37 protein-coding genes, 2 tRNA genes and 2 riboswitches are annotated in these 40,704 nt (G+C 36.8%); of the genes, 5 read left to right on the top strand and 34 right to left on the bottom strand.

The genetic code is table 11. The features are described from left to right. Nucleotides 1-343: 343 nt before the first annotated feature. The 7 genes from LT143_RS19440 to LT143_RS19470 form a co-directional block, all read right to left on the bottom strand. Complete coding sequence (locus LT143_RS19440; RefSeq protein WP_246946066.1) at nt 344-1,669, bottom strand: NCS2 family permease; 1,326 nt, start codon at nt 1,667-1,669, stop codon at nt 344-346. A gap of 110 nt (nt 1,670-1,779) precedes the next feature. Next, a riboswitch (purine riboswitch) is annotated at nt 1,780-1,881 on the bottom strand. Nucleotides 1,882-1,973: 92 nt separating this feature from the next. After that, complete coding sequence (gene guaA / locus LT143_RS19445; RefSeq protein WP_246946067.1) at nt 1,974-3,512, bottom strand: glutamine-hydrolyzing GMP synthase; 1,539 nt, start codon at nt 3,510-3,512, stop codon at nt 1,974-1,976. Nucleotides 3,513-3,717: 205 nt separating this feature from the next. Further along, nucleotides 3,718-3,819, bottom strand: a riboswitch (purine riboswitch). A gap of 28 nt (nt 3,820-3,847) precedes the next feature. Continuing rightward, nucleotides 3,848-6,010, bottom strand: coding sequence for a transglutaminase-like domain-containing protein (locus tag LT143_RS19450; RefSeq protein WP_246946068.1), 2,163 nt, complete (start codon nt 6,008-6,010; stop codon nt 3,848-3,850). Next, complete coding sequence (locus LT143_RS19455; RefSeq protein WP_246946069.1) at nt 6,007-7,227, bottom strand: DUF58 domain-containing protein; 1,221 nt, start codon at nt 7,225-7,227, stop codon at nt 6,007-6,009. The genes LT143_RS19450 and LT143_RS19455 overlap by 4 nt, the downstream gene beginning before the upstream one ends. A gap of 5 nt (nt 7,228-7,232) precedes the next feature. After that, nucleotides 7,233-8,189: an AAA family ATPase gene (locus LT143_RS19460; RefSeq protein ID WP_246946070.1), complete on the bottom strand. Its 957-nt coding sequence runs from the start codon at nt 8,187-8,189 to the stop codon at nt 7,233-7,235. Nucleotides 8,190-8,700: 511 nt separating this feature from the next. Then, complete coding sequence (locus tag LT143_RS19465; protein ID WP_246946071.1) at nt 8,701-9,543, bottom strand: cupin domain-containing protein; 843 nt, start codon at nt 9,541-9,543, stop codon at nt 8,701-8,703. Between the two features lie 90 nt (nt 9,544-9,633). Further along, nucleotides 9,634-10,584, bottom strand: a complete 951-nt coding sequence (locus LT143_RS19470; RefSeq protein WP_246946072.1) for a glycine-rich domain-containing protein — start codon at nt 10,582-10,584, stop codon at nt 9,634-9,636. A gap of 214 nt (nt 10,585-10,798) precedes the next feature. Here LT143_RS19470 and LT143_RS19475 point away from each other — a divergent pair, with 214 nt between their 5' ends. After that, a complete protein-coding gene (locus tag LT143_RS19475) occupies nt 10,799-11,626 on the top strand; it encodes an alpha/beta fold hydrolase (RefSeq protein WP_246946073.1) in 828 nt (275 codons plus the stop codon). An 86-nt stretch (nt 11,627-11,712) separates the two neighbouring features. Here LT143_RS19475 and LT143_RS19480 read toward each other — a convergent pair whose 3' ends face one another. From LT143_RS19480 to groES, 8 genes are all read right to left on the bottom strand, one after another. Then, entirely contained in the window at nt 11,713-12,027 is a 315-nt protein-coding gene (locus LT143_RS19480) for a DUF5661 family protein (protein ID WP_246946074.1), read from the bottom strand. A gap of 191 nt (nt 12,028-12,218) precedes the next feature. Further along, entirely contained in the window at nt 12,219-13,709 is a 1,491-nt protein-coding gene (locus LT143_RS19485) for a potassium/proton antiporter (RefSeq protein ID WP_246946075.1), read from the bottom strand. Between the two features lie 236 nt (nt 13,710-13,945). Next, complete coding sequence (locus LT143_RS19490; protein WP_246946076.1) at nt 13,946-14,671, bottom strand: ABC transporter ATP-binding protein; 726 nt, start codon at nt 14,669-14,671, stop codon at nt 13,946-13,948. Further along, nucleotides 14,671-16,314: an ABC transporter permease gene (locus tag LT143_RS19495; RefSeq protein ID WP_246946077.1), complete on the bottom strand. Its 1,644-nt coding sequence runs from the start codon at nt 16,312-16,314 to the stop codon at nt 14,671-14,673. Before LT143_RS19495 ends, LT143_RS19490 begins: the two co-directional genes overlap by 1 nt. A gap of 167 nt (nt 16,315-16,481) precedes the next feature. Further along, nucleotides 16,482-17,588 (bottom strand): Fe(3+) ABC transporter substrate-binding protein, encoded by a 1,107-nt coding sequence (locus LT143_RS19500; protein ID WP_418909858.1) that lies wholly within the window; start codon nt 17,586-17,588, stop codon nt 16,482-16,484. Between the two features lie 274 nt (nt 17,589-17,862). Next, on the bottom strand, nt 17,863-19,167 hold the full coding sequence (locus LT143_RS19505) for a hemolysin family protein (protein ID WP_246946079.1): 1,305 nt from the start codon (nt 19,165-19,167) through the stop codon (nt 17,863-17,865). Nucleotides 19,168-19,601: 434 nt separating this feature from the next. After that, nucleotides 19,602-21,227: a chaperonin GroEL gene (gene groL / locus LT143_RS19510; RefSeq protein WP_246946080.1), complete on the bottom strand. Its 1,626-nt coding sequence runs from the start codon at nt 21,225-21,227 to the stop codon at nt 19,602-19,604. Nucleotides 21,228-21,312: 85 nt separating this feature from the next. Further along, nucleotides 21,313-21,597: a co-chaperone GroES gene (groES, locus tag LT143_RS19515; protein ID WP_246946081.1), complete on the bottom strand. Its 285-nt coding sequence runs from the start codon at nt 21,595-21,597 to the stop codon at nt 21,313-21,315. Nucleotides 21,598-21,980: 383 nt separating this feature from the next. On the opposite strand from groES, the gene LT143_RS19520 reads away from it, so the two are divergent. Further along, entirely contained in the window at nt 21,981-22,706 is a 726-nt protein-coding gene (locus LT143_RS19520) for a CPBP family intramembrane glutamic endopeptidase (protein ID WP_246946082.1), read from the top strand. A gap of 18 nt (nt 22,707-22,724) precedes the next feature. Continuing rightward, the gene (locus LT143_RS19525; RefSeq protein ID WP_246946083.1) at nt 22,725-22,922 is read left to right on the top strand and encodes a YdiK family protein; all 198 of its coding nucleotides are present in this window, start codon (nt 22,725-22,727) and stop codon (nt 22,920-22,922) included. 22 nt (nt 22,923-22,944) lie between these two features. On the opposite strand, the gene tatC is transcribed toward LT143_RS19525, so the two are convergent. The 4 genes from tatC to moaC are packed head-to-tail and all read right to left on the bottom strand — an operon-like array spanning nt 22,945 to nt 25,045. Next, nucleotides 22,945-23,691, bottom strand: a complete 747-nt coding sequence (gene tatC / locus LT143_RS19530; RefSeq protein WP_246946084.1) for a twin-arginine translocase subunit TatC — start codon at nt 23,689-23,691, stop codon at nt 22,945-22,947. Nucleotides 23,692-23,708: 17 nt separating this feature from the next. Further along, nucleotides 23,709-23,891 carry a twin-arginine translocase TatA/TatE family subunit gene (locus LT143_RS19535; protein WP_246946085.1) on the bottom strand — a complete coding sequence of 61 codons (183 nt, stop codon included), beginning with the start codon at nt 23,889-23,891 and terminating at the stop codon, nt 23,709-23,711. Between the two features lie 14 nt (nt 23,892-23,905). Further along, the gene (locus LT143_RS19540) at nt 23,906-24,544 is read right to left on the bottom strand and encodes a redox-sensing transcriptional repressor Rex (protein ID WP_246946086.1); all 639 of its coding nucleotides are present in this window, start codon (nt 24,542-24,544) and stop codon (nt 23,906-23,908) included. An 18-nt stretch (nt 24,545-24,562) separates the two neighbouring features. Continuing rightward, nucleotides 24,563-25,045 (bottom strand): cyclic pyranopterin monophosphate synthase MoaC, encoded by a 483-nt coding sequence (gene moaC / locus LT143_RS19545; RefSeq protein WP_246946087.1) that lies wholly within the window; start codon nt 25,043-25,045, stop codon nt 24,563-24,565. A 165-nt stretch (nt 25,046-25,210) separates the two neighbouring features. Here moaC and LT143_RS19550 point away from each other — a divergent pair, with 165 nt between their 5' ends. Together LT143_RS19550 and LT143_RS19555 are read left to right on the top strand one after the other, a co-directional pair. Beyond that, the gene (locus LT143_RS19550) at nt 25,211-27,145 is read left to right on the top strand and encodes an ABC-F family ATP-binding cassette domain-containing protein (protein ID WP_246946088.1); all 1,935 of its coding nucleotides are present in this window, start codon (nt 25,211-25,213) and stop codon (nt 27,143-27,145) included. A 409-nt stretch (nt 27,146-27,554) separates the two neighbouring features. After that, nucleotides 27,555-29,039: an esterase/lipase family protein gene (locus LT143_RS19555; protein ID WP_246946089.1), complete on the top strand. Its 1,485-nt coding sequence runs from the start codon at nt 27,555-27,557 to the stop codon at nt 29,037-29,039. A gap of 160 nt (nt 29,040-29,199) precedes the next feature. Here the strand turns inward: LT143_RS19555 and LT143_RS19560 are convergent, their stop codons facing one another. The 15 genes from LT143_RS19560 to LT143_RS19630 form a co-directional block, all read right to left on the bottom strand. Beyond that, on the bottom strand, nt 29,200-29,649 hold the full coding sequence (locus LT143_RS19560) for a hypothetical protein (protein WP_246946090.1): 450 nt from the start codon (nt 29,647-29,649) through the stop codon (nt 29,200-29,202). Between the two features lie 21 nt (nt 29,650-29,670). Continuing rightward, a complete protein-coding gene (locus LT143_RS19565) occupies nt 29,671-29,967 on the bottom strand; it encodes a zf-HC2 domain-containing protein (RefSeq protein ID WP_246946091.1) in 297 nt (98 codons plus the stop codon). Continuing rightward, nucleotides 29,948-30,490 carry a sigma-70 family RNA polymerase sigma factor gene (locus LT143_RS19570; RefSeq protein WP_246946092.1) on the bottom strand — a complete coding sequence of 181 codons (543 nt, stop codon included), beginning with the start codon at nt 30,488-30,490 and terminating at the stop codon, nt 29,948-29,950. The genes LT143_RS19565 and LT143_RS19570 overlap by 20 nt, the downstream gene beginning before the upstream one ends. After that, complete coding sequence (locus LT143_RS19575) at nt 30,475-30,738, bottom strand: hypothetical protein (RefSeq protein ID WP_246946093.1); 264 nt, start codon at nt 30,736-30,738, stop codon at nt 30,475-30,477. The genes LT143_RS19570 and LT143_RS19575 overlap by 16 nt, the downstream gene beginning before the upstream one ends. Then, the gene (locus LT143_RS19580; protein ID WP_246946094.1) at nt 30,731-32,683 is read right to left on the bottom strand and encodes a cytidylyltransferase family protein; all 1,953 of its coding nucleotides are present in this window, start codon (nt 32,681-32,683) and stop codon (nt 30,731-30,733) included. The genes LT143_RS19575 and LT143_RS19580 overlap by 8 nt, the downstream gene beginning before the upstream one ends. A gap of 156 nt (nt 32,684-32,839) precedes the next feature. Further along, nucleotides 32,840-33,856: a tRNA (adenosine(37)-N6)-threonylcarbamoyltransferase complex transferase subunit TsaD gene (tsaD, locus tag LT143_RS19585; protein WP_246946095.1), complete on the bottom strand. Its 1,017-nt coding sequence runs from the start codon at nt 33,854-33,856 to the stop codon at nt 32,840-32,842. Next, on the bottom strand, nt 33,828-34,304 hold the full coding sequence (gene rimI, locus LT143_RS19590) for a ribosomal protein S18-alanine N-acetyltransferase (RefSeq protein WP_246946096.1): 477 nt from the start codon (nt 34,302-34,304) through the stop codon (nt 33,828-33,830). The genes tsaD and rimI overlap by 29 nt, the downstream gene beginning before the upstream one ends. 212 nt (nt 34,305-34,516) lie before the next feature. After that, entirely contained in the window at nt 34,517-35,206 is a 690-nt protein-coding gene (gene tsaB / locus LT143_RS19595) for a tRNA (adenosine(37)-N6)-threonylcarbamoyltransferase complex dimerization subunit type 1 TsaB (protein WP_246946097.1), read from the bottom strand. Beyond that, on the bottom strand, nt 35,187-35,657 hold the full coding sequence (gene tsaE / locus LT143_RS19600; protein WP_246946098.1) for a tRNA (adenosine(37)-N6)-threonylcarbamoyltransferase complex ATPase subunit type 1 TsaE: 471 nt from the start codon (nt 35,655-35,657) through the stop codon (nt 35,187-35,189). The genes tsaB and tsaE overlap by 20 nt, the downstream gene beginning before the upstream one ends. Continuing rightward, complete coding sequence (thiL, locus tag LT143_RS19605) at nt 35,635-36,636, bottom strand: thiamine-phosphate kinase (RefSeq protein ID WP_246946099.1); 1,002 nt, start codon at nt 36,634-36,636, stop codon at nt 35,635-35,637. Before thiL ends, tsaE begins: the two co-directional genes overlap by 23 nt. A 114-nt stretch (nt 36,637-36,750) precedes the next feature. After that, nucleotides 36,751-36,826: transfer RNA gene (locus tag LT143_RS19610), tRNA-Asp, on the bottom strand. 161 nt (nt 36,827-36,987) lie between these two features. After that, a tRNA-Met gene (locus LT143_RS19615) sits at nt 36,988-37,064 on the bottom strand. 346 nt (nt 37,065-37,410) lie between these two features. Next, nucleotides 37,411-38,316 (bottom strand): DMT family transporter, encoded by a 906-nt coding sequence (locus tag LT143_RS19620; protein WP_246946100.1) that lies wholly within the window; start codon nt 38,314-38,316, stop codon nt 37,411-37,413. Beyond that, a complete protein-coding gene (locus LT143_RS19625) occupies nt 38,316-38,879 on the bottom strand; it encodes a bifunctional transcriptional activator/DNA repair enzyme AdaA (RefSeq protein ID WP_246946101.1) in 564 nt (187 codons plus the stop codon). The genes LT143_RS19620 and LT143_RS19625 overlap by 1 nt, the downstream gene beginning before the upstream one ends. 184 nt (nt 38,880-39,063) lie before the next feature. Beyond that, the gene (locus LT143_RS19630; RefSeq protein WP_336296633.1) at nt 39,064-40,203 is read right to left on the bottom strand and encodes a trans-sulfuration enzyme family protein; all 1,140 of its coding nucleotides are present in this window, start codon (nt 40,201-40,203) and stop codon (nt 39,064-39,066) included. Nucleotides 40,204-40,704 lie beyond the last annotated feature (501 nt).

Raw genomic sequence — 40,704 nt, forward strand, 5'->3', positions numbered from 1 at the left:
CGCGTTAGCGAAAAAAACTTCCTTATTATGCGCTGGCATTAATAAGTTTTTATAAATTGTTGTCGGTTTTATAAACCAACACGCTTGACGTTTTGTTTAGTTTTCAAAGAACTCATCTTTCACTGCGTCGTTCGAAGCAGCTTAATTAATATATCAGATTAACCATTTCACTGTCAACAACTTTTTAAAAATGTTTTTTTGAAATCATTTTGTCGTTGTTGTTTAGCAGCGACTTTTATAATAATACATGGATTGTTTCCGAAAGTCAATGCAATAAAACGTGGTAAAAAACGGAAAAGGACCTAATGTAATATCAGGCCCTCTTCTAGGTCAATCATCTACTCTATTCTACTAAGAACACAAAATACATAATAAAGATTACAAACATACCATACATAATCGGATGAATCTCTTTTGTACGACCTTTCATAATCATTGTAATTGGATAGAAGATAAATCCAACTGCAATACCTGTTGCAATACTATAAGTTAATGGCATTGCTATGATCGTTAGGAAAGCTGGAACTGCAATTTCAAACTTCTTCCACTCAATTTCCCCAAGAGCTCCTACCATCAAGATTCCTACAATAATTAATGCAGGTGCGGTAACAGCAGGTGTAATAACGCCTAACAATGGTGAAAAGAATAATGCTATTAGGAAGAAACCTGCTGTAACTACTGACGCAAACCCTGATCTACCACCTGCAGCTACACCAGCTGATGATTCAATATAAGAAGTAGTAGTAGAAGTTCCTAATGTTGCACCCACAACAGTTGCAGCAGAATCTGCGAATAATGCTTTTCCTGCACGTGGTAATTTATTATTTTTCATTAGACCAGCTTGATTAGCAACAGCTACTAATGTTCCCGCTGTATCAAAGAAATCTACGAATAAGAACGTTAAGATTACTACAAGCATTTGTATTGTGAAGATGTCACCTAAGTGCATAAATGCTGCCCCGAAAGTTGGAGCTAAACTTGGAACACTTCCGACAACAGCAGTTGGAAAACCGATTAATCCGAAGATCATTCCAACAATTGCTGTAATTAACATCCCGATGAAAATTCCACCGTTTACACCTTTAACCATAAGAACTACAGTAATCAGTACTCCAAAAATAGCTAATAATGTAGGCCCATGCGTCAAATCACCTAAGCTTACTAATGTCGCATCGTTGTTAACAATAATTCCTGCGTTTTGAAAACCGATAAAAGCGATGAATAACCCAATCCCTGCTGCTACAGCAAACTTTAATTCAGCAGGTATCGCATTAATAATCTTTTCACGAATCCCTGATAATGTAAGAACGATAAAAAATAGTCCCGAAACTAAAACACCGGATAATGCCGTTTGCCAAGGAATACCCATCCCTAGGACAACTGTATAAGAGAAGAATGCATTTAATCCCATACCAGGCGCTAACGCAATCGGATATCTCGCTATAATACCCATTAGTAATGAACCAAATGCTGCTGCTATTGCAGTCGCAGTAAAGATCGCTTCCTTCGGCATTCTTAAGTCCTCTGGAAGATCTGTGATAACAGCAAGACTTAGCGTGTCCGGATTTACAAATAAAATATAAGCCATTGATAAGAACGTTGTTAAACCTGCGATAAATTCTTTTTTATAGTTTGTGTTTAATTCCTCAAACTGAAAGTATCGTTTCATCTTCTCTACTCCTTTTTTCCTCTAATTTCACAAAAATAAAAAACCCTGATCTTTTTGACCACGAGTTTCAAAGGTAATGTATAGAGAGCAGAAGAGAAACGCCCATCTGCTTACTTTTACAATCACCTCGTAGTCAAGCTGTTTACGGTAGCTTGGTAGAAACTTTCGGGCCATATCCCCAATATTATACGAGTTTCGACAAAATATGATGAATACAATCGTATTGTAACAAGTGTAATCACCTTAGTCAACAAAAAAAGCGAACATTTTAGATGTTAAAATCTAGAATGTTCGCTTTTTACTTTTATTCCCACTCAATTGTTGCTGGTGGCTTACTCGTAATATCGTATACTACTCTGTTTATATGGTTTACTTCATTTACGATCCTAGTAGAAATCTTCTCTAGAACTTCCCAAGGTATTCTAGCCCAGTCGGATGTCATACCGTCTATAGATGTTACGGCGCGGATACCGATTGTGTAATCATATGTTCTTGCATCTCCCATAACACCTACACTTCTGATGTCTGGAAGAACCGTGAAGTATTGCCAAATATCACGATCAAGTCCTGCTAATTTAATTTCTTCTCTTAAGATAGCATCAGATTCACGCACAATCTCCAACTTTTCTTCTGTTACTTCTCCTAATACACGAATACCAAGCCCGGGTCCTGGGAAAGGCTGTCTCCACACTATTTCATCAGGAATCCCTAGTTCTGTACCAAGTGCTCGCACTTCATCCTTAAATAAAGTGTTCAGTGGTTCTATTAACTTAAACTTCATATCTTCTGGTAAGCCACCCACGTTATGATGAGACTTAATCGTTTGGGCAGTTAATGTTCCGCTCTCTATAATATCTGTATAAAGTGTCCCTTGAGCAAGGAAGTCAATTCCTTCTAGCTTTGCAGCTTCATCATCGAACACATAAATAAATTCATTACCAATAATCTTACGCTTTTGTTCCGGATCGCTTACACCTTTTAACTTGGACATAAAGCGTTCCTTCGCATCAATCTTGACGACATTCATATTAAACCCTTCACTGAATGTCTGCATGACACCTTCAGCCTCATCTTTACGAAGCAGTCCGTGATCAACAAACATACATGTTAACTGGTCACCAATTGCCTTGTGAATAAGTACTGCAACAACTGAGGAATCTACCCCACCACTAAGTGCACACAGAACTTTTTTATCACCGACAAGCTGACGAATCTTTTCCAGTTCAATTTCGATGAAGTTTTCCATCGTCCACTTTTCCTTGCATTCACATACTTCAAACACAAAGTTTTTTAATAGGTCATTTCCATACTCAGAGTGTCTAACCTCTGGATGAAACTGCACGCCATAGAATTTCTTTTCTGGATTACTCATTCCTGCAATTGGACATGATGCACTTGTTGCATCAACCTTGAAACCAGCTGGAATTTCTTTCACAAGATCTCCATGGCTCATCCATACAACTTGTTCATTAGGTAGGGATTGGTATAAAGAAGATTCATTCTCAACTTTCAATACTGCTTTTCCGTATTCGCGATGTGTAGCCTTTTCAACGACACCATCGAATAAGTACGTCATTAATTGCATTCCATAACAAATACCTAGTACAGGTACTCCTAAATTAAATATTTCACGATCACAGTGGAAAGCATTTTCACCGTATACACTGTTTGGTCCACCTGAAAGAATAATTCCCTTAGGATTCATTTCTTTTACTTCTTCAGCTGTTAACGTATGTGGATGAAGCTCACTATATACTCCAAACTCTCTAATTCTACGTGTAATAAGTTGATTGTATTGACTTCCAAAGTCTAATACCACTATTTTTTCTTGATTCTTAATCATGCTTTCGCCCTGCCTCTCTTAAAAATCAGATTGTGTAAAACTGGTTGTTGAATTTCGTTTTCAGACTGCTCGCAAATCTAGCATCCGTTTACTTCTGTACAACACTACTAATGCTCGAAAAGAAACCAATAAAAAAACTAGAAATTCCGTCTCTAATAGAATAGAAGACAGAATCCTAGTTTTATACAAATATATCTCAATGTATAGACTTCGGTTCTGTCTTCATAGTCAGGTTTTTTACGGCAACCCGGTAGAGACTCTCGAACCATATTATCGAGGATATATGAAGAACATATATAATATTGAACCTATTCTATCAATGGCATTTCATTCGGTCAAGATGCTACCCTTTTAATTAAATTTTCCCACAATTCTCTGAGCGTGGCTATGTCTTGTTCAGCCAATGCATGACCTTTCCGATATTGCAAACCTTCAAGCTTTAAGGTTAAATACCTCATATCTTTTGAATAAAAGAAGGAGTCTACATAGTCGGCAAATTCACGGAGAGTTTGTGATTCTTTCTTTTTTATTCCAAACCCTTTTAATGCTTTTACTAGAATAAAGTAGGAAGTTTCAAACGATTCGGCATCGTTAAACTTACCGTACCTTCTTAGCACATATAATGGGTACCATTTTCTTCGAGTGAAGAAAAGAAGTCCCGCTACTACTAATAATCCTCCAAATACAAGTACTACATCGGTAAAGGAGATATCAATTGACCAACTTAATGTCGATGAAGAACTTTCTGTAGAACCCGTTTCTTCTAATAGGTCTTCTGGTTGTTGCGGAAGTGGTTCTTGAGTATTATCAGGTACCGTCAGATTTCCATCTTCCTGCGTTTCATTCGATGTAAAACTATATGGATTTGAGAATCCTGATGTTGGTTCAAATGGAACCCAGCCAATACCTTCGAAGTATACTTCAACCCAAGAGTGAGCATCCATATTCTTGACTTCATATATTCGGTTATCATTCTCCAACGTGCTGACATACTCTCCACCTGCATAGCCTTTTACCCATCTTGCCGGGATTCCAACTGAGCGGAGAAGGACAATCATTGAGGTTGAAAAGTTATCACAGTAACCAATCTTCGTATCAAAAAGAAATTGATCCACGTAATCATCATTTCGTCCTGGTATCGCAACATCTGTTGTATCATAAACAAATCCGTTCATTCTAAAATAACTCTCTACTGCTTTTGCCTGATCATAACGATTAGAGTATGGCGCAACAATTTCAGTTGCTAATTCTCTAACTCTGTCTGGTAACTCATCTGGAAGTTGCGTATATTTTTGTAAAATGTCAGGATCATATTCAAGACTCGCTGCCCTTAAATCCTCGTATGCGAATTTTGGATCGTTGTAGGTTAACTCATATTGCTGCAAGGGAAAAGGCTGCCCGTTTCTCTCAGTCGATATTTTCTCGGTATTCGTGTTGAATTGATACAGAATATCTGTTCCAGAATTAACATCTTGAAGCTCAACAGGATAGACTATATGTGGATATTCTAAACTAACAGAAACCACAGCCTGTGAAGGAGTTGTCTCCACACTACTATTTAAAGCTTTTACGATGATTCCTTCATCTTCCTCAAACGGAACTTTGGTATCAGAGGATGATTCCCAACCTTTCCCTGTATACACATCCTTTGTTTCTACCTTCCAATACTCGCGGCTATTGGATTCAACTGTAAAAACAACCGTCTCGTCTCCTATGAAAGGACCACCCAAGCTTGAATCATTTGTACCATAACCAATCTTTTTTACACCTCGTCCCGCTCCATTCCCCTCACCATATCCTTTTAGATAAGGGACAGGATCAGGCCATTGAGGAGCAGCTTTAGGTGCTAGGTAGCCAACTGATGTCGTCAGCAATGTCACAATGACTAAAGGAGTTAGCCATTTCATCCATACTTTATTGGTAACATAAATGGCTTCACGCTCTTTAATTCTTTCTAATTTCAACAACCCAAGGATTAAGAAGCCTAATACCACCATTCTGACAATTGCCCAGTCTGCATTGTACGGGGTAAATGTATCTAACGTGGCAAGATACGTTAATGTCATAATTAGAAACAAGAAGATTTTTTTCAGCTGAACAATCCAATATTCCATTAGATAGGCAAGTAGCCATAATAGGATGAAAAACAACAAACTTCTAAAGGAGTTCGTCATTTCCCACCAACTCGCCGAAATCATGTACGAAAGGTTTACATGCAAGCTAAAAAGAAATTCTTTTATCCAGCTTAGAGCGAAAAATGAGCCTTCAAAATACAAGTTTTGCAACACATACAGGATATAGACAATCTTAACGAAGAACGAAATGAAAAAAGGTACCTTTACAAATGCCAGTAAATAAGCAATTCCAACAAAGTACAAAAATAAAGCGAGATTCCCCGTATCTGTAATTTGATCTAATGGTCGAATCCATTCCCATAATACTAAAAACCCGTATAGGTAAAAGATGACTTTAAGAAACTGTCCTTGAATTGTACTCATCTACTCACCTCATGAAATGCATCGGCATATTGCCCCTCCATAACTGCTTTTATAAAGATATGCTTATGCTTTAATTGTTCAATTTTCTTAATCGTCTCTTTAGAAGGATTTTGCTTTGGAAGAATCACTAATACAACAATGTGATATTGACGATGAGATAAATACTCAATGGTCTTTACAAATGCATCTGTTAACTGACTCGTAACAAAAATCAACGTCATCCCCTGCTGCCATTTGCTTACTTCCGATTCAATAGAAGCAGAAAAAAATGGATTGTCAGGTTGAACTTTTGCTAAGTGATAGAATACCTGTTGTTGATGGGACTCCGAATGATTCACATCTGTCACAAATTGATCTTTTCCTACCGATACAAAACTCATCTGGGCCCCGTGCCTGCTAATCGCCTTCACAATAGAAGCCGTTAGCACCACAACCTGTTCAAATATGACTCGGCTCTGTGAATCACTCCGGTCGATAATGACCGCAACCTGATGACTTTGTTGCTGCTCAAACTCTTTTGTCATAAATGTATTTCTACGGGCACTCGCTTTCCAATCAATCCAGGAAAATCGATCACCTGGCTGATATTCACGAACACCCACTGCTATCGTCGTATCACGAATTAACTTTGTCTTAGAAGAGGTTGAACCTTGATCGTAACGATTCTCAAGCTGACGATACGCAATATCAACATAGGAAGGATATACTAAAACGGTGTTTTTTAGTTCAAATAAGCCTTCCTTCTCCACAAGGCCAAATAAATCTCCCGTTTTAATCCTCACATGTGTAAGCTGATGCTCTCCACGAGGAATGGCATCTAAGACATATTCCAGCTTTATCGTCTTTTTAAACCAAGGGAACATCATCGCCTTTGGTCGTTGCGACTGTGATCCATAACGAAGACCCATTGGTAACTCATCTTCCACGATGACATAAAGAAGTGGAAGAAAAGGTAAGCGCCTCGTGATGGTAATAGTAGCCTTTAAACTCTCACCAGCAGTAAACTGGCTCTGATTCACCTTCCGACTTACAGTAAAAAACTGAACAGGATAAATACTAATGAAAAGTGAATAAAGACCAAACGGCATAAAGCTATAAAATAGAAACCAGCTTGCAAATCCACCTTGAAACATCGCAAACACAAATGTCAAAAAGATTAGGAGAATAACAACAGTGACTTTACCTGCAAATTTTGCGATTAATCGCGTTGTTTTCATAGATATCAGCGCCTTACTAACGGAACCCTAGTCTGTTCAAGAAGCTCCTTCACAATTCTTTCTGAAGTTCTTCCTTCAAATTTAGCTTCCGACTTTAAAATGATACGATGCGCTAATGTGAATGGTGCTAAGTATTTTACATCGTCAGGAACCACATAATCACGGCCATGAATTAAGGCATATGCTTGCGACGCTCTCATTAACGCAATGGCACCACGAGGACTAGCACCTAAATAGATGGATGGGTGGTTTCGAGTTTGTTTAACAATAGACACTATATATTCTCTAACTGATTCATCCACAGATACTTCTTTTGCTTCCTTTTGCAGGTCTATTAATTCTTCTGGTGTAATGACTGGATGTAATTCATGAATGGGTTGACCAGATTCCATTCGGGCTAGCATGTTCATTTCTTCTTCTGCTGTTGGATACCCCATGCGAAGTTTTAAAATGAACCGGTCCAGCTGCGCTTCAGGAAGTGGATAAGTTCCTTCATATTCAATTGGATTTTGTGTAGCCATGACAAAGAAAGGTTTTGATAACGGTCTTGTCACCCCATCAACTGTAACACTTGCTTCTTCCATTCCTTCCAATAGAGCAGCCTGCGTTTTAGGAGAGGTTCTATTAATCTCATCAGCTAGTACAATATTACCCATAATAGGACCTGGGCGGAATTCAAAACGAAGCTCTTTCGGATTGTAAATAGATACACCCGTTACATCAGACGGTAATAAGTCTGGCGTAAATTGAATGCGCTTGAAATCAGCACTAACTGATTTTGCCAATGCCCGCACCATCATGGTCTTTCCAACTCCCGGCACATCTTCTAGTAGTACATGGCCGTCTGCCAATAGGGCAACTAAGCTTAATGTGGCTACCTCACGTTTACCAATCATTACCTTACCGATATTATCTAAAACATTTCCTAAAACTGGATGTAGAGTATCAATTTTTTGTACCATGACTTTCTCCTTTTCTCTCGTTTTAAGTGGATTATTTAGACTGAAACGTTTATTACTTAGAAAGAACGACTCTCTTACTATATAAGAAACGATCTTTACGGATGCTATTACAGAACAGAGTCGAAAGTAGTGCTAATGCACACTTATTATTGGACGAAATAATTCTAGAAAGGTTTCAAATTATACAAACCTACTTATTTCATTATAAATGGTATACTATGGAGTTCCCAGTATTTCACATTAAGAAGATTATTCCACCTTACGAAAAAGCTGATTTCGTATAAGGTGATAAAATGTGTTCTACTTTACCTCTAGAGAGCTGCTCCTGCAACAAAGTAATAGAAATGATTCTATAAATTGACAATTCTTGTAATCTATATTCTTCTTTCCTATCACTATTACCTTCCAATATGTTGAGATTTTTCTATTAAAAAAAGATTGCCTCCTGCTATCATCTATAAATTAAGTCAAATTAAAAAAACTTGACCTCACAGCCAAGTTTTTTATCAACCTATTCGTTTTCTTCTGCAGCAATCGCATCTGCTTTCGTCTTATGAACAGTTCCAAAAGGATGTTCAGGTGGAGCATAAATAGAGTAAAGCTTAAGTGGTTGTTTGCCTGTATTGGTAAGATTATGCCACTTTCCAGCAGGTATTAAGATTGCGTAGTCATCATACACTTTCTTTTCATAATCAAGATTATCTTTACGATCACCCATTTGAACTAGCCCCTGACCTTGTTCAATGCGAATGAACTGATCTAGATTTGGATGAGTCTCTAGCCCAATGTCCTCTCCAACCTTAATACTCATTAACGTTACCTGTAAATGTTCTCCCGTCCATAAGGCTGTACGAAAGTTTCTATTTTTCTTTGTTACCTTTTCGATATCAACAACATATGGTTCACGGCCATAATCTTTGATTGCCCTTGTAGCTTCAGAAGGTAAACCATTTTTAGTAGCTCGTAACAACACCTGTTGTACTTGTGGATGCTGCGTAAGAGTACAGATGTGTTGATATTCTTCTTGACCCTCTACCTCTAGTTCTTGAGCCTTCTCTAAACCTTCTTCGTAACGTTGGAAGCTGACTTGTTCGATTGTATAGGAAGGTTGTGTCCCTGTTACTTGAATATATAGATCAAAAAATTGTCTTAACTGATAGGATTTATATTCTAACAACTTTAGCATATCTTCTCGTTTCTGTTCGTCTGGTGCAATAGTAAGTAAGCGGCTATACAAATCAATGACAGAAGCTTCTCTTTTCATCCCATCTAGGATTCCTTCAACGACCTGTTGGTTTTCTTCAGGCATTACATTTCGGAAATAGTTTTGATGATAATATGGATATTGATACAAACTCTCTCATTCCCCTCATAGGCATTTAACATCATCATATGCCTTTAAATTGGAATGGTACTTTATCCACTCTAAAAACCCATATTTTATTTAGCTACTACAGCCGCCTCCACAACTAGAACAGCTCGAACCTCCCGAATCTCCACCGCCACCTGAATCACTTCCACAAGCAAATCCAGAGCATGTAGTACCTCCACTAGGGGAATTCCCTTTTTGATATTCTTCAGGCACCACTTCACTCATATGGTCACGGAATTGGTCCTCCTCATAGATCGAGTAAGAGACTGCTGCACCTACAGCGTAAGAGTATAAGTGAGAATCAGTAGTCGAGTTATGAGAAGGTAATTTTGTTAATCCTTTATCATGTTGGTCTGCCTCAAGAATCTCCTGTTTCATTTTCTTGATTAAGTACTTTTTCACACCTGACCATTCTTCATTTTCTCTAAAATATTTAGCTAAAAGTTCATTCTCTGACATTCGCTTGAAATCTTCCAGTATTTCACGCTTAATAGGGTTCTGAAAAAACTGTCCCCAAATCATTCTGCTGTTACTTGTCATTTCAAATAAACTAAGATAGACCCAATCAAAAAATGCTCTCTCCCCTGGTATCGGTGTAGAATCCATGGTGGGTGTATGGTGAAGGGTATCATGGTAGAAATCCTTTGAAAACTTCTCATAGTCCCTCGTGAACATTAACATTTCATGCCAAATTTCATCAACATGATGACTAAACATCGGAACTGATTTTAAAAGACTATTCATCACAAAATAACGTTTTAATTCAAACATCGCCCAGTCGAACTCATGATCCTTCCACTTCGGATGGCTCTGTAGGACACGATTTTTAACATTGTCTAAATAAGAATCCGTTAAGGTTTTTTCAAGCTTATTCACAATCGGAAAAGCATCTTTCACCTGAACCCCTAATTGCTCTGGAAGTGGCTGATCCTTAAGAGGCGCCTTCTTTCCAGCACCTATCACTACCATACCGATTAACATAAATGCACCAACAATCCCTGCTCCAATAAAAAAACCAGTCATGTCCTTCCCCCCTACTTGGAAAGTTTTTTCTTATATTAGTTTATACGGCTAGAAGACTCGATAGTTTCACTTCTTTTCCAGAAATTGATAGATGTAAAATTTAATACAAAGGTATTCTTGTCTCTTAAACAAAGTAGAAATGAAATTACTCTTATCTGAATATGCTGTATAAGCATCGATAACGGTCTTGATCATATAAAGGAGGGTATGTACCATGGAATCCCTAAATGGAACATATATAGAAGTGGAACCTGGAATTGAATTATACGTGCAAGATGTTGGAACTGGAGACCCTATTGTCTTCATTCCAGGCTTTACTTTTACAACAGCGGTATTTGCGGAGCAGATTAAGCACTTTTCTAAGACAAACCGTACAATAGTCCTTGATCCTAGAAGTCACGGCAGGTCTACTATGACTGTTCACGGGAATGACTATGTGACACATGGTACAGATTTAAAAAAAGTACTAGATGCATTAAACATCACAGATGTAACTCTTGTTGGCTGGTCATTCGGTTGTTTAACGGCATGGGAATATATTCGTCAATCTGGAACGAGTCAAATCAAATCCCTTGTCTTGATTGATATGCCTCCAAAATCATTATCACTTCAACAAGATCAGGATTGGGTGGAAGGACCTCTAGATGACTTAGCTGTGGCCTATACGAACTACCTGCGCAATCCAAAAGGACAACGGGAATTTATTTCTGCATACGCTACTGGAGTCATGGTTCAACGAGAATTAAAGGAAGAAGAATTGACGTGGCTTGTGGAACAATCACTAAAAACACCGTATTATATTGCAGCCAACTTATTCTCCTCAGGGCTTTTCTCTGATTACCGCGAAGAGGCAACCCGTAGCAGTGAGTCAGTGCCAACTCTATTCATCGTCGCCGAACATTGGTCCCAAACCGCTATTACCTACCTAAGTAAACTGACACCAAACGCGACCGTAGAGGTACTAGGAGGACATCTCATGTTTTGGGAGTATAGTCAAACGTTTAATGAGATGGTAGAGCAATTTTTAGACAAGAATAAATAAAAAAGTGGACGATTCTTAACTAAGATAGCAAGAATCGTCCAGTTTTTACTCATTACATCATGTAATATAGAACCTGTCATCCACAGCTAAAAATTTTTCCAATACGCTGCTGCTTCCTCTTCTAATACTTTTAACCTTTTATAATAATCGGGAAATTCATTAAGATGAGCTAATGCAATTTTACCAGTCGTAATAGGGTCATCCATCGTTACATTTGTTGGATAATACGTCCTGCCATGCTCAAGTTCAGTATTAACTCCCATCCAAAACTCATCTAAATCAAACATAACCTTATTAAAATCAATACCTAAAAGTAAAGCAATGGCTGCTGCTTCTTCTCTAGTAAAACTAGTTTTAACGTTATTTGAAGAAGTTTCTCTATTTAATATGGGTTTAAACATAACTGAATTCTTGTGGGTACCGTTCATTCCATAACTAGAGTAACTCCTATGTGAATTCATGTGATAGGGATTGTAGCTATACAAGATGATCACTCCTATAAAAAGTTAACTCCAGTATATGTTAATCAAATCCTAATGAGTATGTACGATTCCATTGTATTCCGAATCGTCCTTTACTGTATACTCTCTCCTCATTCGCTAGATTGAAGGGGTACTTTGGTACTGTTTAATAAATCTTTTAACTCTCTAATTCTTTGTTTTGAAACGAGGATATATAGAATATCATCTTCCTTTATTTTTGTATCTCCATATGGTGTGATTAAGTCACCCTTACGGATAATAGCGCTAATTAATGAGTCTTTCGGTAACGTAATTTCTTTTAACGGTTGGTTAAGGTATGCAGCTTGTTCTCCAACTACAAACTCAATCATTTCAGCATTTGCTTTCCCGATGGAGACAAGCTCTAACGTATGAGGTGCTTCTACTTTTTTGGGTCCATTCAAACCTAATTTTTCGGCAATAACTGAAATGGTCGACCCTTGGATTAAGGCTGAAGTTAATACGACGAAAAATACAACATTGAAAAATAATTGACTATTTTCAAGTCCCATCGTCATCGGAAACGTAGCAAGAACGATAGGTACAGCTCCCTTTAATCCGGCCCATGAAAGGAAAACTTTTTCCTTTATGTCGAATCCCATCCTAAGTGTAGAAAGGAAAACTGAAACAGGACGTGCGATGAAAATAAGTATAATAGATAATAGTAAACCTTTAAAAATAATATCTACATTTAGGAATTGTGCTGGGAACACGAGCAAACCTAAAATGATGAACATAAGAATTTGCATCATCCAAGCAAACCCCTCATTAAACCTGAAAATCGAATGTCGATAAGTTAAATCCCTGTTACCAATAACAAGCGCCGCGATGTAAACAGCTAACAGACCGCTTGCTCCAAATAAATCAGTTAAGCTATAGGTTAATAACGCGAAGGCAAGAGCAAAGATTGGATAGAGACCACTGGAATCTAAATTAATTTTATTGATTGCAACACTCGCAATACGTCCAAATAAATAACCAAGTACTAATCCCATCCCCATCTGCCAAATAAAGGAGCCTATCAGTAGAAAGTAAGAAGGATTGTCTGCAGTCATCAATTCAATCAGGGACAAAGTTAAGAACATCGCCATTGGATCATTTGTTCCTGACTCTGCTTCAAGAGTAGAACCTAATTTATCTTTTATGTTTTGCCCCTTTAACACTGCAAAAATAGCCGCAGCATCTGTGGAACCAACAATTGCTCCAAATAGGAGACCTTCCAGCCAAGAAACATTAAAAATTAGTTTAGCCGCAACGGCTACGACGATTGTTGTTAGTAAAACACCAATAGTAGCGAGAGATAATGAAGGAGTAAGGACGGGCTTTACTGATGACCACTTTGTTTGTAAACCACCTTCAAAGAGAATCACAATTAACGCAAATAGACCGATTAACTGTGTCAATTTAGCATTTTCAAAGTGTATTAACCCAAGCCCATCGCTCCCCATAATCATACCTACCATTAAGAAAAGGACAAGCGCAGGTACACCTAGCCGTGTGGAAAACTTGGTCGTCAGAACACCAATAATTAAAAGAAGAGCCGTAAGTAAAATAAAATAATCAATATTTATCTGGTCTAACATGTTACCCTCCCCCGTAATTGCTATTTACATAACTATTTTATCTGAATGAAATTTTTAACATCTTTAATAGGTACAAGTACTCTTTATCATACCTCTGTGTTAGTTACTTAATTAAAATAACATATATTATGTAGAATTAAGTCATTTATGCTTATGGACCTAGGAGGCTTTATATACAAAATAAAAAGAGTACGCAGCTATTGCGCACTCTTTAATCTGTCTTACAGTTATTCAATTTAAAAAGTTTTTTTATTTATTTGATTTACCCGGTTGACTTGAGTATAGGGCAACAAATTGTCGGGAGCCCCTTTCCAAATGGTCTTCCCATTTTCTAGATAGATGATCTCATCAGCAAGTACCTTTGCATCTTCTTGATCATGAGTAACAAATATGGAGGTAATCCCTGTTTGTTTTAATATTTCTCTTAGCTCATCTCTAATTCTAATTTGCAGATACGTATCAAGATTACTAAATGGTTCATCAAATACTAATAGAGAAGGAGCTGGAGCTAATGCCCTTGCAAGGGCAACACGTTGTTGCTGGCCTCCACTTAACTCATAAGGATAACGGTCCCTATACTTCGACAGGTTTACTAAAGACAGCATTTCATCTATTCTTTCTTTCTTCTCTTTTTTGCTCATCTTTCGTAAACCATACTTTATATTATTAGCAACTGTCATATGAGGAAATAGCGCATAGTCTTGAAACACCATACCAACTTCTCTTTTTTCAGGTGGGATGAAAGTCACTTCATCAAAAATAGTGCGGTTGTTAATTGATATAGAGCCACTATTGGGTATTTCTAATCCAGTTACTAATCTTAATATGGTACTTTTCCCACTTCCACTTTCACCGAGAATGGAGACAATTTCTCCTTTTTCTATTTGTAAAGAGAAGTCCTTAATAGTTGGTTCGATAGCATTTTTATATTTATATTGTAAGTTCTTTATTTCTACAAACATTAGCTTTGTCCCTCCTTATCGAGCACTTTATGAAAGAAGAAGATACAGATCCCACTTAAGAAGATAATTAACATAGATGCCGATGCTGCTTCACTAATCATTTCATCATTCGCGTATTGGAATGCCTTGGTCGCTAAAGTATGAAAGTTAAAAGGCTGTAATAGCATGGTAAGTGGAAGTTCTTTTAAAATATCAACAAAGACAAGAATAAATCCACCCATAATCGCTCCACGGATCATCGGTATATCTACACGGAAAAAAGTTCTGATAGTTGATGCTCCTAGGATTCTCGATGCTTCGGTAAAACTTGAGCCAACCTTCTCAAAGCCTGCTTCAATTGAGTTATATCCAACCGCAAGAAAACGGATTACGTATGCTGAAATTAACATAATCACACTTGTTCTAAAAACAATGATTGGATTTTCACCAAAAAAAGCAAATATGGAGTAAATCCATTGATCTAATGCTAAGAAAATTGTGATAACACCAATTGCGATGATAGCCCCTGGGACAGAGTATCCTAATACAGTGATTTTCGAGAATACTTTAGGAACCACCCCTTGGTGAATTCGAGTGTAATTTGCAATAATTAGCCCTATTAAAACTACAATTATGGCGGAAATCGACGCAGCAAAAAACGAATTTTTTACAAGCACTATAAATTCAATTGTTAATATTCTTCTATAAGTCATAAAAATCCAATGGATGAGTTGAACCACCGGAATTGCAAAAGCAAAGGTGAAAATTAGTAAGCAGTAAACCGTTAATAGCCACCCCTTAAAACCATCTACCCTCTTAGCTTGAATGGGTCTAACCTTGGTTGTTGTATAACTAAATCTTTTTCTCCCTCTAAGAAACTTTTCTAAGAGAAGTATGGCTATAACTACAACCATAAGTGTTCCAGCTAATTTAAATGCAGAATCAATATCGTCCATCGCAAACCATGTTTGAAAAATAGAAGTAATAAACGTTTGAATTCCATAGTATTTTACGACGCCATAATCATTAATGACCTCTAGCATAACAATCGTGACTCCACCTACAATAGCAGCTCTTGATATCGGTAGAATGACACGGAAAAATATTTCAAACGGTCCTCCACCTAGAAGCCTAGCATTTTCAATAATAGAAGCAGACTGATTTTGAAAAAAGCTCTTTGTTATTACAAATACATAGGGAAATAAAAACATAGTGAAAATAAAAATTGCCCCTGGCATCGTCATAATATTGAAGTAGTCCTGGTTTACGTTTATATTAAATTGATTTCTTAATGTTGATTGAATAACCCCTGTGTAATTCAACATCCCATGATACGTATAGGCACCAATAAAAGGAGGAATTGCTAACGGTAGGATTAGCCCCCATCTAAAAAAATTTCGAAAAGGGAATTGATAAACCGTTACAACCCACGCCAAACTCGTTCCAATAATGGTTGTTAATAAACCGGTAATGGTCATTAACACTAAAGTATTAGAAATAATATCTAATAATAAGTAGTCTTTTATATGTTGCCAGTTCTCATTCGGGGGTGAAAAGAAATGAGTGGCTATTAAAAGATTGGGTAACAAAATAAGCAGAACAAATACAAAACTAAGAATTGCCCATATATTAAGTTGACGTTTCGCTTGATGTACTAGCCTCACTTTTAGCACTTCCTTCACTAGTAAACACTATAAAAATAGTAATCTCGATACCACATCTTAAGTGTAGCAGAAAATCCAATTGCAAGTGAATATCATTTTCAACTTAGCTCCTAAAACATGAAACCGCACCCCAAATATTTAGAGTACGGTTTCATAACTATTATCTATTATTTCCAGCCAACTTCATTAAAGATTTGGATTGCACGAGCGTTGTTTTCACCTAAAATTGTTAGGTTAATATCTTGCTCCTTAAACTCTCCCCAAGATTTTAGTGTTTCAGAAGCTTCTACAGCCTCATTTACAGGATACTCATTATTTCCTTCTGCAAATGCTGCTTGTGCTTCTTCACCTGATAAGAACTCAAGAAACGCAATGGCATTTTCTACATTTTTAGCATGCTTCGTAACAGAAGCCCCACTAATATTAATGTGTGTTCCGGTTGTATCTTGGTTAGGGAAGAAAATTCCAACCTGCTCTCCAATTTTCACTTCTTCTTGGTTCGTTGAATTTAGTAGTCTTCCCACATAATATGTGTTAGAAATGGCAATATCTCCTTCACCAGCAACTACCGCTTTCACCTGGTCTGTATCTCCACCTTGTGGTTCTCTCGCCATGTTTGCTAGTATACCAGCAGCCCATTCTTTTGCTTGTTCTTCACCATTTAATTCTATAAATGAAGCTACTAAAGATTGGTTGTAGATATTTTCTGACGAACGTATTAGAACTTTTCCTTGCCACTTAGCATCTGTTAATGCTTCATACGTTGATAACTCTGAAGGATCTACACGATCTTTTGAATACACAATTACACGAGCACGTTTTGTTAAACCAAACCATTCATTATCAACATCACGTAATTTTTCTGGTATATTTGTTGCTAACACATCACTAGTAACAGATTGTGTTAAGCCTTTTTCCTTTAAACGGGCTAAATTACCAGCATCTGCAGTTAAAAATACATCTGCTTCAGTAGCTTCAGCTTCACGCTCAAGACGTTCCATTAGTTCACTACCATCACCTTGAATAACATTCACTTTAATACCTGTTTGTTCTTCAAACTTTTTATAAAGTTCTGTATCTGTATCATAATGTCTGCTTGTATAAAGGTTTACTACGCCTTTATCCTTTACTTCCTCTTTTGAACTGGACTCAGTTGATTCTTTTTTTACTTCTGCTTTCTCTGGTTCAGATGTTTTTTCATCTGTCTGCGCACAACCTACTGCAAAGATGAGTGTAAGCGACATGACTACAAATAACAAAAATTTAAAAGGCATTTTCATGTTTTTTCCCCCTATGTAAAATAACTTAATAATGATATTCATTATCATTAACTATCTTACCATGAAGTATACTAGTAATGATAATCAATGTCAATTAGATTTGCTAAAATTTTTAACTTACGATGGAAGAACTAATAGGATCGACTCTGATAGTGTTAGTGAGAAGGTACTATTAATTCTTACCATTATTATTTTATTTCACTTGGCTTCCCCAATTAAAGGGCGAATCCTCTATATGAAGATTCGCCCTTTGCCCTACTATTTATTTTTATATTACAGAAACTTTAATTTTTGTTATGCTTTTATGATCCATTTGCTTCACTGCAAAGGTTATATTTTTATATTTCGTTACAGGCCTTTCATTCTCTTTTGGGATATACCCCAGTTGTCCTAGTAAAAAGCCGCTTAATGTAGCATAATGATCAACTGGCAAGTTTACCCTTAGTACTTCGTTTACTTCCATAAGACTTACAGTACCTGCCATAATATAGGTGTTTTCACTCACAACTTTTATTTCATCTTCCATAAAACCTGGTTCATCATGTTCATCAAATATATTTCCAACAATTTCTTCTAAAATATCTTCAATTGTCACAATACCATCAGTTCCACCGTATTCGTCAATAGCAATGGCTAAGTGAGTATTGTTTTTTTGCATTTCCTTAAATAAATCGTCAATCCTTTTCGCTTCTGGGACATATAAAGGTTCTCTAATTAGGTGTTTAAGGTTGAAACTGCCTTCATCTGAGTCCTCAACAAATTGAAGAAGATCCTTTACATGTAATATACCCACTATATGATCTAAACTATCCTTATATACAGGGAACCTTGTGTACTTTTCATCATTTACTAAGTTAAGAGTTTCTTTTAAGGAAAAGTGAAGAGGAATGGAAACAATCTTTGTTCGATGGGTCATGATGTCAGATACACTTTTATCATTAAATTCAAAAATATTATTGATCATAAATTTTTCTGTTTCTTGTATCGTTCCCTTTTCTTTTCCCACATCTACCATCATTCTAATTTCCTCTTCCGTTACATTCTCCTCATCCGCGTTTGGGTCTACTCCAAATAATCTTACGACGAAATTAGTTGAAAGAGTCAATAGCTTTACAAAAGGTGATGATATCTTCAAAAGGATCGTTAATGGTACAACAGCAAAAGTTGAAATGGCTTCTGCTTTTTGTAGTGCTAATCTTTTAGGCACTAACTCACCTAGTACAAGTGTAAAATAAGACAAAACTAATGTAATGAATACAACTGAAATCGCTTCAAGAACATGCTGTGAACCAGGTACACCAAGAGCCACTAACAAATCTGAAAATCTCCCTGCAAAACTCTCCGCAGCAAACGCACTAGCTAAAAATCCAGCTAAGGTGATTCCAATTTGGATAGTAGCTAAAAAGCGACTAGGTTCCGATAAAAGTTGGTGAAGTAATATTGCCTTTTTGTCACCTTTCTCTGCCATCATTTTAACTTTGTTATCATTTAGTGATATTAAAGCAATTTCAGATGCAGCAAAAAAAGCATTTAGTATTATTAAAACAAACAGTATGAATATTTCTATTCCCAATTAAAGTATCCTCCAAAATAGTAACTAAATTTCTTTTAAATTCCCTGAGATAAGTATAAATAAAATAGACTTATACACTCAAACTGAAGTATTAAACAAATACAATGCAAATCCACTTAAATTGGGTAGAATTTATCAACTAGGTGAACGGCTCTTATATTATTGTGTTCTAACGAAGCCTCACTTCATTTCTTACTTTTTTAAGTTTAGTATTCAGATAGAATGCTATATAAAAAAGAGATCCTTTAACAGGATATTTCGGTAACCTCTCATTCCTCATAGCAATACATGCTATCTAACGCTGTAGCTTTCACAGACCTAATCCAAATAAAAAAGGCTCCTCAAAAGTTTTGCTCAACTAATGAGAAGCCTCTTCTAATACTATGTTAGTATCTTGTTCATAAACCCTAATTATCAAGGGTTCAAGGGGCAGATTACATCATGCCGCCCATTCCACCCATGCCGCCCATGTCAGGCATTGCAGGAGCATCTTCTTTAATGTCAGCAACTACTGCTTCAGTTGTTAAGAACATAGCTGAAACAGATGCAGCGTTTTGAAGTGCTGAACGAGTTACCTTTGTTGGGTCAACGATACCAGTTTCGATCATGTTTACCCACTCACCAGTAGCAGCGTTGTAACCAACACCAATTTCTTCTTTCTTTAAGCGCTCAACGATAACAGATCCTTCAAGACCAGCGTTGTGAGCGATTTGACGAACTGGCTCTTCTAATGCACGTAGCACGATGTTGATACCAGTTTGCTCGTCACCAGTAGCTTCTAGAGAAGCAACCTTGTTGTATACGTTCACTAGGGCAGTACCACCACCAGAAACGATACCTTCTTCTACTGCTGCACGAGTAGAGTTTAATGCATCTTCAATACGTAGCTTACGCTCTTTAAGCTCAGTTTCAGTAGCAGCACCAACTTTAACAACTGCAACTCCACCAGCAAGCTTAGCTAAACGCTCTTGAAGTTTTTCTTTATCGAATTCAGAAGTTGTTTCTTCTAATTGAGCACGGATTTGCTTCACGCGAGCTGCGATGTTTTCAGCATTTCCGTTACCTTCTACGATTGTTGTGTTTTCTTTTGTTACAACGACCTTAGTAGCACGACCTAATTGAGTAATGTTTGCAGACTTAAGATCTAATCCTAAATCTTCAGTGATTACTTCTCCACCAGTTAGAACAGCGATGTCTTCTAACATAGCTTTACGACGGTCACCGAATCCAGGAGCCTTAACAGCTACTGCATTGAAAGTTCCACGAAGCTTGTTAACTACTAGAGTAGCTAGAGCTTCACCTTCAACATCTTCAGCAACTAGTAATAGTGGCTTACCTTGTTGAACCACTTGCTCTAATACTGGTAGAATTTCTTGAATGTTTGTGATTTTCTTATCAGTGATTAAGATATAAGGGTTGTCAAGAACCGCTTCCATCTTATCAGAATCAGTTACCATGTATGGAGAAGCATATCCACGGTCAAATTGCATACCTTCTACTACTTCAAGTTCAGTAGTGAAACCTTTAGATTCTTCAATTGTGATAACGCCGTCGTTACCAACGCGCTCCATTGCTTCAGCAATTAATTGACCTACTTCTTCGTCAGCAGCAGAGATTGCAGCAACTTGAGCGATTGAAGACTTACCTTCGATTGGCTTAGAGATTGCAGCAAGTTCTTGTACAGCTGTCGCAACAGCCTTTTCAATTCCTTTACGAACACCAACTGGGTTAGCTCCAGCGGTTACGTTCTTTAATCCTTCACGGATCATTGCTTGTGCAAGTACAGTCGCAGTCGTTGTACCGTCACCAGCGATGTCGTTTGTTTTGCTAGCAACTTCAGCAACTAGCTTAGCACCCATGTTTTCGAATGCATCTTCTAATTCAATTTCTTTTGCGATTGTTACACCATCATTAGTAATAAGAGGTGAACCGAACTTCTTTTCAAGAACCACGTTACGACCTTTTGGTCCAAGTGTTACTTTTACTGCATTTGCAAGAGTATCTACACCGCGAAGCATCGCGCGACGTGCGTCTTCACTAAATTTAATTTCTTTAGCCATGTTTGTTACCTCCTCAAATTTTCTTTTTAAGTAATTTTTATCTTTGACAACCTATTAATTGTCTATTGTTCTAAGTATGTTGATATTAGCCGATTACAGCTAAAATATCGTTTTCACGAAGCACTAAATATTCAGCACCTTCATATTTCACTTCAGTACCTGAATACTTTGAGAAGATGATACGGTCGCCTACAGATACTTCTACAGCAACTCGCTCACCGTTGTCTAGAACACGTCCTGTTCCAACTGCAACAACTTTCCCCTCTTGAGGCTTTTCCTTAGCAGAATCTGGTAGTACGATACCGCTAGCAGTTTTTTCTTCAGACTCTACAAGCTCAATAATAACGCGATCTCCTAATGGCTTTAACAAGTGAAACAACCTCCTCAAAAATAGTAGTAGATTTTAGTCTTATTAGCACTCAACGCAAATGAGTGCTAACACAATTTATATAATAATGAAACTCTATCTTGAATGCAAGTATTTCACTACTATTTTTTCAAAATTTTTTCTAGTGAAATTCCGACATATTTCATCTATGTAAAGTTCATCTGCTACGCTTACTAAGCTATTCTACATGTAAGTAGAACATACCTCCTCAGTTTATCTTATCTACTATTTTTTAAACCTTTAACATACAATAGGAAGAATGTTTACTTTTGGACTCATTCCTCACCAAGGGATATTGTTATTTTATTCGAATCTTCTATGTTACAATACGGTAGGGAAAATGAAGGTAAAAGGAGAATCTTACATTGGAGAAACGGCACTGGTATGTTGTCATTACGTACATCATTATGCAATTTTCTACTATATTAGGAGTTCCACTGTTCGTTAAACTCGGAGTAGAATCCCGTGAAATGGCTGTAGCGTACTGGTTAATCTTCAGCTTTTTTGCAGCACTAATCCTTATCTTGTACTTGCTTCGTCAAGATATCATGGAAAGACATCGTGATGAGCGCAGTTCGGTACCTACTGCCATAACATGGGCTTTTTTCGGGGTATTTCTAGCGTTATTTGCTCAAGGAATTGCCGCTACCATTGAAAACCGCATTTTTGGAATTGAATACGGCTCGGAGAATACAGAATTTCTTGTTGAACTTGCATTAACCACACCATTATTTATTGTCGTCACTTCTATTATTGGACCCATATTAGAAGAGATTATTTTTAGAAAGATTTTATTTGGCACATTATATAAGAGATACAACTTTTTTATAGCCGCTTTACTAAGTTCCGTTGTTTTCGCCATCGTACATATGGATTTTAAGCATTTGTTAATTTATTCAGCCATGGGCTTTACCTTTGCTTTTCTATATGTAAAAACGAAACGAATTATTGTTCCTATCATTGCTCATGTCTCGATGAACACCCTTGTTGTTCTTATTCAAGTTGTGTTCAGAGATGAAATAGAAAAATATCAAGAACAAGTTGAGTCAACACAAGCTATGATTAAGTTTCTATGGACTCACTTACATTAATTGGAGGCTTTAAGCAATATGCGTACTTCACCATTTTTAATGGGTATTCTTTACTTTGGTATGGGCGTCATTTTCATCGTACTTGCCATCCAAAGTAAAACAGAGGATATTTGGAGTTTTCCAACTATTATTCTTATGCTTGTCGCTACATTTGATTTTGGAGTATCAATTAGAATGTTCTCTTTACATAAGCGAATAAAACAAGTAAAAAAATAAGACTCCCACAAGAGTCTTATTTTTATTCCTCGTTATTCATTTCCGATTCAGCCATTAACCTTTTTCTATAAGCACTTCTTGAAATTAATATACTAATTTCATATAAAATAAATAACGGAATCGTCACCATTAAGTGTGAAATTAATTCCGGCGGGGTAATAAATGCCCCAATAACTAATAATACGAAGTATGCATATTTTCTTACCTTTGTTAAAAAGTCTGGTGTTACAATTCCTAGCCGCGTCAAGAACATAATAACGACTGGAAGCTGAAACAGTAAACCAAATGGAATCGTTAGTTGAATTAAGAAGTCGAAGTACTCATTTATTCCAATTACCTGCTCAATATGCAAGCGTTCTGAAAGTCTTGTCATGAAGTCTACGACAAATGGAAAGAGAACAAAATACGAGAATGAAATCCCTGTTAAGAAAAGCAAGAGGGAAATCGGTATATAACTTAGCGTTACCTTTCGTTCTTTTTCATATAATCCTGGGCTGATAAAAGCCCATAATTGATATAAGGAAATCGGAAAGGTCATAATAAAAGCTATGATAAAAGCAAATTCCATATACACTTTTATTGGATCCGTTAATCTAAATGCGTTCATCGTCAGTTCTTTTGCTTCATCCGCATGTTGTAAATAAACAATTAAAGGCTCCGCTAAAAAGAAACTTCCAACCATTGCAAACAAGAAGAAAACGACTACGATAATCAGTCGTTTTCTAAGTTCTCCGATATGATCATAGACGGACATTTCATTGTAATTCATCATATCTCATCCTAACTTTACTTGTTACCTTCTTTTTTCTTGTCATCGTCCTCATCATCTGCTAAACCTTTTGTAGCGTTTTTAAACTCACGTAGTGTATTTCCTGCTGCTTTCCCAAGTTCAGGCAACTTTTTAGGTCCGAATATTAATAAAGCTACGAATACGATTAATAATAGGCTTCCAATTCCAACGTTTGGCACACCCATCACCTCCTTTAATCAAGTGGATATGTTTTTAAAAAGTATATTAATGACTGTAGTTCAATTGATAAATCAATATGGTGAATCCTCACATGCTCCGGAACATTAATTCGGGCTGGAGTAAAATTCAGTATACCTTTAATTCCTTTAGATACTAATCGATCTGTAATAGGCTGAGCAACAGAAGCCGGGACCGTTAAGATCGCAACAGAGACATCTTGCTGTATCCGCTCTTCTAACTCATCTAAATGATAGATGGGTACTCCCCCGATATCTGAACCAACGATAGAAGTTTCGATGTCAAACGCCATTTCTATTTTCGTACTATTATTCTTAAGGAAATTATAGTTTAGAAAGGCAGTTCCTAAATTCCCAACACCTATTAAGGTCACCTTCGTTAGCTCATCCTGATCTAGAGTTTTTCTAAAAAAGGTTAATAAATATTGAATATTATAACCATACCCCTTTTTTCCTAACGCTCCAAAATAGGAGAAGTCCCGACGGATTGTTGCGGAATCTACTTTAACCGCTTCACTTAATTCTGCTGATGACACTCTTTGTTTCCCCGATAAATATAAGTTCTTTAAAAACCGATAATATAACGGTAATCGTTTAGCCGTAGCTTGTGGTATTTTTGCTTGATCTTCACTCAATGATATCACCCGTATATGTTACGTTCTTTGGTAATCTCCGCTTTTGCCTCCCGTTTTGGTAATCAAATAGGTTGGCCCAATAATCATTCCTTTATCAACCGCTTTACACATATCATAAACAGTCAGAGCACATGCAGAAACAGCCGTTAAAGCTTCCATTTCAACACCTGTACTTCCTTTTGTCTTCACTTCACCTTCAATGATCAATTCAAATTGATCGTCCTTTTGTTCCCATGTAAAGGAAATATTTACGCCCTTTATAGGAATCGGATGACACATCGGAATGATGTCAGGAGTTTTTTTAGCAGCCATAATCCCTGCTACCTGTGCTACTGCTAGCACGTCTCCTTTTTCCATTTCCGAACTAATAATCTTTTGATAAATCTCACGGGATACCTCAATACTAGATCTTGCAACCGCTGTGCGGACTGTATCTGTCTTAGAAGTGATATCTACCATTTTTGCATGACCTTGTTCATTAAAGTGGGTAAATTCTGCCATTATATAAACCCCTCCCTTAACATGTATTCCTACTTACGACTATACACTATTTTGAAAAACTTGTCGCATCCCTTTGTGAACAATTTCTTACTTCTAGCATGCTCATCTATTGCCCCTTCTACCAAATATATATACACTATTAGTAGGAAACTTGAGGTGAACAATATGATTGTATTGCAATTAAATCAGATCACAAAATATTTTGGCTCAGAGCCTATTCTTTCTAATATAAAACTAGAAGTACAATCTAAAGACCGAATTGCACTTGTTGGTAGAAATGGTGCTGGTAAATCAACACTTTTAAAAATCATCGCTGGTATTCATTCACAGGATAGTGGAGAAATCATTAAACCAAAGGATGTCACAATAGGCTATCTAGCACAGCATACCGGGCTAGAAACGAAGCTCTCTATTTATGAAGAATTATTAACTGTGTTTGATCACTTAAAACAACAGGAAAAACAGCTTCGCCAAATGGAAGAGCAAATGGGGGAACCTGCATTATTTGAGGATCAAACCCGCTATAACCGTGTGTTAAAGGAATATGATCTCCTTCAGGAACAATTTAAACAACAAGGCGGCTACCAATACGAGTCCGATATAAGATCCATTCTTCATGGTTTAGGATTTGCTAACTTTGACCCTGCTACACCGATTTCTAGCTTAAGTGGTGGCCAAAAAACAAGATTAGCTCTCGGAAAACTACTCTTATCAAAGCCGAATATCCTTATTCTGGACGAGCCAACGAACCACTTGGACATGGATACTTTGTCATGGCTTGAACAATATTTAACCTCTTATCCCGGGGCAATATTAATTGTTTCTCATGATCGCTACTTTTTAGACAAGGTGGTCAATCAAGTCTATGAATTGTCTAGAACAACCATGTTTAAGTACCATGGAAACTATAGTCAGTACCTTGTAAAAAAAGCAGAGAATTATGAACGTGAACTAAAGCAGTTTGAAAAGCAGCAAGAGGAAGTGGCAAAACTTAAGGATTTTATCCAACGTAATATTGCGAGAGCCTCTACAACGAAACGAGCACAAAGCAGAAGAAAACAGCTTGATCGAATGACCTTAATGGACAGGCCTGCTGGTGATGAAAAATCCGCTTCCTTTCATTTTGATATCACCCGTCAAAGTGGAAATATCGTATTAAAAGTGGAGGATTTGGCCATTTCCTATGAAAAGGAAGAGCCAACAATCCGTAATATTAGCTTTACCTTAAATCGTGAAGATAGTATCGCACTCATTGGTCCAAATGGAATTGGAAAATCTAGTTTACTAAAAGGTATTATAAATAAAATTTCTCCTTCCAATGGGACTGTTCAGTTTGGCTCCAATGTAACTATAGGTTACTATGACCAAGAACAGGCTAACTTAAAGTCTAATAAACGAGTGTTAAATGAACTATGGGACGATTATCCACATGTTCCTGAAAAAGAAATTCGTACGGTATTGGGGAACTTTTTATTCTCTGGAGATGATGTCTTAAAAGAAGTGTCAAGTCTTAGCGGTGGAGAAAAAGCGAGATTAGCTCTCTCCAAACTAATGATGCAAAAGGCTAACTTCCTTATTCTAGATGAACCAACGAACCATTTAGACTTAGACAGCAAAGAGATCTTAGAAAACGCATTAATTGATTATCCAGGAACCATTCTTTTCGTTTCACACGATCGTTACTTTATCAACAGAATTGCCTCAAAGGTGTTGGAATTAGAAAGCACCTCTATTACTGAGTACTTAGGTGATTATGATTACTTCTTAGAAAAAAAAGAAATGCTTGCCGAATTAGAAGAATTAGAGAAAAGTTCTACAGTACCCGCTAAAGAAACAGTCAAAGAAGAAAAGCGTAGCTTTGAAGAAGAAAAAGAACTCAAGCGTATAGAGCGTCAAAGAAAACGTAGAATTGAAGAGATCGAGAAGGAAATTGCTTCCTTGGAGGAAATCATCTCTTCTAATGAAGAAAAACTGTGTGATCCAGACATCTATCAGGATCATGAAGTAGTACAACAGTTAAACAATGAAAATCAGCAGGCTAACGAGGAACTCGAAAAACTGATGGTTGAATGGGAACAACTTCTTGAACAAGCCGATTAACCAGTGATCCACAATCACTGGTTTTTTCATGGATTTTTTAGCTAATTAAACTCTAAAAAGTACCAAGAAGAAACTTATTAAAAAAACAATTCACATATTCACAAGCTTATACACAATATTAACACCTACTACTAAAGGATTTTTTGTACTTTTCCACAAAATCCACTTAAAACTATTAACATATCCACAGGTTTATCCACAACTTCTGGTTATTTTGGATAGATCTGTGTAAAACTCAAGAGTTTTGCTTTTATTTTTAACATATTACCACCAAAAAACTGGAGTTATCCACAAAAAAAACTTTTTTTCTCCTCAATGTAAGAAAAATTGTACTGCCGTTTTCCTATTTGCAATAAATATATATATTGATGAAACATTTTTCATCAATACTACGTAAAGGAGCGAATAAATGCTTAAAAGAGTTCTGCTTGTATTTGTAACCGCTTTCTTGATTTTCCCTTCTTTTTCTCATGCTGGATCGTTTGGAAAAGGTAATGATCCTTCAGGTGTACCAGGTCAATGGTATGTTGGTACAACCCCATCCTATGTCACACCCACTAAACACCCTATCTTGTTTGTACATGGACTAAATAGTTCCTCAAACACTTGGTGGAACGATAATAACATGTACGATACTGCGTACCAAAATGGCTATGAAACGGCATTTATTGATCTATATCCGACCAAAAATATGTGGGATAATGGCTTATTACTTTCAGAAAAAATTCGCGATATGTATAACTACTTTGGAGAGAAGGTTGTTGTTGTTGCCCACAGCAAAGGTGGAATTGACACACAATCTGCACTCGTACATTATGGTGCCTATCCATATGTTGCACGTGTCATTACGTTATCTTCCCCTCACTATGGTTCAGAGTTAGCTGATTTGGCATACAGTAGTTCTGCTGGTTGGCTTGCAGGCATATTAGGGAGTAAAAGTGACGCGACGTATTCTCTTCAAACTGGCTATATGAAAAACTTCCGTAGCCAAACAGATTATCACGCTAATGTCTCGAAAATAGACTTTTATACCTTAGCAGGCACAAAATGGGGCAGTTTTGGTTCTTCCTTATACTGGGGCGGATTATACTTAAGAAGCTATGGTTCTAATGACGGGGCAGTTACCGTAAAAAGCTCAAGATTACCATACAGTACAGAACTTCGCGTTGGTGATTGGAACCATTCAACTATTAGAACGGGAACAGCTACGTTTAATATTTTTAAAAATTATTTAAATGAAAGTTCAACAGCGACATCGTCACTGCAAGCACAAAGCATAGAAAATGAGTTAGGCGTCTCTACGTTTGTTCGTGGTGGTGCAGCTAAAGGTAAGAAGAAGGAATCTATCTTTGTTGAAAGTGGTGTAAATGCCGTCACAATTGATTGGATCAGTGACCATGAGGACCCAGCAATTTTGTTAACATCTCCAAGTAATACTGATTACTCTTCCTTTACAGTTGAAAAGGATACAGAATTTTTTAATGGAGCCTTCCACCACTCTATTACATTACAAAACCCAACTGCTGGGGAATGGACGGTTGAATCTCAAACTAATGCTACTGAGCACTATCTCCTTCACGTTGAATTAGATAGTAGTTTAAATGATGATCTTCAAGTAGATATTACAGGGGATCAACTAAATGTAAAAAAGAAGAACCAAAAACTACAAGTTAAAACAGAGATGACAATTGAATATTATAAAAATGGTAAGTTAAAGCAAGGTAAAGTAAAAGCTTCTAAAACAGGTGACAGCTTTAAAATTCCTAAGCTGGGTGAAGGCGTTTATAATATGACTGTTGAAATAGAAGGAAAACAACAAAATAATGAGAAATTCTTGCGTACTGTCATTAAAACCGTTTACGTTGATGCTTCCGGGAAGCTACATTATGACTAACGCAAAAAAGAGGAGCCATTGATGGCTTCTCTTTTTTGTATCGGTGATTATTAAAGGCTCTTTTCTAAAACTTTGTTGCTTTCGTAAAAATCCGGCTTTAGGGATTTTTACGAAAGCAACAATCTATACGAAAAGAGCCTTATTAAAAGACTGGTCCCTACTAATGAGAGACAAACCGCATCCATCTGTATAACATGACATAAAATGCTATTTCAACAAGAATAAGAAAAGAGATATCAATAAAAGAATGATCAATTAGATTTCCACCAGTTATAAACAGGGAGATTATGAGAAAGAGAAGATATAAAAGAATACCATATATAATTATCTTTATTCCTATTGGGAAACCCAAACTAATAAATCTTTCTATAAAGAATTTCCCATCTCCTTTTTGATTTAGCTGATAACATACTATAATCCCACTAATTGAAATTGTGAGGGAAAAGAACATTTCCAAATATTTATACCCATTTGAAGCATACTCAATTGGAAAATAAGTGAAAAGTGAAGAAGACATTATAAAAATAAAAAAATATAAGAACTTTTCTTTTTCTGCCACTTTTCCATTCTTAAGCTTAATTGCTAGTTTTTCCACATTCCAAAAAACCATTTCAAACCCACCCTTCGTATTTTAAAAGAGAAAAGCCACAAACACGAAAAATACATATATAATAAGAAATCCTACGGTACCTTTTGCAATCAAACGACCATAATATCTACGCCAGACTTCCTCGCTTTTGTTTGGTTGTATCTTCTCATTCTGAGTCCGCACTAGGTCATTGATATCAATAGGGTCAGCCATCATATCAAACATTTCTTTGCAATCACTACATACCTTAAGATGTTCTTCCACACACTTTTTTGTTAAGGTGGAGCAATCATCTTCTAAGTAGAGAGGTAATAGGTCTCTAATCAAAAAGCATTTCATTTGCATCATCCTTCTTGTTTTCGGCTCGCCTTTTAAGCTCCAGTTTAGCTCGGTGTAAGTTGGTTTTAACTTTTGAAATCTTCCAATCTAGTATGTCACCAATTTCATCATACGAAAGCTCTTGAAATTCTCTTAGTATTAATACATGCTGATAGTCTTCCTTCAGCTCCGATAATAGTTGAAGAATGTATAATTGCTTTTCTTTTCCATACAAGCGTGATTCAGGATTTATATATAAAGATTGCTCTAACTCAAACTCATGTAAATCAATAGGCTGAAAACTAACCTTTGATTCTTTTCGATACCAATTAATAAAGGTATGGTGAGCAATTCGATAAAGCCAAGTTTTGATTGATGACCTTCCTTGAAAAGTAGATAATCCATTAAAAGCCTTTAAAAAAGTGTCTTGCGCTAAATCTTGTGCAAGTTCTTTTTGTTGTACACGTTGAAGGAGATAGAAGAAGATTTCTTGATAATAAAGTTCATATAGTTCTTCGAGACGGCTCATTACAGGAAGTACCATAATGACATCCACATGGATATAAACATAAAGAAACTATACATTCCAATTGTCAGGAGTCTTATTGACCTTATTTTTTGATAATCCGCATCCACTGTTTTATTCTCCAACACTTTTTCTTTTATCGCTAAACAATGGATACAAGACTTCTCATGCATTTTCATCCAATCTACTGTTTCTTCCTCTACTTCTCCTTCTTTATATAACTCATATAGATCTTGATAAAGAGCACAATCAATCTGCTTAGTCATATAACGAATCCACCCTTTTTGTTTCTACATCCACTAAATATAGCCGGTGTTCGGAGCTGCCAAATGGCTGAACTACAACCAACCATGCTTTTCTCATTTTTTCATTCCGGTCCACTACATAAGCAAATTCAGCTCGAGTTGCATATGGTTTATATGATAATTGTTTTTCTAAAATTTGGATAGCCTCTCGACCTTCTGAGTTTTTAGTATGACTCTTTGGATGGAAGAGTTGATCTATAGTCTTATAATAAGTAAATCCCGTATACCCTTTGTAATAACCAAAAACATGTTCGTAAGATAGTTGATTCCAAGTTTGATGTTTTTTGCTATACACCCATGCACTACTTGATCTAAATCGTTCCCAACTAGCTAGATTTATTCCTTTTAACATCTTAATTTTCTCTTCCATTTCAGGAAGTTCGTCCTCATGATTAAAGTCCCTGCTAAAACTGATTACCTCTCCACTAAATCCATCAATCACTAAACGGTCCTGATTCTTCATTTCCAGCATGATTTCAATTCGTCTGTTACTATATCCGTATTGAACATGCCAGGTAACGTACGGTGTCATTTCTAGCTCTATCGACTCATACCATTCTGCAAGGATTCCTTGAATGTCCTCACTTGTAATTTGGATATTTCGTAAAGATTCAATAGCATATCCAACTGGCCGTTCATGAAACGACATGAGTGACTCTTTCTCCCACGTAAAAGTTGAACCAACGTACCATTCAGCATTTACATAAGTACCATCCGAAAACTTAGGTAAAATTGAAACTGTTACCTGATTTTCTAATTCTTCCGTTATTATTTCAATCCGGTGTTCAGGTAATAACTCTCTCCCTAATGAATGGAGTAGGCTAATAGACTTTTCTACATATTCCTGTGTTTTTAATTCCTCTCCTTTAGGTAATTCATTTCGAGTAAAACTATTGACCATGCCCGAAATACCATCAATCTCAATTGAAATCTTGTCTGTACTAAACCGGTACACATTATGAAAGTCTTCCTGCGGACGATGAAAAAACGTAAAATCTTTTTCATCCGTTATGATTTCAGCTAACTTTTTTGCTTCGTCTAAGTTTACTAAATCTGTATCTTCATAATATCTAAGCTTCACTTCTGCATCAGTCGTGGCCATAGCAATATTCCCAACGTTATAGATAGGATTTAATAATAGTAAAAACACCCCTACAGTACTATACATAATGACTTTATTAACTTTTTGGATAGGTTCTCTTTGTGATGAATTCATTAAATGGTAAGTCATTAATAATCCTAAAAAGAGCGCGAGGCTTGAAAGTTCCATAACTTGATGCATTCCTACATATGGCCTTTGATGTGCAAACAATGGAACTAATGGCATGATGACTAAGATATAAAACAACAAAAGGAGTTGAATGTTGGGTCTCCAGTAGTTATGAAAAAATAATATAAATAAGGCACCAATATAACCAATCAGTACAATCGTAAAAACAAACCCTATGACTCTAGTTACATGATCTAATCCACTATTAAGGTTGAGACTTGTTAATAAGTGTAAAACTGGTAGGGTTACCACTGCCAAATCGAATACGTAGAACATTCCTTTATTTACTCTTTGGCTGATCGTCACGATATAATAAAAACCTACTACAATAACGTATCCATATAAGAAAAAATATAGAAATTGTCGAGCTGAAGTATTCCGTTCTAAATAGATGGTTGTTAATTCGGTAACCTTCACTTGATGAAACATTTCAATAGATAATCCAATGAGCAAAATAAACCGAATGGACATTCCAACATATACGGAGACCTTTTGACTCTCGTATTTCTTAATAAAAGGTAAACAAAGGGCAAATAAGGTTATTCCAAATAAAAGCCAAGTAATAAGAAATCTACTATCATTACTTAACAAAAAATAATTTTCTGTATGTAAGATCACCCTACTAATCCACTCCAAGAAGATCGCCTCTTTCCAATTATTACTTCTTTAATACTGACAATTAACTTTATCAAAAGTTTCAAGAATAACTAAAAAAAAGCATGCGTAGATGAACAAGTTCATCTAAACATGCTTTTAATATGTATCAATTCACATATGGGGTAGCTTGACCAGTTAAAAAGACGTCAACGGCAACCCAGGATTTGCGTTCAATCCTAGAGCAGAAGTTTTTCCTTTTGCAAAAGCAATACTGCCTGCTGCTGCAATCATCGCTGCATTATCTGTACATAATGAGAGAGGAGGAATGACAAGATTGACATCCGTTTCACTACGAAACGTTTCTTCAAGCTTGGCTCTAAGCCCCTTATTGGCAGCCACTCCACCTGCAAGTAAAACCTGCTTTACTTTAAACTCTTGAGTCGCTTTTTTTGTCTTAGTCACTAGAACTTCGACTACACTTTCTTGAAAACTAGCTGCCAAATCTTCCGGTTTAATTTCCACACCGCGCTGTTTGGCATTATGTAGCGTGTTAATAACGGCAGATTTTAATCCACTAAAACTGAAGTCATAAGAATCTGGTTCCAGCCATGCTCGCGGTAGATCTAATGTAGGTTGTCCTTCATGAGCAAGACGATCAATATGGGGACCACCTGGATATGGTAGATTTAACGTTCTTGCTACCTTATCATAAGCTTCACCTGCTGCATCATCTCTCGTCTCACCGATGACCTCGAAGGATCCATGCTCCTTCATCAGTACAAGTTCCGTATGACCACCTGAGACCACTAAAGATAGAAGTGGGAATTGAAACTCTGAAATAAAACGATTTGCATAAATGTGTCCTGCAATATGATGCACGCCCACTAATGGAATGGAGTGAGCGAAGGCAATTGCTTTCGCCGCGTTTACCCCAATTAGTAAAGCTCCCACTAGCCCTGGGCCTTCCGTTACAGCTATCGCATCAATATCTTTAAAGGTAACATCAGCCTGTTGCATCGCTTCCTCTAATACAATCGTAAGCTGCTCAACATGATGTCTAGATGCAATCTCCGGGACTACTCCACCAAATCGCTTATGACTTTCAATTTGAGATGCTACCACATTGGATAAAATCTCATTGCCATTTCTAACAATGGCGACTGCTGTTTCATCACAGCTTGTTTCAATTCCTAGTATGATTTGCTGTTTCATATATATTCACCCACATTACCAAGGCATCCTCGCCATTATCGGTATAATAGTTTTTTCTAATTCCGCCATCCTGAAAGCCAAGTTTTCTGTACAAAGATTGTGCAACCACATTCGTTACCCTAACCTCTAGAGATAATCTTTGAGCACCTAAAGCTTTCACCAGCTCCATAGCCTGATTTAATAAGGCCTCTCCTAGTTTCCTACCACGGTATTCTGGTAGAACCGCAATGTTAGTAACATGGGCTTCTTCAAGAACAACCCATAACCCACAATAACCTATAACATTATTTTGTTCTAACATCACGACATAACTTGCATATGGATTATTTGTTAATTCATTGTAAAAAGCTTCTCTACTCCATGGAACGGTAAAGGACAAATGCTCAATGATTAATATCTGATCTATATCTGCTACAGTCATCAATCGAAAAGAGATGGAATCGTTCACTTTTACTCCCTCCCTCTTATTTATGTCTCTTTTCTAAAACATTGTTGCTTTCTAACCTATTCATCTGAAACTGAACTACTATTAACGATAAAATGAAATATTTATCTATTAGAAAAGAGCGACTTTCAAGATGAAAAGTAGAAGACATTATATTAGGAAGTAAAAATCCGGCTTTTGGGATTTTTACAATAGCCAATCTATACAAGAAACTCTTATTTATTCGCGGCTAACCAATTTGCTTCTGCTTCTGCTAAACGAAGATAACTTGGAACAAAGGAGTGTAAGTCATCTGCTTCTCGTTCTAAACCAATTTGAGCCAATACAGATGGTCTAGGATTCCAATCTAAATAAGAAGAAATAACAGCTTGTTCTCCTAGTGTATTTTTAATTTTTTCCTTATGTATGGGAACGTCATTACCTAAAAAAACAACTGGTTCCTTGCGTTCCTTTAATAGCTCCAACCAATCGCTTAACTGAACATTCTGGTCATCTAAAACAGACTCCAGTTGTTCACCGTTCTTTTTATATAAGCCTGTATATAATTGCTCTCTTCTTGCGTCCATTAACGGGCATATGAGGCCTTCAAACTGACTTTGATTCCACGCTAACTGTTCTAAGCTAGACACACCAAGTAAAGGAATCTGCAAACTCCAAGCTAAGGTTTTCGCAATAGAGACTCCAATTCTTACACCAGTATATGAACCCGGACCTTTGGCTACCACAATTTTATCTAGCATGCTAGGCGTGACTTCACAATCCTTCATGAGCTGTTCGATTGCCGGCATTAACCGAATGGAATGGTTCTTCTTAATATTCGTTATGTACTCTCCAACTATTGTTTTTCCATCTGATAAAGCAACACCCATAACATAGGTAGAGGTATCAATGGCTAATATCTTCATGATTGTTTAACTCCTTGCCTAATTGTTCATATCTCTCACCAAAGGCTTCATAGACAATTTTTCGTTGTTGGTCATCTTCTCTGGTAATTTTAATTAATGCATATTCTTTTGGTAGCTGCTCCTGAATAAGATGAGCCCACTCCACAACAGTAATTCCAGGACCATGAAAATACTCATCGAATCCTAAATCTTCAAACTCATCTTGAACTCGATATACGTCCATATGGTAAAGAGGGATTCTCCCTATATATTCTTTAATAATTGTAAAAGTAGGGCTGTTAACAGTTCTGTCAATGCCTAGTCCTTCAGCCAACCCTTTTGTAAAAGTCGTTTTACCAGCTCCTAAATCCCCTTCTAATAGAAGGACATCACCGGCCTGTGCAAGCTGACCAATTCTCCCTGCTAACTGCTTAGTTTCTTGTTCACTATTAGTTATCCACTGTAGTTTCATTTTGATCACCATGCTTAAAATGATTATAACCTTGTTTTTTTAATTCAATTAAATCTTGGTCCTTCTTAAGAAAAACCTGACCCGTTCCTGTTTGAACAGTCCCAACCTGTTCCACCTTTATATTATTGGCAGTGAACTGTTGTTTCAATTCTGGCCAAAGCTCTTCAGAAATACAACCTATTAGTTGATAATCCTCGCCGCCGTATAAAGCCCAATTTATTGCTTGGCCTCTTCCGAATGAAAGGATTTCCGAAGATAATGGTAGGAGATTCTCCTCTAATATCATATTAACCTGGCTGGCCTCTGCAATCTCAATCGCTTCACTTGCCACACCATCACTTATATCATTAACTGCCACTCGCTCAAACTCAATCATAATAGTGCCTGCCAAAACTTGTGGCTCCGGTAATTGATGTCGTTTAAGGAGGTACTCGTTACTATCTTGGTCGTTTAAGAGAATATGTAAACCTGCCGCCGAATCTCCTACCGTGCCAGTGATAAAAATAACATCACCTGGTCTTGCATGAGAACGCCGCAAGCTTTTTCCTTTTGTGATTTCTCCCAATACCGTAACATTTACAATTAAAGGTCCGTTTGTTGAAACAGTATCTCCGCCAATTAGAACCATATGATGCTGCATGGCCAGTTCTTCCATTCCGCGATAGAGATCCACCAATTCTTCTTCCTTCCAATGGCTTGGCACCACAAGAGAAACAAGGTAATACTTGGCCATTCCTCCCATTGCAGCCACATCACTAATATTAGCGGCAAGCGCTTTATGGCCTATTTGGTAAGGGCTCATCGTCTTTCTCGCAAAGTGCACATTCTCTACCATCGTATCCGTACAGGATATCATGTCTGTATATGCCTTCGGTCTCACAATTGCCGCGTCGTCACCTATTCCCACAATGACCTCTTCTGGTAAAGTCCGTTTAGGTGTAATTTGCTTTATAAAATCGAATTCATCCCGAATACTCATCTCTATCTACCTCTACTTAAAACGAATCCATACAAAAAACCTTAGGAATATATCCTAAGGTCCCTATATCATTATTGTCTTATTATCCATTCAAAAAAGCAAATAAATATATTATGGCGGTCCCGACGGGAATCGAACCCGCGATCTCCTGCGTGACAGGCAGGCATGTTAACCGCTACACCACGGGACCATTTCAGAAAAGAAATATGATTTATGCAATTTATTACAACTGGTACAACTGTCCCCTTCCTCTAAAGGAAAATTCAAGTATGTTAATGCGTCGGGACAACTCGAAGTCTTTTCTTTGAAGCTTCGCTCGTCGCTACACCACGGGACCATCTCAGAAAAATTTGGTTGCGGGGGCAGGATTTGAACCTACGACCTTCGGGTTATGAGCCCGACGAGCTACCAGACTGCTCCACCCCGCGATAATAAAAAGTATTAAATTTATTGAATGCATTTCATATCTTCTAGACGACCATCCCGATTTATCAATCGGTATGCTGAAGTTTTTTCGATGAAGCTTATTCGTGCGTGCTCCACCCCGCGACAATAAAAAGTATAAATTTTCTTAAATGCATATCATTTCTTTCGATGGCGACAATAGAAACTCGCATTCCTTAAAACGTCACAATAAATATCATAACATCAATATTTGGAGAAAGCAATAGTAATATCCAAAAAAATAATTCAGATTTTATAAAATCATAAATAGAAAAGGTACACACATTTATTGAGCATGCGTATACCTTACTTATTTCATATAAACTACAGTTATGACCTGAGTGTTACTACTGTTTTCTCCTTTTTAGGGTTATACCTAATATCCGAAATCAAGAAGACACTACTTAAAATAACAGTTAGACCGGCAATCATTCCTAAAGTAATTTGTTCATTAAGAAAAACAATACCCCAAATCATCCCAAACAGAGGAACCAGAAACGTCACGCTTAATGTTTTTGTCGGTCCTACATTTGCAATTAAGTAAAAATACAGGAGATACCCTATGGCAGTACATAATAGGGCTAAACAAATGACGGAGAAAGCTACTTTTGTTGTCAAAGCTGATGAAGAGGGTGGCAAGTTTAGTAGTGTGAATGGAATTAGAAGTAAAGTTGCTCCCATTTGTTGTCCAAAGGCGATTGATAAAGGTGGTACCCCATTGAATGCCTTTTTAGCATAAACACCAGCAAATCCATAAGAAACCGTTGAAAGTATGGAGAAGATGATCGCTATTATTACTTCCGAGGTAATTAATAACGGACTCCAACCCACTAAGATGATTACACCAACAATGCCTACTAAAATACCAAAACATTTCTTAACACTTAATTTTTCTTTCATCCATTTCCATGCAATAACAGCTGTAAATAACGGTGTCATAGAATTAATAATTGCTAAAATTGATGCATGTAAGTGAAGAGATGCTGTTGCAATCAAAATGAATGGAATTGCTGCATTTAACGCACCTATAATCATGTATTGTTTCCAATGCATCCCCCATCTAGTTGATTTGGCAAACATAAGAATGAAAATCAATAGAGCAGCTGATGCAATAGTTACACGTCCTTGGATGGTTGGAAACGGGCCTATTGCAGGTGAAGCAATCCTAATAAATAAAAATGATGCTCCCCATAATCCAGCTAGTCCTACCAGTGCTGCGATTTCTTTTGCTTTCACTATTGATTATCTCTCCTTTTTCTAAATTCTGTAGGTGTACATCCATAATAACGATAAAAAACTTCTGAAAAATAAGCTGAGCTTTTATATCCGATTACATGTGCAATATCCGTAATACTATCGCTGGTGTTTTCTATTAAATGAACAGAACGTAACATTCTAGCCCTTGTTTGATATTTTTGTGGTGAAAGATCTGTTATCTCTTTAAATAACCGTTGTAAATGAAACTTACTCATTCCCACTTCTTTTGCCAGTTCATCTAGAGTAAAGCTAGATGAATACCTAGCTTCAATCAGTTCTTTTGCTAACTCGACTACAACCAAGCTATCATTCGGAGCATCAATTAAGTCTGGTCTACATCGTTTACAAGGCCGGAATCCTTCTTTTACAGCTTTCGCAGATACAGAAAAGAAAATAGTATTTTTTCGAAGAGGAGGTCTTGATTTACAAGAAGGTCTACAAAATATCTTTGTTGTTTTTACAGCATAAAGAAAGAGGCCATCATAGTTACTATCACAAGTTTCCACGGCTTCCCACATTACACTATCATTTAATAAACTCATGCTTTCATTAGACCTCCTTACACTTGTTTTACCATAATTTTCAACAGTCTTGCATTCAAAATCTTGCTTTTCAATTTTATATATCTATCCTATTAAGGACTACTGTCAGAACTTGAATAATCAAAAAAAGTAGTTCAGATTGGGGTTACAGTTAAATTGTACTCCAATACTGAACTACTTAATATTAGTTTTTGGATTCACTTATCGCTTCTGTGAAAGTATCTAAGATATCTTGCTCATCCTCTATACCAATTGAAATCCGAATTAAACCTCTAGTTATGCCTAGTGCATCTAGTGTCTCCTTATCAAGAGCACGATGTGACGTTGCTATCGGGTAAGAAACGGTTGTTTCCACACCAGCAAGGGTTGGAACCAGTTTAATCCAACTGAGGGATGTAATAAACTGCTCAATATTATATTGGTGTTCATCAAGTTCTATTGTAACCATTGCACCGTTACCTTTTGATGAAAGATTGGATGGATAAAATACTTTCTTTACACCAGTAAGCTTTACCAGGCCTTCTGCAACCTTAGCAGCATTGGAGGATTGCTTCTCCATTCGTATACTCAACGTCTTTAGTCCTCTGCAAGCCAACCAGCTTTCAAAAGGACTTAGATTTGCTCCTAAATTTCCTAACTTTTGATTTACCTTCGTAATTAAATCTTGGCTTCCAACAACAACTCCTGCCGTTACATCACTATGACCGCCAATATATTTCGTAGCACTATGGATAACTAGATCAATTCCAGTCTCAAGTGGCTTACATAAAAAAGGGGTAGCAAAAGTATTATCAATCATTGAAACTAACTTATATTCCTTTGCAACATCGACAATTTGTTCTAAGTCCTCTACTCTAAGAAATGGGTTAGTAACCGATTCACTATAAATGACTTTCGTATTAGGTTTAATAGCTTCCACAATTGTTTCTCTATTAGCAAAAGAAACAAAGGACGATTCTATCCCAACTTCTTTAAGTTCCTTGGCTATTAATTGAAAGGTCCCTCCATATAGGTCATCATTCGCAATAACATGATCTCCTGTTTTGGCTACTGCTAGTATACTAACTAAAACAGCTGATAATCCGGAGGAAGTAGCTACACCAGCTTCAGCTCCTTCTAAAGAAGCGACAGCACGGCCAAGTTCATCTGTATTGGGGTTTCCTACACGTGAATATAGATAGTTTCCTTCACCCTCGTAATAAGCCTCTAACTCTTGTAACGATTTAAAAGAAAAGGCAGATGTTTGATAAATTGGGGTTACTTTACTATGGATTGTGTCTTCTTTCTTTTTAGAAAAGTGAACATTCTTCGTATGAAACTTCATTTTCATCCCCTCAGTACATTAATGTTAAACTTGACTTTACTCCTATAAAGGATAGAAGTCAATGATATTTTGTATTATTCTAATAATTATTGTAAGGTTCATCTTCACTGTTATTTATTAATTGAAGTAATTTATTAATTTGATGTGAAGAGCCTTTGTTACTTTCTTAAGACAGTCTTAAAAAGGAGTGAGATAGACAAGTTCTTAGCTACTTTTAAAGTAGTGCAGGGATGGTTTCTTCCTAAATGAAGGTATTTTAAGACTAAATTATAGAAGTATAAAGCTAGGCTATTCTGATTCTGCCTGAAGAGAGAGTCGCAGTTTTTCTCCAGAGGTGTATTTCCACGAAAATATGCATTATTTCAGCTTTTTATTGATATTTACACGAAAAAATCAGTTATTTCACGATTTTCTTTTTTATTTCACACTTTGACCATGTAATTCCGCGAAAACAAAAAACACACAAAAAAAAGTAGCTAAAATTAGCTACTTTTTTAAAGA

Source organism: Bacillus pinisoli (genome assembly GCF_023036475.1).
Classification (GTDB): Bacteria; Bacillota; Bacilli; order Bacillales; family SA4; genus Bacillus_BS; species Bacillus_BS pinisoli.

What these genes read in the sequence shown, in the direction of transcription:
- tatC (WP_246946084.1), bottom strand. Translation starts at nt 23,691, where the DNA reads ATGAATTACAATGAAATGTCCGTCTATGATCATATCGGAGAACTTAGA.
- LT143_RS19575 (WP_246946093.1), bottom strand. Translation starts at nt 30,738, where the DNA reads ATGACTAAGCAGATTGATTGTGCTCTTTATCAAGATCTATATGAGTTA.
- moaC (WP_246946087.1), bottom strand. Translation starts at nt 25,045, where the DNA reads ATGGCAGAATTTACCCACTTTAATGAACAAGGTCATGCAAAAATGGTA.
- LT143_RS19455 (WP_246946069.1), bottom strand. Translation starts at nt 7,227, where the DNA reads ATGAAAACAACGCGATTAATCGCAAAATTTGCAGGTAAAGTCACTGTT.
- LT143_RS19490 (WP_246946076.1), bottom strand. Translation starts at nt 14,671, where the DNA reads ATGTTTGTAGAAATAAAGAACTTACAATATAAATATAAAAATGCTATC.
- LT143_RS19625 (WP_246946101.1), bottom strand. Translation starts at nt 38,879, where the DNA reads ATGAGTTTATTAAATGATAGTGTAATGTGGGAAGCCGTGGAAACTTGT.
- LT143_RS19500 (WP_418909858.1), bottom strand. Translation starts at nt 17,588, where the DNA reads ATGCCTTTTAAATTTTTGTTATTTGTAGTCATGTCGCTTACACTCATC.
- LT143_RS19475 (WP_246946073.1), top strand. Translation starts at nt 10,799, where the DNA reads ATGGAATCCCTAAATGGAACATATATAGAAGTGGAACCTGGAATTGAA.
- groL (WP_246946080.1), bottom strand. Translation starts at nt 21,227, where the DNA reads ATGGCTAAAGAAATTAAATTTAGTGAAGACGCACGTCGCGCGATGCTT.
- guaA (WP_246946067.1), bottom strand. Translation starts at nt 3,512, where the DNA reads ATGATTAAGAATCAAGAAAAAATAGTGGTATTAGACTTTGGAAGTCAA.
- LT143_RS19460 (WP_246946070.1), bottom strand. Translation starts at nt 8,189, where the DNA reads ATGGTACAAAAAATTGATACTCTACATCCAGTTTTAGGAAATGTTTTA.
- LT143_RS19525 (WP_246946083.1), top strand. Translation starts at nt 22,725, where the DNA reads ATGCGTACTTCACCATTTTTAATGGGTATTCTTTACTTTGGTATGGGC.
- tsaD (WP_246946095.1), bottom strand. Translation starts at nt 33,856, where the DNA reads ATGAAACAGCAAATCATACTAGGAATTGAAACAAGCTGTGATGAAACA.
- LT143_RS19555 (WP_246946089.1), top strand. Translation starts at nt 27,555, where the DNA reads ATGCTTAAAAGAGTTCTGCTTGTATTTGTAACCGCTTTCTTGATTTTC.
- tsaE (WP_246946098.1), bottom strand. Translation starts at nt 35,657, where the DNA reads ATGAAACTACAGTGGATAACTAATAGTGAACAAGAAACTAAGCAGTTA.
- tsaB (WP_246946097.1), bottom strand. Translation starts at nt 35,206, where the DNA reads ATGAAGATATTAGCCATTGATACCTCTACCTATGTTATGGGTGTTGCT.
- LT143_RS19570 (WP_246946092.1), bottom strand. Translation starts at nt 30,490, where the DNA reads ATGGTACTTCCTGTAATGAGCCGTCTCGAAGAACTATATGAACTTTAT.
- LT143_RS19440 (WP_246946066.1), bottom strand. Translation starts at nt 1,669, where the DNA reads ATGAAACGATACTTTCAGTTTGAGGAATTAAACACAAACTATAAAAAA.
- LT143_RS19630 (WP_336296633.1), bottom strand. Translation starts at nt 40,203, where the DNA reads ATGAAGTTTCATACGAAGAATGTTCACTTTTCTAAAAAGAAAGAAGAC.
- LT143_RS19485 (WP_246946075.1), bottom strand. Translation starts at nt 13,709, where the DNA reads ATGTTAGACCAGATAAATATTGATTATTTTATTTTACTTACGGCTCTT.
- LT143_RS19450 (WP_246946068.1), bottom strand. Translation starts at nt 6,010, where the DNA reads ATGAGTACAATTCAAGGACAGTTTCTTAAAGTCATCTTTTACCTATAC.
- LT143_RS19480 (WP_246946074.1), bottom strand. Translation starts at nt 12,027, where the DNA reads ATGTTTAAACCCATATTAAATAGAGAAACTTCTTCAAATAACGTTAAA.
- LT143_RS19470 (WP_246946072.1), bottom strand. Translation starts at nt 10,584, where the DNA reads ATGACTGGTTTTTTTATTGGAGCAGGGATTGTTGGTGCATTTATGTTA.
- LT143_RS19560 (WP_246946090.1), bottom strand. Translation starts at nt 29,649, where the DNA reads ATGGTTTTTTGGAATGTGGAAAAACTAGCAATTAAGCTTAAGAATGGA.
- LT143_RS19565 (WP_246946091.1), bottom strand. Translation starts at nt 29,967, where the DNA reads ATGAAATGCTTTTTGATTAGAGACCTATTACCTCTCTACTTAGAAGAT.
- LT143_RS19550 (WP_246946088.1), top strand. Translation starts at nt 25,211, where the DNA reads ATGATTGTATTGCAATTAAATCAGATCACAAAATATTTTGGCTCAGAG.
- thiL (WP_246946099.1), bottom strand. Translation starts at nt 36,636, where the DNA reads ATGAGTATTCGGGATGAATTCGATTTTATAAAGCAAATTACACCTAAA.